This window comes from Mesorhizobium sp. LjRoot246 (assembly GCF_964254115.1).
Lineage (GTDB): Bacteria > Pseudomonadota > Alphaproteobacteria > Rhizobiales > Rhizobiaceae > Mesorhizobium.
This window is the reverse complement of record NZ_CAXUSN020000001.1, coordinates 3,338,966-3,394,103: the sequence shown is the minus strand read 5'-3', so window position 1 is coordinate 3,394,103 and position 55,138 is coordinate 3,338,966. Positions and strand designations below refer to the sequence as shown.

General features: G+C 63.2%; 54 protein-coding genes and 1 other RNA gene (2 of these 55 cut by a window edge). 20 read left to right on the top strand and 35 right to left on the bottom strand.

Going from position 1 to position 55,138, the window contains the following annotated elements; translation table 11 throughout:
* The 6 genes from ACSQ3L_RS16390 to ACSQ3L_RS16365 form a co-directional block, all read right to left on the bottom strand.
* Positions 1–2,036, bottom strand: the 5' portion of a protein-coding gene (locus ACSQ3L_RS16390) for an efflux RND transporter permease subunit (protein WP_436160901.1). It extends 1,126 nt beyond the left edge of the window; 2,036 of the gene's 3,162 nt are visible here — the first part of the coding sequence; it begins with the start codon at positions 2,034–2,036; the stop codon falls past the left edge of the window.
* Positions 2,033–3,265 carry an efflux RND transporter periplasmic adaptor subunit gene (locus ACSQ3L_RS16385; RefSeq protein WP_436160900.1) on the bottom strand — a complete coding sequence of 411 codons (1,233 nt, stop codon included), beginning with the start codon at positions 3,263–3,265 and terminating at the stop codon, positions 2,033–2,035. The genes ACSQ3L_RS16390 and ACSQ3L_RS16385 overlap by 4 nt, the downstream gene beginning before the upstream one ends.
* Positions 3,266–3,561: 296 nt before the next feature.
* Positions 3,562–4,047 (bottom strand): hypothetical protein, encoded by a 486-nt coding sequence (locus ACSQ3L_RS16380; RefSeq protein ID WP_436160899.1) that lies wholly within the window; start codon positions 4,045–4,047, stop codon positions 3,562–3,564.
* 421 nt (positions 4,048–4,468) lie between these two features.
* Positions 4,469–5,065, bottom strand: coding sequence for a LysE family translocator (locus tag ACSQ3L_RS16375; protein WP_436160898.1), 597 nt, complete (start codon positions 5,063–5,065; stop codon positions 4,469–4,471).
* Positions 5,066–5,199: 134 nt separating this feature from the next.
* Entirely contained in the window at positions 5,200–5,772 is a 573-nt protein-coding gene (gene ilvN, locus ACSQ3L_RS16370; protein ID WP_023757090.1) for an acetolactate synthase small subunit, read from the bottom strand.
* Positions 5,773–5,856: 84 nt separating this feature from the next.
* Complete coding sequence (locus ACSQ3L_RS16365; RefSeq protein ID WP_436160897.1) at positions 5,857–7,638, bottom strand: acetolactate synthase 3 large subunit; 1,782 nt, start codon at positions 7,636–7,638, stop codon at positions 5,857–5,859.
* A gap of 489 nt (positions 7,639–8,127) precedes the next feature.
* Between ACSQ3L_RS16365 and ACSQ3L_RS16360 the strand changes: the two genes are divergently transcribed.
* Positions 8,128–9,945, top strand: a complete 1,818-nt coding sequence (locus ACSQ3L_RS16360) for an NAD(P)-binding domain-containing protein (protein ID WP_436160896.1) — start codon at positions 8,128–8,130, stop codon at positions 9,943–9,945.
* A gap of 70 nt (positions 9,946–10,015) precedes the next feature.
* Here ACSQ3L_RS16360 and tmpB read toward each other — a convergent pair whose 3' ends face one another.
* Complete coding sequence (tmpB, locus tag ACSQ3L_RS16355; protein WP_436160895.1) at positions 10,016–10,606, bottom strand: (R)-1-hydroxy-2-trimethylaminoethylphosphonate oxygenase; 591 nt, start codon at positions 10,604–10,606, stop codon at positions 10,016–10,018.
* Positions 10,603–11,754: a 2-trimethylaminoethylphosphonate dioxygenase gene (tmpA, locus tag ACSQ3L_RS16350; protein ID WP_436160894.1), complete on the bottom strand. Its 1,152-nt coding sequence runs from the start codon at positions 11,752–11,754 to the stop codon at positions 10,603–10,605. Before tmpA ends, tmpB begins: the two co-directional genes overlap by 4 nt.
* 121 nt (positions 11,755–11,875) lie before the next feature.
* Between tmpA and ACSQ3L_RS16345 the strand changes: the two genes are divergently transcribed.
* Positions 11,876–12,748 (top strand): LysR family transcriptional regulator, encoded by an 873-nt coding sequence (locus tag ACSQ3L_RS16345; RefSeq protein ID WP_436160893.1) that lies wholly within the window; start codon positions 11,876–11,878, stop codon positions 12,746–12,748.
* 10 nt (positions 12,749–12,758) lie between these two features.
* Here ACSQ3L_RS16345 and ACSQ3L_RS16340 read toward each other — a convergent pair whose 3' ends face one another.
* The 3 genes from ACSQ3L_RS16340 to ACSQ3L_RS16330 are packed head-to-tail and all read right to left on the bottom strand — an operon-like array spanning position 12,759 to position 14,200.
* The gene (locus tag ACSQ3L_RS16340) at positions 12,759–13,286 is read right to left on the bottom strand and encodes a GNAT family N-acetyltransferase (protein WP_436160892.1); all 528 of its coding nucleotides are present in this window, start codon (positions 13,284–13,286) and stop codon (positions 12,759–12,761) included.
* Between the two features lie 37 nt (positions 13,287–13,323).
* A complete protein-coding gene (locus ACSQ3L_RS16335) occupies positions 13,324–13,632 on the bottom strand; it encodes a hypothetical protein (RefSeq protein WP_436160891.1) in 309 nt (102 codons plus the stop codon).
* Positions 13,633–13,636: 4 nt separating this feature from the next.
* The gene (locus tag ACSQ3L_RS16330) at positions 13,637–14,200 is read right to left on the bottom strand and encodes a helix-turn-helix domain-containing protein (protein ID WP_436160890.1); all 564 of its coding nucleotides are present in this window, start codon (positions 14,198–14,200) and stop codon (positions 13,637–13,639) included.
* A gap of 155 nt (positions 14,201–14,355) precedes the next feature.
* Between ACSQ3L_RS16330 and ACSQ3L_RS16325 the strand changes: the two genes are divergently transcribed.
* Positions 14,356–16,188: an ATP-binding protein gene (locus tag ACSQ3L_RS16325; protein WP_436160889.1), complete on the top strand. Its 1,833-nt coding sequence runs from the start codon at positions 14,356–14,358 to the stop codon at positions 16,186–16,188.
* Positions 16,189–16,466: 278 nt separating this feature from the next.
* Here the strand turns inward: ACSQ3L_RS16325 and ACSQ3L_RS16320 are convergent, their stop codons facing one another.
* Both ACSQ3L_RS16320 and miaA read right to left on the bottom strand, forming a co-directional pair.
* Complete coding sequence (locus ACSQ3L_RS16320; protein ID WP_292176943.1) at positions 16,467–17,258, bottom strand: GGDEF domain-containing protein; 792 nt, start codon at positions 17,256–17,258, stop codon at positions 16,467–16,469.
* 129 nt (positions 17,259–17,387) lie between these two features.
* Positions 17,388–18,323 (bottom strand): tRNA (adenosine(37)-N6)-dimethylallyltransferase MiaA, encoded by a 936-nt coding sequence (gene miaA, locus ACSQ3L_RS16315; RefSeq protein WP_436160888.1) that lies wholly within the window; start codon positions 18,321–18,323, stop codon positions 17,388–17,390.
* Here miaA and serB point away from each other — a divergent pair.
* Both serB and ACSQ3L_RS16305 read left to right on the top strand, forming a co-directional pair.
* Positions 18,322–19,209: a phosphoserine phosphatase SerB gene (gene serB / locus ACSQ3L_RS16310; protein WP_436160887.1), complete on the top strand. Its 888-nt coding sequence runs from the start codon at positions 18,322–18,324 to the stop codon at positions 19,207–19,209. The genes miaA and serB overlap by 2 nt on opposite strands.
* On the top strand, positions 19,206–19,769 hold the full coding sequence (locus tag ACSQ3L_RS16305; protein ID WP_436160886.1) for a GNAT family N-acetyltransferase: 564 nt from the start codon (positions 19,206–19,208) through the stop codon (positions 19,767–19,769). The genes serB and ACSQ3L_RS16305 overlap by 4 nt, the downstream gene beginning before the upstream one ends.
* Here ACSQ3L_RS16305 and ACSQ3L_RS16300 read toward each other — a convergent pair whose 3' ends face one another.
* The 7 genes from ACSQ3L_RS16300 to ACSQ3L_RS16270 form a co-directional block, all read right to left on the bottom strand.
* A complete protein-coding gene (locus ACSQ3L_RS16300) occupies positions 19,770–19,997 on the bottom strand; it encodes a pilus assembly protein HicB (RefSeq protein ID WP_436160885.1) in 228 nt (75 codons plus the stop codon). It lies immediately after the preceding gene.
* Between the two features lie 46 nt (positions 19,998–20,043).
* Entirely contained in the window at positions 20,044–21,561 is a 1,518-nt protein-coding gene (locus ACSQ3L_RS16295) for a DegQ family serine endoprotease (RefSeq protein WP_436160884.1), read from the bottom strand.
* 127 nt (positions 21,562–21,688) lie between these two features.
* On the bottom strand, positions 21,689–21,877 hold the full coding sequence (locus ACSQ3L_RS16290; protein ID WP_436160883.1) for a DUF2065 domain-containing protein: 189 nt from the start codon (positions 21,875–21,877) through the stop codon (positions 21,689–21,691).
* A gap of 6 nt (positions 21,878–21,883) precedes the next feature.
* Positions 21,884–22,852 carry a protease modulator HflC gene (hflC, locus tag ACSQ3L_RS16285; protein ID WP_436160882.1) on the bottom strand — a complete coding sequence of 323 codons (969 nt, stop codon included), beginning with the start codon at positions 22,850–22,852 and terminating at the stop codon, positions 21,884–21,886.
* Complete coding sequence (gene hflK / locus ACSQ3L_RS16280; RefSeq protein WP_436160881.1) at positions 22,852–23,973, bottom strand: FtsH protease activity modulator HflK; 1,122 nt, start codon at positions 23,971–23,973, stop codon at positions 22,852–22,854. Before hflK ends, hflC begins: the two co-directional genes overlap by 1 nt.
* 168 nt (positions 23,974–24,141) lie before the next feature.
* Positions 24,142–24,660, bottom strand: a complete 519-nt coding sequence (locus tag ACSQ3L_RS16275) for a dihydrofolate reductase (RefSeq protein WP_436160880.1) — start codon at positions 24,658–24,660, stop codon at positions 24,142–24,144.
* Positions 24,660–25,661, bottom strand: coding sequence for a DUF4424 domain-containing protein (locus ACSQ3L_RS16270; RefSeq protein WP_436160879.1), 1,002 nt, complete (start codon positions 25,659–25,661; stop codon positions 24,660–24,662). Before ACSQ3L_RS16270 ends, ACSQ3L_RS16275 begins: the two co-directional genes overlap by 1 nt.
* Before the next feature lie 129 nt (positions 25,662–25,790).
* Here ACSQ3L_RS16270 and cobF point away from each other — a divergent pair, with 129 nt between their 5' ends.
* Positions 25,791–26,567, top strand: coding sequence for a precorrin-6A synthase (deacetylating) (gene cobF, locus ACSQ3L_RS16265; RefSeq protein ID WP_436160878.1), 777 nt, complete (start codon positions 25,791–25,793; stop codon positions 26,565–26,567).
* A 108-nt stretch (positions 26,568–26,675) separates the two neighbouring features.
* Here the strand turns inward: cobF and ACSQ3L_RS16260 are convergent, their stop codons facing one another.
* From ACSQ3L_RS16260 to modA, 4 genes are all read right to left on the bottom strand, one after another.
* Positions 26,676–27,017, bottom strand: coding sequence for a winged helix-turn-helix domain-containing protein (locus ACSQ3L_RS16260; protein WP_436160877.1), 342 nt, complete (start codon positions 27,015–27,017; stop codon positions 26,676–26,678).
* An 81-nt stretch (positions 27,018–27,098) separates the two neighbouring features.
* Positions 27,099–28,211, bottom strand: coding sequence for a molybdenum ABC transporter ATP-binding protein (gene modC, locus ACSQ3L_RS16255; RefSeq protein ID WP_436160876.1), 1,113 nt, complete (start codon positions 28,209–28,211; stop codon positions 27,099–27,101).
* Positions 28,208–28,912, bottom strand: coding sequence for a molybdate ABC transporter permease subunit (gene modB / locus ACSQ3L_RS16250; protein ID WP_292190770.1), 705 nt, complete (start codon positions 28,910–28,912; stop codon positions 28,208–28,210). The genes modC and modB overlap by 4 nt, the downstream gene beginning before the upstream one ends.
* Before the next feature lie 25 nt (positions 28,913–28,937).
* Positions 28,938–29,732, bottom strand: a complete 795-nt coding sequence (modA, locus tag ACSQ3L_RS16245) for a molybdate ABC transporter substrate-binding protein (RefSeq protein ID WP_436160875.1) — start codon at positions 29,730–29,732, stop codon at positions 28,938–28,940.
* 149 nt (positions 29,733–29,881) lie between these two features.
* On the opposite strand from modA, the gene ACSQ3L_RS16240 reads away from it, so the two are divergent.
* The gene (locus tag ACSQ3L_RS16240; RefSeq protein ID WP_436160874.1) at positions 29,882–30,091 is read left to right on the top strand and encodes a TOBE domain-containing protein; all 210 of its coding nucleotides are present in this window, start codon (positions 29,882–29,884) and stop codon (positions 30,089–30,091) included.
* Between the two features lie 11 nt (positions 30,092–30,102).
* Here the strand turns inward: ACSQ3L_RS16240 and ACSQ3L_RS16235 are convergent, their stop codons facing one another.
* Both ACSQ3L_RS16235 and ACSQ3L_RS16230 read right to left on the bottom strand, forming a co-directional pair.
* A complete protein-coding gene (locus tag ACSQ3L_RS16235; protein WP_436160873.1) occupies positions 30,103–30,897 on the bottom strand; it encodes a thymidylate synthase in 795 nt (264 codons plus the stop codon).
* A gap of 501 nt (positions 30,898–31,398) precedes the next feature.
* Positions 31,399–31,710, bottom strand: a complete 312-nt coding sequence (locus ACSQ3L_RS16230) for a DUF2853 family protein (protein ID WP_023813086.1) — start codon at positions 31,708–31,710, stop codon at positions 31,399–31,401.
* A gap of 169 nt (positions 31,711–31,879) precedes the next feature.
* Here ACSQ3L_RS16230 and ssrA point away from each other — a divergent pair.
* Positions 31,880–32,239, top strand: a transfer-messenger RNA (tmRNA) gene (gene ssrA / locus ACSQ3L_RS16225).
* 115 nt (positions 32,240–32,354) lie between these two features.
* Entirely contained in the window at positions 32,355–32,945 is a 591-nt protein-coding gene (locus ACSQ3L_RS16220; protein WP_436160872.1) for an AAA family ATPase, read from the top strand.
* 4 nt (positions 32,946–32,949) lie between these two features.
* Here ACSQ3L_RS16220 and ACSQ3L_RS16215 read toward each other — a convergent pair whose 3' ends face one another.
* The gene (locus ACSQ3L_RS16215) at positions 32,950–34,155 is read right to left on the bottom strand and encodes a multidrug effflux MFS transporter (RefSeq protein WP_436160871.1); all 1,206 of its coding nucleotides are present in this window, start codon (positions 34,153–34,155) and stop codon (positions 32,950–32,952) included.
* Between the two features lie 189 nt (positions 34,156–34,344).
* On the opposite strand from ACSQ3L_RS16215, the gene ACSQ3L_RS16210 reads away from it, so the two are divergent.
* The 6 genes from ACSQ3L_RS16210 to ACSQ3L_RS16185 all read left to right on the top strand — a co-directional run bounded on the left by ACSQ3L_RS16210 (position 34,345) and on the right by ACSQ3L_RS16185 (position 37,471).
* Positions 34,345–35,034, top strand: a complete 690-nt coding sequence (locus ACSQ3L_RS16210) for a TetR/AcrR family transcriptional regulator (protein ID WP_436160870.1) — start codon at positions 34,345–34,347, stop codon at positions 35,032–35,034.
* Positions 35,035–35,152: 118 nt separating this feature from the next.
* Positions 35,153–35,686 (top strand): SspB family protein, encoded by a 534-nt coding sequence (locus ACSQ3L_RS16205; protein ID WP_436160869.1) that lies wholly within the window; start codon positions 35,153–35,155, stop codon positions 35,684–35,686.
* A 15-nt stretch (positions 35,687–35,701) separates the two neighbouring features.
* Positions 35,702–35,899, top strand: a complete 198-nt coding sequence (locus tag ACSQ3L_RS16200; RefSeq protein ID WP_436160868.1) for a DUF4169 family protein — start codon at positions 35,702–35,704, stop codon at positions 35,897–35,899.
* Positions 35,896–36,120 (top strand): ribbon-helix-helix domain-containing protein, encoded by a 225-nt coding sequence (locus tag ACSQ3L_RS16195; RefSeq protein ID WP_436160867.1) that lies wholly within the window; start codon positions 35,896–35,898, stop codon positions 36,118–36,120. Before ACSQ3L_RS16200 ends, ACSQ3L_RS16195 begins: the two co-directional genes overlap by 4 nt.
* A 147-nt stretch (positions 36,121–36,267) precedes the next feature.
* Entirely contained in the window at positions 36,268–36,573 is a 306-nt protein-coding gene (locus ACSQ3L_RS16190; RefSeq protein ID WP_436160866.1) for a hypothetical protein, read from the top strand.
* Between the two features lie 16 nt (positions 36,574–36,589).
* Positions 36,590–37,471, top strand: a complete 882-nt coding sequence (locus ACSQ3L_RS16185; protein ID WP_436160865.1) for a sigma-70 family RNA polymerase sigma factor — start codon at positions 36,590–36,592, stop codon at positions 37,469–37,471.
* An 82-nt stretch (positions 37,472–37,553) separates the two neighbouring features.
* Here ACSQ3L_RS16185 and ACSQ3L_RS16180 read toward each other — a convergent pair whose 3' ends face one another.
* Positions 37,554–41,522 (bottom strand): AsmA family protein, encoded by a 3,969-nt coding sequence (locus ACSQ3L_RS16180; RefSeq protein WP_436160864.1) that lies wholly within the window; start codon positions 41,520–41,522, stop codon positions 37,554–37,556.
* 128 nt (positions 41,523–41,650) lie between these two features.
* On the opposite strand from ACSQ3L_RS16180, the gene ACSQ3L_RS16175 reads away from it, so the two are divergent.
* On the top strand, positions 41,651–42,607 hold the full coding sequence (locus ACSQ3L_RS16175; protein WP_436160863.1) for a Dyp-type peroxidase: 957 nt from the start codon (positions 41,651–41,653) through the stop codon (positions 42,605–42,607).
* 64 nt (positions 42,608–42,671) lie between these two features.
* Here ACSQ3L_RS16175 and ACSQ3L_RS16170 read toward each other — a convergent pair whose 3' ends face one another.
* Entirely contained in the window at positions 42,672–43,193 is a 522-nt protein-coding gene (locus ACSQ3L_RS16170; protein ID WP_436160862.1) for a hypothetical protein, read from the bottom strand.
* A 118-nt stretch (positions 43,194–43,311) separates the two neighbouring features.
* On the bottom strand, positions 43,312–44,724 hold the full coding sequence (locus ACSQ3L_RS16165; RefSeq protein WP_436160861.1) for an FAD-binding oxidoreductase: 1,413 nt from the start codon (positions 44,722–44,724) through the stop codon (positions 43,312–43,314).
* Between the two features lie 200 nt (positions 44,725–44,924).
* On the opposite strand from ACSQ3L_RS16165, the gene ACSQ3L_RS16160 reads away from it, so the two are divergent.
* On the top strand, positions 44,925–45,404 hold the full coding sequence (locus ACSQ3L_RS16160; protein ID WP_436160860.1) for a thioesterase family protein: 480 nt from the start codon (positions 44,925–44,927) through the stop codon (positions 45,402–45,404).
* 235 nt (positions 45,405–45,639) lie between these two features.
* Positions 45,640–45,837 (top strand): hypothetical protein, encoded by a 198-nt coding sequence (locus ACSQ3L_RS16155; RefSeq protein ID WP_095087062.1) that lies wholly within the window; start codon positions 45,640–45,642, stop codon positions 45,835–45,837.
* Positions 45,838–45,866: 29 nt separating this feature from the next.
* Here the strand turns inward: ACSQ3L_RS16155 and ACSQ3L_RS16150 are convergent, their stop codons facing one another.
* Positions 45,867–46,346, bottom strand: a complete 480-nt coding sequence (locus ACSQ3L_RS16150; protein WP_436160859.1) for an Lrp/AsnC family transcriptional regulator — start codon at positions 46,344–46,346, stop codon at positions 45,867–45,869.
* An 89-nt stretch (positions 46,347–46,435) separates the two neighbouring features.
* Between ACSQ3L_RS16150 and ACSQ3L_RS16145 the strand changes: the two genes are divergently transcribed.
* A complete protein-coding gene (locus ACSQ3L_RS16145) occupies positions 46,436–47,335 on the top strand; it encodes an EamA family transporter (protein WP_436160858.1) in 900 nt (299 codons plus the stop codon).
* 1 nt (position 47,336) lies between these two features.
* On the opposite strand, the gene ACSQ3L_RS16140 is transcribed toward ACSQ3L_RS16145, so the two are convergent.
* Together ACSQ3L_RS16140 and ACSQ3L_RS16135 are read right to left on the bottom strand one after the other, a co-directional pair.
* On the bottom strand, positions 47,337–48,224 hold the full coding sequence (locus tag ACSQ3L_RS16140; RefSeq protein ID WP_436160857.1) for a dienelactone hydrolase family protein: 888 nt from the start codon (positions 48,222–48,224) through the stop codon (positions 47,337–47,339).
* Between the two features lie 253 nt (positions 48,225–48,477).
* On the bottom strand, positions 48,478–50,793 hold the full coding sequence (locus ACSQ3L_RS16135; RefSeq protein ID WP_436160856.1) for a glucose/quinate/shikimate family membrane-bound PQQ-dependent dehydrogenase: 2,316 nt from the start codon (positions 50,791–50,793) through the stop codon (positions 48,478–48,480).
* Positions 50,794–51,047: 254 nt separating this feature from the next.
* On the opposite strand from ACSQ3L_RS16135, the gene ACSQ3L_RS16130 reads away from it, so the two are divergent.
* Entirely contained in the window at positions 51,048–53,747 is a 2,700-nt protein-coding gene (locus tag ACSQ3L_RS16130) for an ATP-dependent helicase (RefSeq protein WP_436160855.1), read from the top strand.
* Between the two features lie 149 nt (positions 53,748–53,896).
* On the opposite strand, the gene ACSQ3L_RS16125 is transcribed toward ACSQ3L_RS16130, so the two are convergent.
* Both ACSQ3L_RS16125 and ACSQ3L_RS16120 read right to left on the bottom strand, forming a co-directional pair.
* Positions 53,897–54,940: an ABC transporter permease gene (locus ACSQ3L_RS16125; protein WP_436163461.1), complete on the bottom strand. Its 1,044-nt coding sequence runs from the start codon at positions 54,938–54,940 to the stop codon at positions 53,897–53,899.
* Positions 54,940–55,138, bottom strand: partial view of an ATP-binding cassette domain-containing protein gene (locus ACSQ3L_RS16120; RefSeq protein WP_436160854.1) — the 3' end only. It continues 596 nt past the right edge of the window; 199 of the gene's 795 nt are visible here — the last part of the coding sequence; the start codon falls outside the window, past its right edge; it ends in the stop codon at positions 54,940–54,942. The genes ACSQ3L_RS16125 and ACSQ3L_RS16120 overlap by 1 nt, the downstream gene beginning before the upstream one ends.

The following is a 55,138-nucleotide window of genomic DNA, read 5'->3' as shown; positions in this document are numbered from 1 at the left end:
AGTTTCTGCGCCCAGATATCGGTCTGGCCGGTGTCGAGGCCCTGAACCACGAGCTGGTAGGCGCTGGCCGACGAGCGCGAACCCAGCCTCAAATTCTGCACCGGTTGCATGTAGGTCTCGATGCCCGCCACGCCAGCCAGTTGCTTGCGCAGGTCCGAAAGCACCTTCTCTATATCGGGGCGCTGGTCCTTGCCCTTGAGCTGGACGAAGAGCTGCCCCTGGTTGAGCGCATTGTTGCCGCTGCCCGCCGACCACGCCACATGATCGACATAGGGCGAATGCGAAAAGACACTGGCCACCTGCCCTTGCAGCCTGGACATCGCGTCGAAAGAGATGTCCTGGCGCGCGATGGTCGTCACCGATATCTGGCCGATATCCTCTTGCGGGAAGAAGCCCTTCGGCGAGGTCTGGATCAGCCACACCGAAGCTGCGGCAGTGCCGGCGAAGACGAGGAATACCATGAAGGTGTGCCGCAGGCAGAAGCTCAAGACCCGGTCGTAGCTGCGTGTGACGAGGTCCTGCTTACGGCCAGGACCATGCTTGTCGCGGTCGGCCTTCGTCACCGACAACAGCCGCGAGCACAGCATCGGCGTCAGCGTCAGCGACACGAACATCGACGCCAGGATGGCGACCGTCACCACGACGGCGAACTCGTTGAAGATGCGCCCGATCACGCCGCCCATCAAAAGCACCGGGATGAACACCGCCACCAGCGAGATCGAGATCGAGATGATGGTGAAGCCGATTTCGCGCGCGCCCTTCAGCGACGCATCGAAGGCCGACAGCCCATCCTCCTCCATGTGGCGGAAGATGTTTTCCAGCATCACGATGGCATCGTCGACGACGAGGCCGACCGCCAGCGTCAGGCCCATCAGCGATATGTTGTCGATGGAAAAGCCGAACAGGAACATCGCGCCGAGCGTGGCGATCAGCGAGATCGGCACCGCCACGGCCGGGATGATGGTCGCCGTCACCCGGCGCAGGAACACGAAGATGACCATCACCACCAGGGCGATGGTCAACAGCAGTGTGAACTGCACGTCGTCGACGGCCTGGCGGATCGAGGCCGACCGGTCGTTGAGCAGCTTGATCGAGGCGGCGGCAGGCATCTGGTCCTGGAAGGACGGCAACATCGCCTTGACCTTGTCGACGACGTCGACCGTGTTGGCGTCGGGCTGGCGCTGCACGGCCATGATGATCGCGCGCGTACCATCGTACCAACTTGCCGTCGTCGTGGTTTGCACCGAATCGACAACGCGGGTCACCTCGCCCAGCCGTACCGGGTGACCGTTTTTGGTGGCGATGATGATGTTGGAGAAGCCGGCCGCGTCGGTCAGTTGCGTGTTGGCGGTGATGGTGAGCTGCTGCTTGTCGTTCTGCAGCACGCCCAGCGGCGTGTTGCTGTTGGCGGACGTGATCGCCGCCTGCAGCTGGTCGATCGAGATGCCGCGCGCGGCAAGCGCGGTCGGATCGATCTGGATGCGCACCGCATATTTCTGCTGGCCGAAGATCGAGACCTGCGCCACCCCATCGATGGTCGACAGCGACGGCGAGATGACGTTTTCCGCGAAAGCATCGAGATCGGTCAGCGGAACCGTATCGCTGACCAGCGACATCAAAAGGATCGGCGCATCGGCCGGATTGACCTTGCGATAGCTCGGCGGCGCCGTCATCTGCGGCGGCAATGATCTTTGCGTGCGCGCGATCGCCGCCTGCACGTCGGCCGCTGCCGCGTCGATGTCGCGGTTGAGCACGAACTGGATGGCGATCGAGGTCTGGCCAAGCGAGTTCGTGGTCGAGATGGAATCGATGCCGGCAATGGTCGCGAATTGCTTGATCAGCGGCGTCGCCACCGACGTCGCCATGGTTTCCGGCGAGGCGCCGGGCAGCGAAGCCGAGACGTTGACCACCGGGAATTCGGCGCTAGGCAGTGCAGCCACCGGCAGGAACTTGTAGGCAAACAACCCGCCCAGCACGAGGGCGAACGACATCAGAAGCGTGGCGACGGGCCTTCGTATGCAGAATTCGGAGATCATTGGGCCGCCTCGCCGGCGTTGCTCGCCTCGGCCACCTTCGGCGCGGCAGCGGCCTTGCCCTCGTGCACCGCGGCGCCGTCCTTCAACCTTGTCTGGCCCTCGGTGACAACTTTCTCGCCACTTTTCAGCCCCTGGCTGATGGCGCTGTTGTCGCCTTCGGTCAGCGCCACCTGCACCGGCCGCATCTCGACCGTGTTGTCCGGCTTGACGACATAGACGAACGGCCCCTTCTGGCTGGGCTGCACGGCGACCGTCGGAACCGATGTCATCTGCGGCATGATGCCGGCGTCGAGCACGACATTCACATACTGGCCCGGCCACAACGAAAGATCGGTGTTCGGCACACCTGCCCGCGTCGCGATGGTGCCGGACGCGGTGTCGACGCTGGAGTCGACGAAATCGAGCGTGCCCTTGCCGATCGGCGTCGGGTCGCCGTCCTTGGTCAGTGTCACCGCCCCTTGCTGCGGATTTGCAAGCGCCTTGTGCAGCAGCGCCAGATCGCTCTCGGGAAGATTGAAGTTGACCTGCAGCGGGTCCATCTGGGTGATGGTCACCAGCGGCGTCGCCGTGCTGCTGTTGCCGTTGCTGACGGTGACGAGGTCACCGACGGCGACGCTGACGGCACCCAGCCTGCCGGAAATCGGCGCCGTGATCGTGGCAAAGCCGAGTTGGACATTGTCGGCATCGATCGTCGCCTTGTCGGCATCGACGGTCGCCGCGGCAGCCTTTTGCGCCGCCACCGCCTGATCGTAGGTCTGTTGCGTGCCGGCCTGCTTGGCGACCAGATCCTTGGCGCGCTGGAGATCGGACTGGGAGCTGGCCAGCATCGCCTGGTCCTTGGCGAGCGTCGCCTGGTCCTTGGCAAGCTGCGCCTTCAGCGCCCGGTCATCGAGCGAGAACAGCTGATCGCCGGTCTTGACCATCTGTCCGTCCTTGACGTCGATGGACACGATCTGGCTGGACACCCGCGCGTTGATGTTGACGACGGCAGGAGAGGAGACGAAGCCGATTGCATAGCGCCGGATCGGGAAATCGGCTGTCGAGGCGGCTGCCGAGAGAATGGAAGTCGAGTGCCCCGCGCTGGCGGCCTTCTTGTTGTCCGACACGGCCACCTGCTTTGCGCCGACGAGCTGTTGAACCTTGCTTAGCGCATCGGGCGAAAGATAGAGCCATCCGGCCGCCCCCAGGCAAGCGACGGCCAGCAACGAAAGAACGACTTTTCCACGCATGGTCAAAGGCCTCTCCACCCGACACGCCGTGGTCCGATGGTTCTATTCTAGCGCAAAGCACGGCTCGTTGCCGCGATTTCGCCGAATAGATAGGACACGCCTTTGTCGGAAAAGGGCCAAAACACGGCATTACGAAGATTTAATGTGCACTGCACAATGGATGTGCAGTGCGGACCACTTCCCAGGATCCTGCTGCCGCAGTCGATAATCCAGGCCTGTCGCAACGTCGCATGGAGGTCTACTATACTCCGATGACCGACGCTTCGCTTGGTATCGTTTTCGTGGTGGGATGATCGTTACCCAGTAACACCCGGTTTTTTTGGCTGATTTGCGATGTTTATGCAGTCAATCGGCGGGTGCTTCACGGCGCAGCGATCAACAAGCCTCTTATTCGTAGCCTTGCTTGTATCTGCTGTCGCCAGGTTCTTCATTTTTATAACGATCTGGTTGCCACGGTTTCCCTCAGCAACAAGGGTGTTCTCACCTGATGCACCGAGAATGCCACCGGCCACGGGCATATTTGCAACTGAAACAGCAAGTTTCCCTGTGTTTGTGGCTTTAGAACTCACATTGAACGTGACATCCACCTCATCAACAATCAGCCCGAAGTTGCCGCGATTTTCGGCTTTTGCTCGCATGTCATTCAGACTGTCAGCGACGTCGATTAAAGCTGCATTCAACGTAATGGCTTTTGGATCAGCTACTTCTCTAGGAGTGTAAGTGCCGCAAGCGGTAAGAAAAATCGACGCCAGAATTGGCGCATACATAACGCAAACTCTCATTTCCCCCTCCATAGCTCAGTCTTGAGCTAACGGAACTTAAGCCAGCTCTACTTTAGAGTCGAGTGAAACCAATTCTCGTGCGCCTCACACCACCACAGCGCTTCGAAATCCTGGTCAGCCGGTCGTTCGCCAAGCATTCATCGAAACGATCGACGACATCCGCTACAACATCGTCTTGAGACGGATTGTAGAGCGGCTGGAGGGCGACGACATCAAGGGCTCGGTCGAACCATCCGATCCATGGCGGCGATCTCATTGCCGTACAAGGCCCGTGCTATGGCCTTGCGTGGGCGCGATGGCGTCATCGGCCTGCACGAGACCATCACCGTGCTCAACGACGGCAAGATGCCAGCCGGAAGGCCGCCAAGCGTCCTGATCCGTCTAAGCAAGCGTCCTGATCCGTCTAAGATTAAGCCTCGACCTACCTCAGCATCGGCCACAGCGTCGCCGCCAGCAGCACGCCCATGGTGATGTTGAACCATTTCAGCCGCACCGGGTCAGACAGGAAACCGCGCAGCGCCGTGCCGAACCCCGCCCACACCGAGACGCTCGGCAAGTTGACGATGGTGAAGGCCACGGCGATCAACACCACCGACAGGAACGGATGCTCCGGATTGGTGTAGACGGCCATGGCGGTGATCGCCATTACCCAGGCCTTGGGATTGACCCACTGGAACGCCGCCGCATCGATGAAGCGCATCGGCCGCGCCTTCACCTCGCCCTTGCCGCTGAGCGAGCGCGACATGGCGATCTTCCATGCAAGATAGAGCAGATAGGCGGCGCCGGCGATCTTGAGTGCGGTATGCAGCGCCGGAAACGCCGTCAGCACAGCGCCAAGGCCAAGTCCTACGGCCACCAGCAGCACCAGGAAACCGATGCTGATGCCAAGCATGTGCGGAACCGATCTGACGATACCGAAATTCACGCCAGACGCCAGAAGCATGAGGTTGTTCGGCCCCGGCGTGATCGAGGTCACGAAGGCGTAGACGAGCAGGGCAAGAAATGCGTCAATCGACATGGATATCCTCCCCGACAAGTCAGCATCATTGTCTCTTCTCGCGACCCCCGCAAAGGCCCACGGACGGCCCACAGCGGGGCCAGAAGCCTCACTGTGGAAGCTGGCTGGCGCGTTCGGCGCTTGCCTCCGAAGCCCTACATCGCCTGTGGGCCGCGGTTCAACGCCGCCACGCCGGTCCGGCAGATTTCGACCAGGCCGAGCGGCTTCATGATCGCGATGAACTGGTCGATCTTGGAGCCCTTGCCGGTGATCTCGAAGATGAAATGCTCGGTGTTGGCATCGATGACGCTGGCGCGGAACGCGTCGGCCAGCCGCAGGGCCTCGACGCGGGCCTCGCCGGTGCCGGCGACCTTGACCAGCGCCAGTTCGCGTTCCAGCGGCCGCTCCTGGCCGGATTCATGCGAACGCACGGTCAGGTCGACAACGCGGTGCACCGGCACGATGCGCTCGAGCTGATGCTTGATCTGCTCCAGCACATGCGGCGTGCCGCGCGTCACGATGGTGATGCGCGACAGATGCTTCTCGTGCTCAGTCTCGGAGACGGTCAGGCTCTCGATGTTGTAGCCGCGCCCGGAAAACAGGCCGATGACCCGGGCAAGCACGCCCGGCTCGTTGTCGACAAGCACGGAAAGCGTGTGGTTTTCCGGCTTTTCCGTCTCCTTGGCGATGAAATAGGCGGAGCCGGTCGGTTGTAGCTGTGCGTTCATGACATGAATCTCGATTTCAAGCTCTTGAGCTAATGCTTTGTTTGCGCACGGCTTCTCGCGACAGCCCTGCCTCGGTTTTGGCGGCTACACCAGTTCCCTGCCCTTGGCGTCGATGGCATTGGCCACCGCCTCGTCGGTCGCCTCGTCGGGCAGCAGCATCTCGTTATGTGCCTTGCCCGACGGGATCATCGGGAAGCAGTTGGCGAGCGTCGCCACGCGGCAATCGAACAGCACCGGCTTCCTGACCGAGATCATCTCCTTGATCGCATCGTCCAGCTCGTCCGGCTTTTCGCAGCGAATGCCGTGGCCGCCATAGGCGTCGGCCAGCTTGACGAAGTCCGGCATCGCCTCGGTGTAGGAATGCGACAGCCGGTTGCCGTGCAGCAGCTGCTGCCACTGCCGCACCATGCCCATATACTGGTTGTTCAGGATGAAGATCTTGATCGGCGCGTCGTGCTGCACGGCAGCGCTCATCTCCTGCATCGTCATCTGCACCGAGGCGTCGCCGGCAATGTCGATGACCAGCGCGTCCGGATGCGCGATCTGCACGCCAAGTGCCGCCGGCAGGCCATAGCCCATCGTGCCCAGCCCGCCCGACGTCATCCAGCGGTTCGGCTTCTCGAAATGATAGTGCTGCGCCGCCCACATCTGGTGCTGGCCGACCTCGGTGGTGATGTAGGTATCCATGTCCTTGGTCAGCGCGTAGAGCCGTTCGATGGCGTATTGCGGCATGATCACGTCGTTGTTCATCTTGTAGGCGAGTGAGTCGCGCGCACGCCATTTGGCGATCTGCTCCCACCAGGGGTAGAGCGCCTTCTTGTCGGCCTTGGCGCTCGCACGCCACAGCCGCACCATATCCTCCAGCACCCGGCCAACATCGCCGATGATCGGGACTTCGGTGTGGACGTTCTTGTTGATCGACGACGGATCGATATCGATATGGATCTTCTTCGAGTTCGGCGAAAACGCGGTCAGCCGCCCGGTGATGCGGTCGTCGAAACGCGCGCCGATGCAGATCATCACGTCACAATCATGCATGGCCATGTTGGCCTCATAGGTCCCGTGCATGCCCAGCATGCCCATCCAGTTCTTGCCAGATGCCGGATAGGCACCGAGGCCCATCAAGGTCGAGGTGATCGGGAAACCGGTGAGATCGACCAGTTCGCGCAGCAGATGGCTCGCTTCCGGGCCGGAATTGACGACGCCGCCGCCGCTGTAGATGATCGGCTTCTTGGCTCCCGCCATCAGCTCGACCGCCGCCTTGATCTTATCCAGGTCGCCCTGGACTTTGGGTTGATAGCTGGTGCGCGGCGCGATCTGCGGCGGGACGTAGAAACCCTTGGCGAACTGCACGTCCTTCGGGATGTCGACGACGACCGGACCGGGACGGCCGGTGGTCGCGACATGAAAAGCCTCGTGGATGGTCGCGGCAAGTTCGTTGACGTCCTTCACCAGCCAGTTGTGCTTGGTGCAGGGGCGCGTGATGCCGACCGTATCGCATTCTTGAAAGGCGTCGGAGCCGATCAGCGAGGTCGGCACCTGTCCGGTCAGGCAGACCAGCGGGATCGAATCCATCAGCGCGTCCTGCAGCGGCGTCACCGCATTGGTGGCGCCGGGTCCCGAGGTCACCAGCATGACACCGGCCTTGCCGGTCGAGCGCGCATAGCCTTCCGCCGCATGGCCGGCGCCCTGCTCGTGGCGCACCAGTATGTGCTCGACCTCGTCCTGCTGGAAGATCTCGTCATAGATCGGAAGGACAGCGCCGCCGGGATAGCCGAAGACGTGCTTGACGCCATTGTCCTTCAGCGCCTGCACCACCATTTCGGCGCCCGTCATCTCGCGCCGCTCGTTCTGTCCGTTGCTCATCGGTCTGGTCCCGTACTGTCGCCATTTGGGCGTTGCTGGTCGTTTAGTCGTGTTTTAGGCAATAAAAAAGGCCCCCGAGGGAGCCTGTGTCTGCGCATGGGGGGATTTCGCCCGGCGGTTACACCGCCTTGCCCACGCGCTTTCCTACGAGAATGAGTGCCGTTTTCATGGTGGCGGACACTAAGGGCGGGAAAGGCGGCCTGTCAACGGGAAAAATCGCGCCGGCAATGAAGGCGCTCCATAGCTCGGCACCTCGCTATCATGGTTGCACGGTGGGAATTGCGTTTGACACGGGCGTTTCTGGGGCATGGGTTATTTCGACCACCGCCGTGACGCACCTTGGAATCCTGAATTCGGATAACCCCTTGAAACCGCTGGAAACTATGGTGGGGCGTGACGGGGGCCGCCATCTCTGACGATACTTGATCGTCCGGCCGGCAAGCCCGGCGGAGCCACCATGACGATCTGGATTTCACGGGAGGAAACCTGATGCTCGACAAGGCCTCTAGCAAGAACACGACCCCTGGCAAGAAACTGTCCGACCTGCTCGACCAATTCGGCGCCGCCCTTGCCGCCCATGACATCGAGAAAGCGGTCGATTGCTTTCAGGAGGATTGCTACTGGCGCGACCTCGTCACCTTCACTTGGAACATCAAGACCATGGAAGGCCGCGACCAGGTCCGCGACATGCTGAAAAGTCAATTATCGAAGACCAGGCCGTCGCATTTTGCCATCGCCAAGGGCGAAGACGCGACCGAGAGCGACGGGCTGATCGAGGGCTGGATCAGTTTCGAGACCGAAGTGGCGCGTGGCTTCGGCCATATCAGGCTGAAGGACGGCAAGATCTGGACGCTGTTGACCACCATGGTCGAACTGAAGGGCCATGAGGAGCCGGCGGGCTTCGCGCGGCCGATGGGTGCCAAACATGGCTCCGGCAAGAACCGTCCCACATGGAAGGAAGAGCGCGAGAAGGAAGCCGCCGAGCTCGGCTTCAAGACGCAGCCCTATACGGTGATCATCGGCGGCGGTCAGGGCGGCATCGCGCTCGGCGCGCGGCTGCGGCAGCTTGGCGTGCCCACGATCATCATCGAGAAGAACGAACGCGCCGGCGACAGCTGGCGCAAGCGCTACAAGTCCCTCTGCCTTCACGACCCGGTCTGGTACGACCATCTGCCCTACATCGACTTCCCCAAGAACTGGCCGGTCTTCTCGCCCAAGGACAAGATCGGCGACTGGCTGGAAATGTACACCAAGGTGATGGAGCTGAATTATTGGTCCTCGACCGAGGCCAAGAGCGCTTCCTATGACGACAAGACGAAGGAATGGACCGTCGTCGTCCACCGCGACGGCAAGGACGTCACGCTGAAGCCCAAGCAGCTGGTGCTGGCGACCGGACAGTCCGGCAAGGCCAATCTGCCGAAATTCAAGGGCATGGAAAACTTCAAGGGCGATCAGCATCACTCCTCGAAGCATCCCGGCCCGGACGCCTATGCCGGCAAGAAAGCCGTCGTCATCGGCTCCAACAATTCCGCCCACGACATCGCTGCCGCACTTTGGGAAGCCGGGGCCGACGTCACCATGGTGCAGCGCTCGAGCACCCATATCTCCCGGTCCGACACGTTGATGGAAATCGGACTGGGTTCGCTCTATTCGGAGCAGGCGCTGCAGAACGGCATCACCACGGCCAAGGCCGACCTGATATTCGCTTCGCTGCCCTACAAGATCCTGCACGAATTCCAGATCCCGGCCTATGCCGAGATGAAGAAGCGCGACGCGGCATTCTACAAGGGACTGGAAAAGGCCGGTTTCATGCTCGACTGGGGCGACGACGAGTCCGGTCTGTTCATGAAGTACCTCAGGCGCGGCTCTGGCTATTACATCGATGTTGGCGCCTCGCAGCTCGTCATCGACGGTTCGATCAAGCTGAAGAGCGGCGAGGTCGAAGAGATCAAGCAGCACTCGGTCCTGCTCAGCGACGGGTCGGAACTGCCTGCGGACCTCATCGTCTACGCCACCGGCTATGGCTCGATGAACGGTTGGGCCGCCGATTTGATATCTCGCGAAGCCGCCGACAAGGTCGGCAAATGCTGGGGCCTCGGCTCCAACACCACCAAGGATCCCGGCCCCTGGGAAGGCGAGTTGCGCAACATGTGGAAGCCGACGCAGCAAGAAGCGCTGTGGTTCCACGGCGGCAATCTGCATCAGTCACGCCATTATTCGCAATTCCTGTCGCTGCAGTTGAAGGCACGGCACGAAGGCATCGCGACGCCGGTCTACGGGCTGCAGCAGGTCCACCATAAGGGATAGGCCAACGCCATTCCGGCGAAACAAAAAAGGAGGAGACACGGCTTGCACCCTGCCTCCTTCCTTGGCTGAATTATGCCGGCTTGCCCGCCGCGAACTGCGTCACCACACGCTGCAGCAGCGGCACATAATCGCGAAACGTTCGTGTCTTCATGTTGGCGATCTTGCCGGCCTCATCCCAGATGCGGATCCTGACCGCTTCCTCATGGAAGGGGTTCTTGCGGAACTCGGCCACCTCCTCGGCGCTCATCGGTCCTCCCTGCAGAGACAGCGTGTGCACCGAGGCCTGGGAAAGCCTGCCGAAATAGGTCGGGTCGGTGGCGCAGAGATAGCGCTTGGCCGCGACATGCAGCCGGACGCATTCGACGATGACTGGCGGAAAGAACGGCGCCAGCACCTCGCCGCCGGCTTCATCATGATGCTTGTCCTCGACATCCTCGGGCGAATAGGTGCCGAACTCGCTGGTGTAGTGGCCGATGTCGTGCAGCAGCGCCGCCGCCACCAGCTCGTCGGGCGCGCCGTCCTTCTCCGCAAACCAGGCGCCTTGCAGCATGTGCTCGGACATGGTGACGGGTTCGCCGAGATAGGATTCCGCACCTCGGCGCTCAAAGATGTCGGCGATGAATTCGACGATGGTGTCAGCGTTCAAATCCTGGCCGCTCATTCCGCCGCCTCCTTGAAGCCATGTTCGATCGCCGCGAGCGTCGACAACAGGCCGTCCTTGTCGGCGTAGCAACCCTGCAGCCAGCGCTTGCCGGTGCCGGAAAATGCCTTGCGCGCATGCATGACACGCGTGTTGTCGACGATGAAAGCCTGTCCCGCTTCGAGCTTGAAGGTCACTTCAAAGGATGGATCCTCGATCAGTTCGGCGAACCGGCGATAGGCGGCGTAGTAGGCCTCCATGTCGACGAACCGCACGTCGACCGTCGGCGCCAGCGAGCGGTTGTTGAAGCGGATGCAGATCAGCTCGCCATCGGGGCCGAGTTCGATCATCGGCCGCTTCGCCTGCAGCCGCACGCCTGACGAACCGGCATATTCGAAGCGCGCCGGGCATGAGCTCAACAGTCGGAAGCCTTCGGGGTTCTCAGCCTGCAGCGCAGCCGCGACGGCAAACCCGTCGACCACGCTGGACTCGCCCCCCTCCACCGTATTCTCGATGCAGGACAGGATTTGCAGTGTCGGCACCGGGTCGCGATAGGGATTGTCGGTGTGTGCCTGGAGGCCGAGATTGGTATAGGCGAGATTGCTCGGATTGACCTCGGCGCGCACTTCGAACCAGCGGCCGTAATTGGTTTCCCTGATATAGCCGAACAGATCGGACACCTTGCACAGCGCCCCGGATTCGGCTGGCAGATCGTCCATCACCGCAAAGCCATAGGCTTTCACCGCCGACAGCCATTGCCGCAATACGCTGCGGTCGCGGCTGGCGGCAGGGTAGCCGGCGCGCGGCACCGAATTCTGCATGGTGGCCTTGGTCCATCGCACGGTGCCCTCGCCTGTCCAGCCAGGCTGGCGGGCCTCACCGCGATCATATGCATTGGCGCGCAGCCATGACGCGGGAAAGCTGACCGTCTTCTGCTCCGGCACGAAGCTGATCTCCAGGGCGTCGCCCTTGATCGACGCCGCGCCGATCCTGGTACCGGCGGGAATGTCGAGGATGGTGATGAGCCGCTGGCCGTTGCCGGCGCTGCGCGTCTTGTCGTCCAGCGCATTGTCGCGCAGCCACATTGCGTGGAAACGGCTGCGCGTCCCGTCCTGCCAGCCGAGGTCGATTGTTCTGCCTTCGTCGCCAATCAGCGCGTGGGTGAGCATGGAGATCCGTTCCTGTCCATTGCATCCCCGCGGCCCGGTCCGCAGGGTTTCGATTGCATGTTGGCCGCGCGAAAGGCATAACTCAAATTATCATTTTTTGGCCAATGATCACAATTTGCTAATGGCTCAGACAAACCTACCCTTGCCGCCGCTCGACTGGCTGCGCAGTTTCGAGGCCGCGGCGCGGCTGTCGAATTTCACCGCGGCGGCAGCCGAGCTTGGCCTGACCCAGGCAGCCGTCAGCCAGCACATCCGGTTTCTCGAGGAGCGGCTGAAGACACGTCTGTTTTCGCGGCTGGCGCGAGGCGTCGCGCTGTCGCCGGAGGGTGCGGCCTATTTGCCCCACATCCAATCGGCCTTCGCCACCATCGGCAACAGCACCGCGGAACTGTTCGAGCCGCGCGCCGTCCAGACCGTGACCATTCGAGCGCCGATCTCCTTTGCCTTGCTGATGCTGGTCCCGGCGCTGCCCGATCTGGCAAAGGCACTGCCGCGCATCCAGCTCGACCTGGTGACGATCCATCGCCCTGCTGACTACGACCTGCCGGGCTCGGTGCTCGATATCCGTTTCGGCAACGGATCCTTCCGCGGCCGCGAGGCCGACAGGCTGACCGCCGAGCGGCTCGTGCCGTTGGCGTCTCCGGGCTTGGCCAACGAAGCCGACTGGACCTCCCTGCCGCTGCTTCTGGTTGCCGGCGCGCGCGAGATGTGGGCGGAATGGTTCGCCGCCGCCGGGCTGGTTGGCCATCCCAGGCGATCGCACCGCTTCGACAGTTTCGTCGCCGCCATGGAAGCGGCGAGCGCCGGCGCCGGTGTACTGCTGGGCTCGCGGCCTCTGGTCGATGCAGCGCTCGACAGCAAGACGCTGGTCAGGCTTTCCGACTTCGAACTCTCCAGCACATCAGGGCATTTTCTGACCAAGCCGTCGGCCGCGCGGCTGACCGGCGCCGAGCAGGATTTCCGCAACTGGCTGCTGTCACGCCTCTCCGCGTAGCCATGACTGGTTACGAGATTGGCCCGATCCGCTTCCAGTAGATGAGCGTGCCGGTCAGGCCGCCATGCGGCTTCAGGGCATAGTCCGGTATCTCGCCGGCCAGCTTGAAGCCCAACCGCTCATAGAGGCCGGAAGCGCCCTCCTCGGTCGCCGTATCCAGAACCAGCAGCGTGCGCCCTTTCTCGACGGCGAGGCTCTCGGCGGCCCGCATCAGGCGCGTTCCCACGCCCCTGCCCCGGCAATCGACTGATGTCATCAGCTTGGCGATCTCGGCCCGGTGCGGCTGGTTGGGCGGGCAGTCCAACAGCAAGGTCACGGTGCCGACCAGAACCTCGCCATCCCAGGCGCCAAGCACCGCCCTTTCCCCTCTTGCCGCCGCGGCCAGCGATCCCTCCCAGAATGCCCTTGCCGCCTGCGGTGCCAATGGATGCATGAAGGAGACAGATCCGCCGGCCGCCACCGTTGCCACCAGCAATTCGGCCAGCATCTCCCGCGTCTCGGCAGCCGGGTTCAGTGTTCCGATCTCGATCAAGTTCATGTGCAGGATGTCCTATGGTTTGCGACAGATGCGGCCATCAGTCCAGATGGCGTACACGGCGTCGTTTTCGCGCTGCCTTGATGGCGCTGATGCGTTCGGTGTCTTCGTGCCCGAGATGGCGCCCGCGCTCGAGAATCTCGAGCGTGTACTCCTCATAGGTCAGGCCCAGCCGTTCGGCCTTGTCCATGCGCAGCAGCATGACGTCGCGGCTCGGCGCTTTCCACGCCTTGGCATGGGCGGCCTGCCAGGCCAGGAAGATGTAGGGATCGCCCTTGCCCCATGGCGGCCCCTTGTACTCATCGAGAGGCGGCCCCCCATTGTGGGAGCGCTTCGGTCGTCTCGCCATGATGTCAGCCCCTGACCAGCGCGACGAGATAGTCGGCGCCGGGCTCCAGGGCATGGAAGGTGCAGTCCGACGGCGCCCCGAGCGCCAGGCAATCGCCTGGTTCGAGCCTGTGCACCGCCTCGCCTTCGACGAATTCGAGCCGCCCGGAAATCAGCCAGATCTGCTGCTTGATGAAGGCGTAGGAGGCCGCCGGAAAGCTGACTTTGGCGCCAGCCGGGAGATGCACCTTGATCAGTTCCAGCGGCATATCGCCAGCCGGCGAAAGATGCCGCCTGACATAGCCGGTATCGGGATCGCGCCACACCGGCTGGTCGGCGGCGCGCAGCAGCCCGCCGCCTTGCAATTCGGCGCGCGCGATCAAGGTCGACAGCGTCATGCCGAAGGCCGACGCGATGCGCACCAGAAGAGCCGCCGTCGGGCTGGTCTTGCCGCGCTCGATCGTGCTGAGCATCGCCTTCGAAACGCCGGAACGCTCCGCGAGTTCGGCCAGGGACCAGTCGCGGATGGTCCTTTCGGCGTGTATTCTTCGGCCGATCGTCGAGGAGATGTCGTTCGCTATATCATCCATATGTCCAGTATAGCGAATTACCGGCATCAGGAAAGAGCCGCCTCGCGACAATTTTCGCGCGACCCTTAATCCTCTCTACACCATCCGACCTCATCGGGCCTTAACCCCATTCGGGTAGGATCGATGCTCCAGGGGAAATGGGGATTGGCCTGTCCATGTATGTCGAACGCGAAGCCTCCGTTGGAGAACCGACATCTCAGGAGCGCCGCGACGCCGAGCAGAACGACAGGCGCATCCTCGGCAATGTCGTGCAATGCGACGGCGCGCGCGCCACCATCAGCGCCTATGCGGACGATGCCGACGGCGCGGTGACCGGCCTGTGGACGGTCGGCAAGATGATTTCCATCAACCTCGGATCGACGCGGACCGTCGGCCTGGTCTACGGGATCGGCAAGTCGGACCGTGCCTGGAGCAATGAGGGCCAGAACGCCATCGAGGTCAGCATCGAGTTGATCGGCGAAGTGCGTGACGGAGCAGAGCCCGGAGCCAAACCGGTCTTCGACCGCGGCATCACCACCTATCCGCATATCGGCGCCGTCGCGCACCGCATCCGCACCCGTGACCTGCAGGCGGTCTATGATCTCGCCGGGCGTCATTCGATCACCATCGGCACGCTCGCGCAGGACGAGGCGATCGCCGCCAACATCGCCATCGACGATACGCTGGCGCGCCACTTCGCCATCGTCGGCACCACCGGTGTCGGCAAATCCACCGCCGTCTCGCTGCTGCTGCGCAAGTCGATCGCGGCACGGCCAGATCTGCGCATCCTGATCCTCGACCCGCACAATGAGTTTGCGGCGTCGTTGCCCGAATACTGCGTCAGGGTCGATTCCAAAACCCTGGATCTTCCGTTCTGGATGTTCAAGCTGGAGGAATTCGCCGAGGTGCTGTTCCGGGGCCGCGAGACCGAGCCGGAAGAAATCGATGCCTTGCGCGACCTCATTCCGGCAGCCAAGAATCTCTATCGCAACCCGAATTCGGGCTCCTATATCAGGCGCGGCAGCGATGCGCTGACCGCCGATACGCCGGTGCCTTACCGCATCGCCGACCTTCTCAAGCAGATCGACGAGCGTATGGGCATGCTCGAAAGCAAGACCGATCGCCCGACGCTCAGATCGCTGAAGACACGCATCGAATCGGCGGCCGCCGATCCGCGCTATCGCTTCATGTTCAACTCGCGGTTGATCGAGGACACCATCCACGAGACGATCGGCAACCTCTTCCGCGTGCCGCATCATGGCCGCCCGGTGACCTGCTTCGAGATGGCCGGCATGCCGTCCGAAGTGGTCAATTCCGTCTGTTCGGTGCTGGCGCGCCTGGCCTTCGACCTCGCTCTGTGGAGCGAAGGCAAGCTGCAGCTCCTGTTTTTGTGCGAAGAAGCGCATCGCTATATGCCGGCTGACCCGCGCCTCGGCTTCGCCCCGACCAGGCACGCGCTGTCGCGCATCGCCAAGGAAGGCCGCAAATATGGCTGCTATCTCGGCGTCGTCACCCAGCGCCCAGGCGAACTCGACCCGACCATCCTGTCGCAATGCTCGACCTTCTTCGCCATGCGGCTTGCCAATGAGCAGGACCAGGCGATCATCCGCTCGGCGATTGCCGACTCTTCCGCCTCGACGCTTGCCTTCCTGTCCTCCATGGGCCAGCGCGAAGCCATCGCCTTCGGCGAAGGCGTGGCCACGACCATGCGGCTGAAGTTCGAAAAACTGCCGAGCCACCTGCTCCCCGGCACGGCAAAGCGCGAAGAGGCCGCGTCGTCGAAGTCAGGCGACGACATCGATCTGGTGGCCATCGTCGAACGACTGCGCAACGTGCCGAAACCAACGCAGCAGGCTATGGCATTCGCCGAAGTCGTCGATTCAGGCCGCCAGGCCGGCGACCCCGACTACCGCAAGCCGCCGGCCACCCGCGTGCAGTCGGAAGACGATTTCGACATGCGCTATGGCCTCAAGCCCGCGACCTTCGGCCTGCGCCCGCAAAACGATTGAGTTTGCGGCCTGCCGACGGACCGAGAAGCCGCGCCAAGCTTCCGGGGCTCAGCTTCGTTGGCTTGCGTGGGTAAATCCCGAAAGAGAATTCATCAGGCCGAGTTGAATGACATGGCTTTCGAGAAGCCGGAGCGGAGCGGACATTTAGTCCGTGAGCACCGGCCTACGCCGGCCGTAGCCTTAACTGCCACAGCAACTATGAGTGCTTCGGCCGGCGAAGGTCGGAAGTCGAGAAAGCCACGTCAGGCGACCGGCCTCATGAATTCTTCTTCGGGATTTTAGGCGCAGACGCGGTTGCGGCCCTGCCTCTTCGCCTCATAGAGCTGGCGGTCGGCGCGGCGATAGAACTCTTCCGCGGTTTCCTTGCGGTCCCACACCGCAAGCCCAACGCTGGTGGTGATCTTGAGGCGGACATTGCCCGACAGCACCGACATGTTGGCGATCGCCTTGCGGATACGCTCGGCAAACTTGCCCAGAAGGTCGGCGTCCATGTTGGGCGTGACCACGGCGAATTCCTCGCCGCCCAAACGCGCCACGACATCGTGATAGCGTGTCATATCCTTGAGACAGCTCGCGACGGCCTTGAGCACCTCGTCGCCGACATCATGACCGTGGGTGTCGTTGACCTGCTTGAAATGATCGAGGTCGAGGATCATCAGCCCGACGGGCTTTTCGATGCGCCGGAACTCCTCAAGATACTCCTTCAGCGCGTCATCGAAATAGCGCCGGTTCTGCATGCCGGTCAGGCCGTCGGTCAGCGCCGCATGCTCGAGTGTTTCCGACCGGGCGCTGAGCGAGACCGTCATGGCGCGCAGTTTGCCTTCTTCCGTCGCCTGTTTTCGGATCAGCGGGTAGATGAAGAAAATGCCGAAGAACAGCGCGGTGGCCAAAAGCACGCCTGTCGCGAACAAAAGCTTGTTGAGGTAGATGACCTTGTCCAGACCCGAAGCCGTATGCAGCTCGGTGGCGAAGGATTGCAGAAGCCCATAGGCATGCAGCGTCACCAGGCCGGCGGCCAGGATCACGAAGATAAAGACGAAAAATGCTGATTCCGCCTTGTGGAAACGCATCTGCTCCCCGTTGGAAAAGTACCCACTGACCTTATGGCATGGGCGGGCTTACGGAGGGTTAACTTGGACAACCGCAACGAGAACCTTTCCTTGCAGGTAAACTTTTCAGGTTGCAATAGGAACAAGCAATCAGATCGTGGTTTCCAGATCATCACCGGGGCGCACTCTTTGCCATTCCGACCCCAGCTGATGCCTGAACCAGGTCGTCTGCCGCTTGGAATATTGCCGGGTTGCGATCTTGGCGCGCTCGATCGCCTCGGCAAAGCCAAGCTCTCCGGCCATCGCGGCCTGCAGTTCGCGAACGCCGATCGCCTTCATCGCCGGCAATTCGGGATCGAGGCCAAGCGCCGATAGCCGCTTGACCTCGTCCAGCGCGCCCTTGTCCAGCATCTGGTCGAAGCGTTTTTCGATGCGGCCGACCAGCGCCGCCCGGTCCGGCTCGATCACAAAGAAATGCGCGCTCTCCCTGTCGATGAGCGGCTGGCCGCGTTCTGCCTGCCATTCCCGAATCGAACGGCCCGACGCGTCGAGCACCTCCAATGCCCGCACGATGCGCTGGCTGTCGGTTGGCTTGAGCATCATGGCGGTCGCCGAATCCTCGCGCAGCAGCAGGCTGTGCAGCTTGACGGCGCCCTGCTCCTTCAACTCGTAGCGCCAGCGGTCGCGGACCCGCTGCGGAATGTCGGGCATTTCCGAAATGCCCTCGGCCAGCGCGCGGAAGTAGAGCCCGGTGCCGCCGACAAAAATCACGGGCCGTTCGGAGAGCGTACCGTCGTCGATCAGCTTCATCACGTCGCGCAGCCAGGCGCCGGTGGAATAGGCTGTGGCCGGGTGGACATGGCCATAGAGAAAATGCGGTGCGCGGGCGAGGTCGGCCGCCTCCGGCCGGGCGGTCAGCACATCGAGCACCGAATAGCCCTGCATGGAATCGGTGTTGACGATCACGCCACCCCTGCGCTCGGCGAGGTCGAGTGCCAGCGCCGACTTGCCGCTGGCGGTCGGCCCGGCTATCAGGATCGCGCTCTTCACGCGGCCCTTGCCCGCCCGTTCGCCGGAATGTTCCATGCCGCTTGTCGCCACGCTTGTTTCCCGTCCCACTGAGCGCGCTTTGTCGCTCTCGCTTGCGAATATGGCGTCACGGTCGGTCGGCGCAAGCGCTGTTGTCTGGCTGGCTGAAGGGATTGCCTGCGATCTTGTCCTGCCCGAGGCTGCTGACGCCGCCGGCACGAGTGCCGCCTTGCGCACGGCACTCGCCACCGAGGCGGTCGATGTGATCGTCCACCAGGCGGAAACCCGGCGCAAGAAGATCCTGATCGCGGATATGGATTCGACCATGATCGACCAGGAATGCATCGACGAACTGGCCGACGAGATCGGCGTCAAGGAACGGGTCGCCACGATTACCGCGCGATCGATGAATGGCGAGATCGCTTTCGAACCGGCCTTGCGCGAGCGGGTGGCGTTGCTCAAGGGCCTCGACGCCGCCGTGGTCGACCGCATCGTCGCCAATCGCCTGACGCTGGCCGCGGGCGGCCGCGCATTGGTCCGGACCATGCGGGCCAATGGCGCCTGGACGGCACTCGTGTCGGGTGGGTTCGAGGTGTTCACGACACGGATTGCCGCCATGCTCGGCTTCCAGGAGAACCGCGCCAATCGCCTGCTCGAACAGGACGGCCGCTTCACCGGGCTGGTCGGCGAACCGATTCTCGGCCGCGCCGCAAAAGCCGACGCGCTGCTCGAAATTTCAGCGCGGCTCGGCCTGACCCCTGCCGACGCCATTGCCGTCGGCGACGGCGCCAACGATCTCGACATGATCCGCCTGGCGGGCACCGGTGTCGCGCTGCATGCCAAGCCGTCGGTGGCGGCACAGGCAAAGGTCCGCATCGACCATGGCGACCTGACCGCATTGCTCTATGTGCAAGGCTATAGACAGGAAGAGTTTGTGCAATGAAACCAATGCGCACCGAGCGCCTGATCCTGCGCAACTGGGAAGATCGCGACCGCGACCTGTTCCACCGCATCAACTCCGACGAACAGGTCATGGGGTTCTTTCCGTTCCGCCGCGACCGCGCCGCAGCGGACGCCAAGATGGACGAGCTGCGAGGCGCGATTGATCGCGACGGCTACGGCTTTGCCGCTGCCGAGATCATCGCCACCGGTGAATGCATCGGCTTTGTCGGTCTCCTCGACCCCGATCATGTGCCATCCCTGCCAGCCGGCACCATCGAGATCGGCTGGCGGCTGGCGCCTGAATTCTGGGGCAAGGGCTATGTCACCGAAGCCTCTGAAGCCTGGCTGGCCTACGGCTTCGAGACGCTTGGCCTCGATGAAATCGTATCATTCGCCGTCGCGGCCAACCGCCGCTCCACGGCCGTCATGGAGCGCCTCGGCATGACCGCCGACCCATCCGGCGATTTCGACCATCCGAATATTCCGGACACCCATCCCGCCCTCAAGCGGCATGTGCTCTACAGGCTGACTGCCCAGAATTGGCGAAAGAAACGTCGCTAATCAATGTCGATCGAGCGGAAGCTCATCGCCAGTTTGTGGAGGTCTGGCAGCAACCCGCTCAAGCATCTTTCCGAAATCGTCGGCGGACGCATCGCCCGCCCGACGACGCAGGAAATCCGCCGCCGTTTCCATTGCTCCGACCTTCTGCGCCACAGCCGAAGCGATCCACTGATTGAGCGACACGCCATCGGCCTTAGCCAAACGCGCGGCCGCCTCCTTGACCGACAACGGGAGCTTCAAGGGATAAGTCGCTTTGCTCATGGCCCGGCGGCCCTCAGTCCATCCGGATCGTCACGAATCTGAGCTCGCCGGTCTTCGAGGCCAGCATCAGCAGCGCATTCTTGCGCCCCTGCTCCTTCAGGGCGCCGATCCGGTCCATGACGTCCTTGGGCGTGGCAACCGATTCCTGTGCGATCTCGGTGATCACCTCGCCCGGCTGGATGCCGCGCTCGGCGGCGGCAGAGTCCTTGGTGACGTCGGTGATGACGACGCCCGAAACATCGGCCGCAATGCTGAACTTCTTGCGCGTCTCGTCGTTCAGTTCGCCGACCGTCATGCCGAGCACCGAAGCCGTCGAAACGGCTGGAGCCTTGTCACCCTTGTCCTGGTCGGTGTTGCTGCCGTCCTCACCGCTGGCGAGCTTCTCGCCATCCTCGAGCCGGCCGAGCGTCACTTTCACGGTCTGCTCGACGCCCTTGCGCACGATGAGCACGTCGACCGCCTTGCCAACCGGGCTTTCGGCGACGACGCGCGGTAGGTCGCGCATTTCATGGATGTCCTTGCCGTCGAACTTGATGATGACGTCGCCGGCCTGGATGGTGCCATTGTCGACCGGACCGCCCTTGATGACGCCTGCGACCAGCGCGCCCTTGGCGGTCGCCATGCCGAGGCTCTCGGCGATGTCGTCGGTCACCGGCTGGATGCGCACGCCGAGCCAGCCGCGCCGCGTCTCGCCGAACTGACGTAACTGGTCGACGACGCCCGAGGCGAGCTGTGAGGGAATGGAAAAGCCGATGCCGATCGAGCCGCCGGACGGCGAAATGATCGCGGTGTTGATGCCGATGACCTCGCCCGCGCTGTTGAACAGCGGTCCGCCGGAATTGCCGCGGTTGATCGCGGCATCGGTCTGGATGAAGTCGTCATAGGGACCGGAATTGATGTCGCGGTTGCGGGCCGAGACGATGCCGACCGTCACCGTGCCGCCGAGGCCGAACGGATTGCCGATCGCCATCACCCAGTCGCCGACCCTCATCTTGGTGGAATCGCCGAACTTCACCGCTGTCAGCTTGTGGCCTTTCGGATCGACCTTGAGCACGGCGACATCGGTCTTGGTATCGGTGCCGACCAGCGTCGCCTTCAAGGTGACGCCGTCGGAGAAATTGACCTCGATATCGTCTGCATCGGCGATGACATGGTTGTTGGTGACGACGATGCCTTGCTCGGCATCGATGACGAAGCCGGAGCCCAGCGACTGCACCTTCTGCCCGCCATTGTCCTTGTCGCCGCCGCGGTTCTTGAAGAAATCGTCGAAGAAATCCTGGAAGGGCGAGCCCTCGGGCAGCTGCGGCATCGGCACCGCACCCGGACCTTCGGTGCCCTTGACCGTCTGCGAGGTCGAGATGTTGACCACCGCGCCGAGCAGGCCTTCCGCCAGGTCGGCGACCGAAGCGGGTCCATCCGCGGCAAATGTCGGCGTCACGAAGGACGGGACAGCGACGGCGCTGACAAGAAGTGCTGCCGAGCCGGCTATGAATGTCCGCCGTGCCGCGCGCAGAATTGCATTGGATGTCATCGAGAAGCCTCCCGGTATTCTTGAAAAGAAAAGCGCTTCGACGAAAACGCCGCGTCACGCCATGTTGGCAAAAAATACGGCACGTTTGCGGCTATGACTATCGGCAGAAGATAAATCATCGCCGCCGTCATGCGCCCCGCACCATCCAGACGATGCCGACGCCGATGGCGATCGCCGCCAGCCCGGCAATCCGCAGCGCGTTCTCTGGCAGCGACAGCACTTCGGTGGCGAGCTTCCTGGCGAGGCCGGGAAAGCCGCCATAGACCAGACCTTCTATCACAAGGACGAGGCCCATGGCGGCGAGAAAATCCTGCACCGGCCGCTACTGGCCGGTGCCGGGCTGTGCCGCCGGCGCGGCGGGTGCCGTCGCCGGAGCGTTTGGCGCGGGGGAAACCGGCTTCGCCGGCGCCTCGCTGCCGTCGGGATTGCGGAAAAAGCGGAAGAACTCCGAGCTCGGCGACAGCACCATCGTGGTTCCGGTGTTGTCCAGCGCCGTGCCATACGCATTCATCGACCGGTAGAAGTCGAAGAAGGCCGGATCGCGCTGATAGGCTGCCGCGAAAGTGGCGCTGCGCTGGGCTTCGCCCTCGCCACGCAGGATTTCCGACTCTTTTTGCGCTTCGGCGACGATCTCGACCACTTCGCGATCGGCGCGGGCCGTGATGCGCTGTGCCGCTTCATTACCGCGTGCCCTCAGCCGCGCAGCTTCTGCCAGGCGTTCCGCCTTCATGCGGTCGTAGGTCTGTTGCGACACCTCGGCGGTGAGATCGGTGCGGCGAATGCGGACATCCTCGATCTGCAGGCCGAGCGAAGTGGCGTCGGGCCTGAGCTGATCGCGGACTTCGCGCATCATCACGGCGCGCTGTTCGGAGAGCGCGGCCTCGAAATCGCGCAGACCGTAAACCCGGCGCAAGGCAGCGTCGAGACGCGTCCTGAGCCGCGCTTCGGCCAGTTCGATCTGACCGGACACGGCGGAACGAAACACCCGCGGATCCGAGATGCGATAGGCGATGAAGGCGTCGACCTCGTAGAACTTGCCGCCCGATACCTGGACGCGGATGTTGTCGAGATCGAAGCGCAGCACCCGGTTCTCGATCAGCTGCACCGTATCGGCGTCGAAGAACGAGAACGGCGCCTTGAAGTAGATGCCGGGCTCGCTCTTGACGTCGACGATCTCGCCGAACCTGAGCACCAGCGCCTGCTGGCGCGCATTGACCACGAAGACCGACGAATAGAGCAGGAACAGGATGACCGCTGCTGCGACGACGATGATGGGAAGACGGTTGGCCATCACTGGTTACCTCCGGTCACGCCACCAGGAGCGGCTGGTGCCGGCGCTTTCGGCTGCAATGCCGGCAGCGGCAGATAGGGGACGACGCCTTGCCCGTTGCCCTGCTCGACGATCACCTTGCTCGAATCCTTCAGAACCCTCTCCATGGTTTCCAGGTAGAGGCGCTTGCGCGTTACATCGGGCGCCTTGGCATATTCGTCATAGACCGAGATGAAGCGCTGTGCCTCACCTTCGGCTTCCTGCACGACCCGGTTCTTGTAGGCGGCCGCGTCTTCGCGGACCTGTGCGGCCTCGCCGCGCGCCTGGCCGAGCTTCTGGTTGGAGTACTGGTTGGCCTGCTCGACGAACTTGTCCTCGTCCTGCTCGGCGCGCTGCACCTCGTCGAACGCATCGGCCACTTCGCGTGGCGGTGCCGCATCCTCGATCGAGACGGCATTGACGTTGAGGCCGGCCTTGTAGCCGTCCAGCGTCGTCTGGATGATTTCACGCACCGAGGCGGCGATGCCTTGGCGATCGTCACGGAAGATGTCCTGTGCCGGCCGGCGACCGACCGCTTCGCGCATGGCGCTTTCGGCAACCTGGCGCAGCATGCCGTCCGGATCGGACACGTCGAACAGATACGCCCGGGGATCAGAGACCTGATAGGCCACCGAGAACTGGACGTTGACGATGTTCTGGTCGCCGGTAAGCATCAGCCCGGACGTGTTGCCGCTCGTCGCACCGCCGCCGCCGATGTCGACCAGCTGCTCGGAAATCTTGGCCGTTTCGACGGTTTCGAGCGGCCACCAATGGAAATGCAGGCCCGGCTGCGACAGCTCGGCCTTCGGCTTGCCGAAGCGCAGTTCGACCGCGACCTCGTCGGGCTGCACGGTGTAAACCGCCTGGAACGCCCACAGCACCACAAGTGCCGCCGCGATCAGCCCGAAAATAGCCGGGCTTGCGCCGCCGCCACCCGGCAGCGCGCGCCGCAGCCGGTCCTGGCCGCGGCGGATGATGTCTTCGAGATCGGGAGGCGAGCCCTGCGGGCCGCTCGGTCCCTTTGGCCCCTGCCCCCAGGGTCCCTGATTGCCGCCGCCGCCCCATGGGCCGCCGCCACCGCCACTTTTGTCGTTCCAGGGCATGAATGTCCTTTCGCTTGGAATTCCCTCAAGCGCCGGTATTACGGCGCAAAATCCAGTCTTGTTCTTCTATAGGGACGCCGCGAGGCGCTTTCAACGCGATGCGCTGCCGCTTCGTCCGATTTGCTCCGGTCGCGACCCTTTGTCTTCCTTCAATGCGCTTTTTATCGTTCAATGTCTCTCGCGGCCGCGCTCGTAAACCGAATAGCGCGTCGCGTGGCTGTCCTTTTCACCGACCGGAACATCCTGCGACCTGACGACGCGCCAGGAATCCGGATCGATGGGCGGGAAATGCGCATCGCCATCGACCGCGGCCAGTACATGGGTGACGTGCAGCCGGTCGGCCAACGGCAACGCCTGGGCATAGATTTCACCGCCGCCGATGATGCACACCTCGTCCACATCGGCCATGCAGCGCCCGCGCACCGTCGCCAGCTGGATGGCGGCTTCAAGCGAGTGTGCCACCTCGACGCCCTCGGCGCGCCAGGCCTTGTCGCGGGTGACGACGATGTTCAGCCTCCCCGGCAGCGGCCGGCCGATGCCCTCATAGGTCTTGCGGCCCATGATAATCGGCTTGCCCATCGTATCGGCCTTGAAGCGCTTGAGGTCACTGGACAGCCGCCAGGGCAGCCCGCCCTCTCGCCCGATCACGCCGTTCTCGGCGATGGCAACGTAGATTGCGACATGCATCAATTGTCGTCCGTTGGATCGAGGATCAGGATGTCGATGTCGTGCTCGGGATAGAAATCGTTCGCCGTCATCTCGAATGTCGTCGGCCCGGTCTTTTTGACATTGTCGCCGCAGAACGAGACCAGGGCTCTCGGATTGCCCTTGTCAACCGTCAGCTTGAACTTGCCGATCGTGCCCATAGCCCAATTGCCGCCGGTGGTCAGGATATAGGCGATGCGGCTCTCGTTGTACTGCGGATAGCCGTCTGGACCATCCTTGGCCGCCTTGCGCACCGCGTTCTCGAATGCGTTGTCCATGCAATAGCGGGTCTTGTAGGTCGCATACTGCCCCTGGAACTTGCCGTCATAGAAAAAGCTGACCGAAGAGGTGCCGCCGACGCTTGGCTTGTAGCGGTGGGAAACGTGGACGTCCTTGTTGGCCGGAAAGGTCGAACGCCACCAATAGGTCGAGCGCAATTGCCAGAACGGTGTGTAAACCTTGTTCGCCTCGGTACCGTCGCTGCCGGTATCCTCGATGATGATGCCCCGGTTGACCCAGTCATCGATAACCGCTTGCGGCAGCTTTGCCAGCGCCGCCTTCGCCGCATCGCCGAAAGGATAGAACGGCACGTTTTGCGCCTTCAGCTCGGCACTGATGTCGATGCCGAGCGCCAACACCTTCTGCTCGAGCTGCGGCTTTGCGGCGACACCGTTGATCGTCACCTCGAAACCGAGGAAATTATCGCTCTGATTTTCAGGAATAGCCGGGATTTCTTCGGGATTGCCCGATATGTCGGGCATCGGGAAGGCTACGATGGCGTCGACATCCCGATCGGTGTTGTTGTGGAAGACGTAGTCGACCGTCACCTTTTCCGGCGAGATGAAGAGGTCCTCGCTTTGCATCGCCACGGCGTCGCTGCGCGACAGGATCAGGCCGCCAGTGCCGAGTTCGGCAACCGAATCATTGGCGCATGCGGAACCCGCCGACAGGGCCAGCGCGGCAGTCAGAACATATCGCAACATGGAAGCCTCCTCGGCTGGAATGCCACGTGACCCTAGCCGTTTCACCATGACGTTTCAAAGCCCTTCCGCATCCGCGAACGAGCGTAAGCGGTCTGGACTAACAGGTTCCGATCGGGCAGGAGTTCGCCCATGCGCAAGCTTCTCGTCATCGGCATCGGCGCCGGCAATCCCGACCATATGACGGTTCAGGCCATATCAGGCCTGAACCAGGCGGACGTACTGTTCATCCCCGACAAGGGCGCGAAAAAAAACGAGCTGGCCGAGCTGCGCCGCCAGATCTGCGACCGCTTCGTAACCAACCCGAAGTCGCGCCGCGTCGAATTCGACGTGCCGGTGCGCGACCTGCCAGTAGAAGATGGGCCGGCGCCGTCCTATCGCTCGACCGTCGATGACTGGCATGAAGCCATCGCCGCCATCTACGAGGGCCTGATCCGCGACGAGATTGCGGAGGATGGCTGCGGCGCGTTCCTGATCTGGGGCGATCCTTCTCTCTACGACAGCGCGCTGCGCATCCTCGAGCGCGTGCGACTGAGAGGCAATGTCGCGTTCGAGCTTGAGGTGATACCCGGCATCACGGCTGTCCAGGCACTTGCCGCCAGCCACAAGATGGCGCTGAACCGCATCGGCGATTCCGTCCTCATCACCACCGGCCGCAGGCTGACCGAGGAAGGCATGCCAGACAATGCCGGCAGCGCGGTCGTCCTGCTCGACGGCAAATGCGCCTTCAACACACTGGGCGACAAGGATGTCTTGATCCACTGGGGCGCCTATCTCGGCACGCCGGACGAGATCATCATCTCCGGTCGCCTGGGCGAAGTCGGCTCAGAGATCGAAAAGGTGCGCGAGGAGGCCCGCCGGCAAAAGGGCTGGATCATGGACACCTACCTGCTTCGCAAGCCCGAATAGGAAGGCAATAGGGGAGTAAGGCAGTAGGGCAGTAGGGCAGTAGGTGAAGGATGTTTTGTGTGCTGGAAGACGGGACGCGAATGCCTGCTTACTTCCCTGCCCTGCAGCCTATCCCTCATCAATCTCCGCCTGCAATGCCTCCATATGCGTCGCCGCCGCCGACGCAGCCGCACGCTCGATGGCGCGAAAACGGCTGACCACTGCCAGTCCCACGGCCGTCAGTTGCGCGCCGCCGCCCTTGCGGCCACCGGTCTGTGCCGCCACCAGCGGCTTGCCGAACACCCGGTTCATATCCTCGACCAGGTCCCAGGCGTGCTTGTAGGACATCTCCATGCCGCGCGCGGCGGCCGAGATCGAGCCGAAGGCGGCGATCTGCTCAAGGAGCTCGATCTTGCCCGGTCCGATGCGTCCGTCGGGATCGAGATTTATCCGCAAGCTCAGCGACGGCATCTTTGCTCCTCCGCGGTCACGCCTGATCTCATACTAGAACCTCCCTGGCGAAACCGCTATTCCAAAAAGACATAGCGATGGTCATCCATCCGCTTCGGCGGGCAGTCCGGCGCCAGTGTTGGCCCGGTCGAAGCTCACCGTCTTGACCACCGCGAAAACCTTGCCGCCGAGATGAAGCTTCAGCGCCTGCCGCGACTGTTCGGTGATGCGGGCAAGCACGGTTGCGCCGTTGCAGTCTATGGCGACCTCGACCGCCGGCCCCTCGCCTGGGCTTAGCGCGGTGATGGTACCCGGCAGGATGTTGAGCGCGCTGAGGCTCGCCGGATGTTCGGTGGCGATCATCACGTCGCGGGCGCGGATACGGATGCGCACCGCCGCACCTGTGGTCATCGCCAGCCGCGGCACCCGGATCTCACCGGCGGCCGAGCCGAGCACGGTCATGCCGAAAATCTCGTCATGCCGCAGCACCCTGGTGTCCAGCACGGCGCCACCCTCGCCGCGCTCCTCCGCCGGTAGCAGGTCGAGCCTTTGCATCACCGCCTCGGTCGGTCCGCTGGCAATGACTTTGCCCTGCGCCAGCATCACAACGTCGGTGGCCAGCCGCGCCACCTCGGCGACCGAATGGCTGACATAGACGATCGGGATTTTCGTCTCGTCGCGCAGCCGCTCGATATAGGGCAGGATTTCGGTCTTGCGGGCCTCGTCGAGTGAGGCCAACGGTTCGTCCATGAGCAGCAATCTGGGGCTGGCCAGCAGCGCCCGGCCGATCGCCACGCGCTGCTTTTCGCCGCCCGAGAGCTTTGCTGGCCGCCTGTCCAGCAGCCGGCCGATGCCGAGCAGTTCGACAACGGCAGCCATATCCGCATAGCGCTCCGCCGGCGGCGTGAACCAGCTTCCATAGCGCAGATTGCTGGCCACGCTCATATGCGGAAACAAGCGCGCATCCTGGAACACCATGCCGATGCGCCGTTTGTGCTTCGGCACGAAAATGCCGGCATCCGTGTCGGCGAGCACGCGGCCCTCGACCTCGATGCGCCCTTTGTCGGGCCGGATCAGCCCGGCGATCATGTTGATCAATGTCGTCTTGCCCGACCCCGAAGGTCCGAACAGCGCCGTCAGCCGCCCGGCGCTTTCGAAGCGGGCATCGATGGCGAAACCGCCGAGCCGATGGCTGATGTCGACGAGAACGCTCATTCGATATCCATCCGCCGGCCGACGCGCCGCGCCAGCACTTCCGAAGCGACCAGTGCCGCCATCGAAATGACGATGGAGATCAGCGTCAGGCGGAGCGCGCCTTCATCGCCACCCGGCACCTGCGTGAAGGTGTAGATCGCCGATGGCAGTGTCTGCGTCTCGTTGGGAATGTTGGAGACAAAGGTGATCGTCGCGCCGAACTCGCCCATTGCCTTGGCGAAGGCCAGGATGGCGCCGGCGATCAGCCCGGGCAGGATCAACGGCAGCGTGATGGTTGCGAAGACCCACAATGGATTGGCGCCGAGCGTTCCCGCCGCCGCCTCCATCTTGCGATCCACCGCCTCGATCGACAGCCGGATCGCTCGCACCATCAGGGGAAAACCCATGACGCCGCAAGCCAGCGCCGCGCCCGTCCAGCGAAACGAGAAAACGATGCCGAAATGCTCGGCCAGGAAGGCGCCGGCCGGGCCGCGCCGGCCGAAGGTCAGCAGCAGCAGATAGCCCGTCACCACGGGCGGCAGGATCAACGGCAGATGCACCAGCCCGTTGAGCAGCGTCTTGCCCCAGAATTGTCCCCGGGCAAGCAGCAGCGCTATCAATATGCCCGGCGGCAGGCTGGCGAGCATCGCCACCGTCGCCACCTTGATCGACAGCCGGACCGCATTCCATTCGTCGGGAGTGAGGTCCAGCAGCCAATTCATAGTGCGAGATGAAGCCCCTTGGAACTCAGTTGCTCGGCGCGAGCACGGTAAAACCCTGATCCTTGAACAGCGCGCCGGCCTTGGCCGACCGCAGGCATTTCAGGAAAGCCGGCGTATCCTTGTCCTTCGAATCGGCGGTCTGGGCAACCGGATAGATGATCGGCGGATGCGAATCCTCCGGGAAAGTGCCGACCACCTTGACGCCCTTTTCGGCATGCGCGTCGGTGGCGTAGACGATGCCAAGGGCTGCTTCGCCCGTCGAAACCAGCTTCAGCGCCGCGCGCACGTTTTCGGCCTGCGCCACCTTGCCTTCAACCGACGACCAGACGCCGAGCGATTCGAGCGCGGCCTTGCCGTATTTACCGGCCGGCACGGCCTTGACGTCGCCCATGGCCAGCCTGCCGTCGCCGATCAGCTTGGCGAGGTCAAAGCCCTTCTCGATCCTGGTTTCAACCGCCGAGTCCTTCGGCGCCACCAGCACGATCTGGTTGCCAAGCAGCTTCATTTCGGTGTCCGGCTTGGTCAGCTTCTTGTCCGAGAGATATTTCATCCAGTCGAGATCTGCCGAAATGAAGACGTCGGCCGGCGCCCCGCCCTCGATCTGCTTGGCCAGCGCCGAACTCGCGGCATAGGAAACGGTCGCCGCCTCGCCGACATCGGCCTCGCACGCCTTGTTCACCGCGTCGAGCGCATCCTTGAGGCTGGCCGCGGCAAACACCACGACTTTGTCTTCCGCGTGTGCTGCCGACACCGCCGCCATCAGCGCCGCCGCAAAACCGCCAATGCCGATCGCCCTCAATCCGAAACCTTTGCGCGTCATGGAAAACTCTCCCTGGGTTTGAACCGTCCGAAGCTTGCCAACCGATATATCCGCATGAATATAACAAGGGAAGACCCAACGCCCTGCGAAAGCGTCTGTGCGACATCGATTGTTCTGGCGACAAAAGAAACCTTGGAAAGGAAACTCCGATGAAGATCAGTGCCCGCAACATCCTCAAGGGAACGATCACCGAGATCGTCAAGGGAGCCACCACCTCACATGTCAGGATCGACATCGGCGGCGGCGCAATCGTCACTGCCTCGATCACCAATGAGGCCGTCGCCGATCTCAAGCTCGAAAAGGGTAAGCAGGCCTATGCCGTGGTCAAGGCCACGGATGTGATGGTCGGCGTCGACTGAAGTTTGCGGCTTTAGACGGCGATGGGCGCCTTGATCGACGCATCGGCGACGTAGTTTTCCAGCCGGAAATCCTCGAAGCGGAAGGCGAACAGGTCCTTCACCTCCGGGTTGATCCACATCGTCGGCAGTGCTCTCGGCGTGCGCCGCAGCTGTTCGCGTGCCTGCTCGAAATGGTTCGAGTAGAGGTGCGCGTCACCAAGCGTGTGGACGAAATCGCCGGGCTTCAGCCCGGTCACCTGCGCCACCATCAAGGTCAGCAAGGCGTAGGAAGCGATGTTGAACGGCACGCCGAGGAAGATGTCGGCGGAACGCTGGTAGAGCTGGCAGGAAAGCCGCCCTTCCGAAACATAGAACTGGAACAGGCAATGGCAGGGCGGCAGCGCCATCGCTTCCACCTCGGCCGGATTCCATGCCGAAACGATCAGCCGCCGCGATAGAGGGTTTTTGCGTATCTCCTTGAGAAGATTCGCGATCTGGTCGATCGAGCTGCCATGGCCGTCCGGCCACGAACGCCACTGCTTGCCGTAGACCGGGCCGAGATCGCCATTCTCGTCGGCCCATTCGTCCCAGATCGAAACGCCGTTATCGGTGAGGTATTTGATATTGGTGTCGCCGGCCAGGAACCACAAAAGCTCATGGATGATCGACTTGAGATGCAGCTTCTTGGTGGTGGTGACCGGAAAGCCGCGCGCCAGGTCGAAACGCATCTGGTAGCCGAAGACGGAGCGCGTTCCCGTACCAGTGCGGTCGCCGCGATCAGCGCCGTTGTCCAACACATGCTGCAGGAGGTCGAGATACTGGCGCATCGGTTCCGCCTTGATTCGAGAGTGCAGGCATTATAGCTGCCGGACAGGCGGCCGAACACAGCAAAAACGGCGCAAGCGTCGCTTGCATCACCATTCTTCCCCAGCGTTTGCCCTGCCCCTTCGCCCTACCACAACGCCGGCACTTCTCTTACGACTTTGATAATTGGCGAAACCATCGATGACAATTGCCCTTCCTCTCCCCCGTCGATCGGGGGAGAGGTGTCGAGCGAAGCTCGACGGAGTGGGGGTCGACTTCGCTGCCCGCCTGAGGTTACTTGCTCGCCAGATTGTGCCTGTCTTGGGGCGACTGCTCTCATTTGGCGAACGCCTTCCCCCACTCCGTCGCCGCTTCGCGGCGCCACCTCTCCCCCCTCCGGAGGGAGAGGAAAGGAGCCAAAGCTGGCAGGGCAATGAGGGGCAGCGCTGACGCCAGATGAACTGCCGATTCAAACCTGAAGCGGTTGCCCGCAGCACCGATCTTCACAACTGAGGTATGACAGATCAGAGCGAGCCGAGCTTGCCCAGATCCTTGGCGACCAGATAATAAAAAGTCACCCGGCTCTTGGTGTTGTCGGCAGCCATTGCCTTGCAGGTCTTCTCGATCGATGCATCGGCTTTCGCGGCGTCGCTGATGCCGAGTTTCTTGGCGACCCAGTTGTCCCTGACGCGCCCGAGTTCCTTCGGGTCGGTGCAGGATACCAGCGAGGAATCGCGGTTCCTGAGCGCGATGCCCAGGTGCTTGACGATCTTTTCGACCGCATCGGCACTGGCGCCGGCGTCGTATTTCTTCACGTCTGCAAGATAGTCGGCCATAAAAATTCCCCTCGTCGGCGCCACGGATCCGATCGATGAGGGCTGTGGCGCGCTGCTGCAACCTGTGCGCTAGATCGATAACTCCTCACCGAGGCAAAGCTTCGGTTGAGACCGCGCCCAAGTCAACCCTATGGAGATGCGGTTTTGACACGGGACAAAGTGCCATTGCGGCCTTTCATTTCTTGCGATGGCCCCCTATATTCGGTTTGTCGGCTTGACCGACTATGGCGATAAATGGGCGATGAAATAAGCCGTTCGGACCCGGGGGCGGTACCCGGCGCCTCCACCAAAAGCCGCTGTTGAGAACAGAGCGGTTTTTGCTGGGGGCGAAATAGGATCGACGAAGGTGTAAAGATCGTACTTTTGCCCGGCATGGTACCACCGTCATCGGGCTAAACCTGTAGTTGCAAATGACAACTATGCGGAAGCACGTCTCGCCGCGTAAGCGGTGCGATAGCTTCAAATCAAGCCCTAGAGGTTCGCACTTCTAGGCGGGGTTCGGAGGTACCTGGCAACAGAAACCTCCACTTCTTCCCCTCCTCAACATACATTGCGCGATGTCGGCTCCGCTGGGCCAACCTTCGCACCGCCTGTGGACCGCGAAGGTACCCGCGCCGCGCGCCCCCTTCCCCATTGGACAAAACATGCAAAACGATTCCGATCGATTCTTCGTGCTGACCGGCGGTCCCGGCTCCGGCAAGACCACCTTGATCGAAGCCTTGCGCCGGGCGGGCTTTGCCGCCTCGGTCGAAGCCGGACGCGGCATCATCCGCGACCAGTCCGTCATTGGCGGACCTGCCTTGCCTTGGCATAATCGCGCGCTGTTCGCCGAACTGATGCTGTCCTGGGAGATGCGCTCGTATCAGGTTGCGCGAGAACAGACCGGACGCCCTGTTTTTTTCGACCGCGGCGTCCCGGACACGCTTGGCTATCTCAGGCTGAGCGGCCTGCCGGTTCCCGAACATGCCGACGCCGCCAGGCGCTTCCGCTACAACCGGCGCGTCTTCGTCGCCCCGCTTTGGCCGGAGATCTTCGCGCAGGACGAGGAGCGCAAGCAGACGCTCGACGAAGCCGAGCGCACTTATCATGCATTGGTCGGCGTCTACACGGAGCTGGGTTATGAGTTGGTTCCGCTGCCTTTGGCGCCGGTCGAGGAGCGGTTGCGCTTCATCCTGACCGAGGCAGGATTGGCACAAAGGGCCGGGGTGAACCCGGCCTTTTTCATGCGTTTATAGTTGCTTATTCCGCCGGCGCCTCGACTGCCTCGCGCGAGCGGCCGAGCGTGACCTTGGCCAGCGTGAACGAGATCACCGCGCACAGCGTGATTCCTGCCACCATCGGCAGCGGCGTGCCGTCGAAGAACACGCCGGCGACACCCATGGCGAGTGCGCCGATGGCGAAATGCAGCGTGCCCATCAGCGCCGAAGCCGTGCCGGCGATCTCGCCATGTTCTTCCATGGCCAGCACCGAGGTGGTCGGGATGACCAGGCCGAGGAAGCCGTAGCCTACGAACAGCAGCGCCGCCATCACGTCGAGCCGGTCGATGCCGGCCGCCATCACCGCGAACAGTACCACCATCGTCGTCGCATAACCGGTCACCGCGACGCGCACCACGCGCCGAAGCCCGAACCGCTCGGCCAGCAGTCCTGTCATCTGCGACATGCCGATGAAGGCGACCGCATTGATCGAGAAGAACACGCTGTAGACCGAGGGCGACAGGCCGTAATGGTCGATCAGGATGAATGACGAGCTCGACAGATAGACGAAGAAGCTCGCAATACCGAAGCCGGCGATCGCCGTCAGGCCGAGGAAGTTACGGTCGCCCATCAGGAAGCGGTAGGCCGACAGCGCGGTGCCGAAGGAGGAGCCGGCGCGATCCGCCACCGGCCGCGTCTCCTTGAGCGAGGTTGCCAGAAGGATGGTGGCCAGCAATGCCGCGCCCGTCACCGTCCAGAACACGGCGCGCCAGCCGAAATTCTCGATGATCTGGCTGCCGGTCAGCGGCGCCAGGATCGGCGACACCGAAAACACCAGCATCAGCAGGGACATCAGCTTGGCGGCTTCATTGCCGGTGTGCAGGTCGCGCACGATGGCACGCGGAACGGCCATGCCGGCGCTGGCGCCAAGCCCTTGCAGGAAGCGGAAAGCGATCAGCCATTCGATGGTCGGCGCCATTGCCGAACCGATGCCGCCGACCATGAACAGCGCAAGGCCGCCATAGAGCGGCAGCTTGCGGCCGACCATGTCGGAGATCGGACCGACGACGATCTGGCCAAAACCCATCGACAGGAAGAAGATCAACAGGCTCATCTGCACGGCAGCGGTGCCGGCATGCAGATCCGCGCCGATCGACGGCAGTGCGGGCAGATACATGTCAATGGCGAATGGGCCGATAGCGGACAACAAGCCAAGCACGACCGCGATGCGGAGGAATTTGGGACTCATGATAGAGGCTTCTTTCAAATCTGGTTGCCGCCGCCAGGCGACGTCTAACCTAGGACGTTCCATCCCATGAGATTCCGACACCCCAAGAGCGAATTCCATTCGTCTCTCTCGACGTGAAATCTCTTTGTCTTATGTCCACAAATTTAGACACTCTTGTCTAAATCGTCAATCACCTCTATATAGTTTTTCATGAAGCTGCACGTTTCTCCTGACACTTTCCCGCCACGCGGCCATGAGGCCAAGCGCCTCTCTATCGTCGATTCCGCAGCTGCCGTGTTTTGCCGCGAAGGTTTCGCCGGCGCCAACATCGATCTGATCGCGGCCGAAGCCGGCGTTTCGCGCCAGACCATCTACAACCATCATGGCGACAAGGAGAAACTGTTCGTTGCCGTGGTCCGCGATCTCACCGAACGCTGCAATGCCGGCATCTTCGCCACCATCGCCACCTTTCCCGACCAGCCCAGGGATCTCGAAGCCGACCTGATCGGCTTTGCCGTGCGCTTGAACCAGAATTGCATCTGCAACCGTGACGGAAAATTCCTGCGCAAGCTGATCCAGACCGAAGGCGAGCGCTATCCCGAACTGTTTGCCGAATGGCGCGAACAGGGTCCGGGCAGGACATGGCCGGCAATCGCCGCCCGCTTTGCCCGCCTCGCCTATGGCGGCTATCTCACGATCGAGGATCCCGACGTGGCGGCACGCCAGTTTCTTGGCCTCGTCAATGCCGAACTGCAGACGACCTTCATGCTGGGCGGTTCGCCGCGCGAGGATGAAGTGCTGCAATCCGCGACCAATGGCGTGCGCACCTTCCTGCGCGCCTTCGGCAAGCGCCGCTCCCCGGCATCGGCCGAAAAGCAAAGCGCCCTCGCCAGCGCCTGAACGATCAAATCGCCGGCAATAGTCTTCGCTTCCGCGCGAGGGTGATCTATATGCGGTTTACGCCGCGCTCAAGCTTGATTACAGCTATGCGGACGATTCAACGGAACCCGACCGCCACATGGCCGACGACCACATCCGCTACGACATTCTGGCCCAGGAGGCGTTGCGCGGCGTCATGCGCAAGGTCCTGGCCGAGGTCGCGCGCACCGGCCTCCCCGGCAACCACCACTTCTTCATCACCTTCCTGACCGGCGCGCCGGGCGTACGCGTGTCTTCCCGGCTGCGCGAGCGCTATCCCGAGCAGATGACCATCGTCATCCAGTTCCAGTATTGGGACCTGAAGGTGACCGATACCGGCTTCGAGGTTGGCCTGTCCTTTTCCGACGTGCCGGAAAAGCTCGAAATCCCGTTCTCGGCCGTGCGTGGCTTCTATGATCCCTCGGTCAATTTCGAACTCGAATTCGACGTCAAGACGGATGGCGCGGCAGCCGAGGAACCGGCTGCGTCAACTCCGGAGCCGTTGACCATCGTCTCCGAGAAAAAGCCGAAGGCCGAGAAGAAGGCATCTGCCGCCGAGGTGGAGAAGCCCGCCGCGACCGACGCCGCCAAGGGCGCCGAAGTGGTTTCGCTCGACGCCTTCCGCAAGAAATAAGCTGGCTCTGGCGCCATGGCCGAAATCGTCAATCTCCGCCAGGCCCGCAAGCAGAAGGCGCGGGACGAGAAGCTGCGCGTCGCCGAACAGAACCGCGCCCTGCACGGCCGCTCCAAGGCCGAGAAGGAACACGACCGCCTGACCGCCGACAAGAGCGAAAAATTCGTTGCCGGGCACCGCCGCGAAAAGCCCGCCGACCCCGACCGTCAATGAGCCCGGTCGAAAAGCGCTCGGTGACCATTCGCGGCCACCGCACCAGCTACTCGCTTGAGAAACCCTTCTATGACGACCTCGTCGCGATCGCGGCCGCGCGGCAATTGACGCTCGCCGCTCTTGTCGCCGAAGTCGACGATACGCGCCCCCGCGACACCAACCTGTCCTCGGCGCTGAGGCTCCATATCCTGGAATGGGCGAAGCGCGGAACGAACCTCTGAAGGCTCTCGAGCCATGCGTGAAGCTCCGGACCTTGCACGAGAACAGCATCGAATTATTTTCTCCAGCCCACCGAATCCTTTGGCTTCGCCACAACGTCTCGGACATGAGCAGCCCGCGGAGCGCAGGGCACCAAGAGGAAAAACGCGATGAAACGCCACCTGATACGCTACAAGACGAAACCGGAGCGGACCGAGGAGAATGAGCGACTGGTCAAGGCCGTGTTCCAGGAATTGCGGGAGAAATCGCCGGACGGCGTTCGCTACATGACATGGCGGTCCGATGACGGGACCTTTGTCCATCTGGTCGAGACGGAAACCGAGGCCCATGCCGACATCATCACCGGGTTGGCGGCGTTCGAGGCTTTTCAGAATGGCATCAGGGATCGCTTGGTCGAGCCTCCGCACCGCGAGGAAATGACCGTGGTGGGCCACTACCGGATGCTGGACCAATAGCGGCAAACAGAGGCGCATGAACATTCCTGACGAGATCAGCAAGCCTTTTGACCGCCTGTTCGGCGAACTGCGTCCAAAGCTGCACCGCTACTGCGCCCGCATGACCGGCTCGGTCGTCGACGGCGAGGACGTTCTGCAGGAAGCCCTGGCCAAGGCGTTCGAGGCGCTGCCGAATGCCGGCCCGATCGCCAATCCCGAGGGCTGGCTGTTCCGCATAGCCCACAATGCGGCGCTCGACTTTCTGCGCCGGCGAGCCCGCGAAAAGGCCTTTTCCGACGAGGACCCGGACATGATCGTCGACCCGGCCAATCCCACCGCCGATCGTCAGGCCGCGGCGGCCAGCCTGCACACATTCATGCGCCTTCCCGTCGCGCAGCGAAGCAGCGTCATCATGATGGACGTTCTGGGTTATTCGCTGCAGGAAATCAGCGCCACGCTCGACACCAGCATCCCCGCCATCAAGGCGGCGCTGCACCGTGGCCGCCACCGGCTGCGCGACCTTGCGGACGAACCGGACGACCGTCCTGTTCCGAGACTGAGCGCCGCACAACGTCTGCTGCTCGACGCTTACATCGACCGCTTCAACGCCCGCGATTTCGACGCGGTGCGCGACATGCTGGCCGATGAGGTGCGGCTCGAGCTGGTGGCCAGGACGCGGCTCAACGGCCGCAAGGAAGTCGGTATCTATTTCGGCAACTATTCCCGGGTGCAGGATTGGCGTTTCGTGCCGGGCTTCGTCGAAGACAGGCCAGCAGTGCTCGTCCGCGACAGCGATGATCCGGCGGCGCGGCCGTCCTATTTCATCCTGCTGGCCTGGCAGGACGGCAAACTCTTGACCATCCGGGATTTTCGCCACGCCCGCTATGCGGCGGATGGTGCCGAATTGTTCGTGCTTTGAAACGATTTCGGGGGTGGAAAGGCTCCCTACTGCCCTATTGCCCTATTGCCCTACTGCCCTACTGCCCTACTGCCCTACTGCCCTACTGCAGCGACCTCAGCAGATTGTCGATCGTGAACGGATTGGATTTCGGCTTGGCCAGCGGCGGATTGTCGTTGGCCTGCGGCAGCGGCGCACGCTCCACCTTCGGTTCCTGTTGCGCCGCCTTGCGCTCGGCCTCGAGCCTTGCCTTTTCCTGCGAGGCGATACGCATCGCCTCTTCCGCCTTCTGCCGCTCTTGCTCGGCCTGCGCCTTGGCCGCCTCGTCGGCGGCCTGCTTTTCGGCAGCCGCCTTCGCGTCGGCATCGGCTTTGGCTTTGGCTTCGGCATCGGCCTTCGCCTTTGCGTCCGCTTCAGCCTGGGCGTCTGCTTCGGCTTTCGCCTTGGCATCCGCTTCGGCCTTCGCTTTCGCGTCAGCCTCGGCTTTCAGCCGCGCCGCCTCCTCTTGCTTGCGCAATTCCTCGGCGGCGTTTTCACGTTCGGTCTGCAGCGCCGCGTAATAGCGCACTTCGCGTCGCAGCCGCTGCTTTTCGAGCAATGCGGCCTGCATCGCCTCGACACGCTGCTGTTCCTTTTCCAGCGCGCGCTGGGTCAGGAACTGCGCCAGTGGCTCGCTGTCGAACGCTCGTTTCACAGCCCCAAACGGCCCCTCGGCGGTGAAATTCATCACCGGCTCGGAGCCGACCAAGGCCTCGTCGCCCGGCCGATAGGTGATCGCGCCCTTGGCGGAAACCTTGGCTGTGTTGAGGTCCGCCATGATGTCGGCGGACAAGGTCGCCGCCGGATTCTCCAGGTTGATCGGCGGCGCCCGCAGCATGCCGCCGGCAACCGTGAAGGCGACGTCGGTATCCTTGGCGGCAAGGCTGCCATCGGCGGCGATTTCAGGCGCAAAGCTGTCGGTCCTGGCCGCATCGATGTCGCGCCCGATCGCATCCGCCTTGGCGAGGAACGCGCTGAACGCACCGGGATTGACGCCGGCAACCTGCAATCTCTTCAGCGCCGCCGTGCCGGAGCCGGACAAGGCGGCCACCATCCCCTCGACCGACTTGCCGCTGCTTGACAGCGCCGTCGAGAAATCGCTGATGCCGCTGATGCCGGCATCCGGCAGCACGGTCGCCAGATCGGCGCCCGCCAGTTTCATCTGGCCGGTGAAAAGTCCGGTGCCGTCATTGTTCTTCAGCTCGAACAGGCCGGTCAGCGCCCCGCCCAGCAATTTCGCCTTGAGATCCGAAACGCGAATGCCTTCCTGGTCGAGCTTGAGCGAAAAGGCGGCGTCATAGGCGGTGGCGAACCGGCCGGCGGCAAGTGCTGCCGTCGTCAGGTCAAGGTCGGCGGTAAACGGCAGGCTGGATTTCTGGCTGAACGGTGTCGTCGGCCAAACGCCGCCCTTATCGTCCTTGTCGGCAAGAAAGGCGGAATCGCCGAACAGCGCCACCGCCATCGGATCGAGGTCGAGTTCGTCGAGCACCAGCGCTCCGGCCAGATGCGGCACGCCGACCTTGCCGTCGACCCCCTCCTTCACATCGACATTGACGTCGCCGGACACCGCCGCTTCGTTGATGGCGCCGCTGAGTTCGTCGAGCACCAGCAGACCGTTGCCATAGTCGCCCTGCGCCGAGAGCGACGTCGACATGCCCGCCCCCATGCCCGGCAGGCCGATGCCTGATGTCATCAACCATGGCTCGATGTCGGCGGCATCGAGGCTGAGCTTGCCCTTGGCGGCGGGGCCTTGCGGCGTTTCGGCGATCGTGCCTTCGAAACCGGCCTTGAAGTCGTCGCCGGCGAGGCTGAAACGCGTCGCCAGGCCGCCGCCAAGCGTGCCCTTGGCCTGAATGTCGGTGCTTGCCTCGCCCAGCATGCCGAGCGGCAGCGCCGGCAGTCCGTAGAGTGCCAGCAGCGCGGTGGCATCGGGGTTTTTGGCGTTGAAGGTCAGCGCCACAGGCGCTTCGAGAAGCTTGTCCGCCGCCCCCCTCCCCGACAGCGACGCGGAAAAGGCCGAGCCGCCGGCCTTGCCTTGCCCGCTCACCGCCAGGCCCGTGGTGCCGTCGCCATTGTCGGCGGCACTCGCCACCAGGTCGACGCGCGCATCCTGGAACAGCTCGGGATAGGCAGCGGCACGGCTTGCCAGTCCTTCGAGCACGGCACTGTCGGGATAGTGCTGGGCGGCGACGTCGATCAGCGGCTTCAGGTCGACGGCAACCACCGATGCATCGAGCTTGCCGGTCGGGCTCGCCGGGAAATCCTTGATCCTGCCGGTTGCGCTGATCGAGGCGCCGGCCAGCCCGCCCACCGACAGCCGGTCGATTTCGAGCAGCCCGTCGCGCAACCTCAGCGCCGTGTCGACCGTGTCGGCGGTCAACCCGCCGGCATTGACCGGCCCTGCCTTGATCTGGAAATCGAGGTCGCGGTCGGCAAAGCGATTGGCGCCCTTGTCGCTGACGAAGATCGAAGCGAAGGCCGTCAGCCCGTCGACATCGAGCTCGCCGCCTTCGAGCCGCATCAGCACCGACGGCTTGGCATCGTCGGGCTGGCTGGAATCGATGCGGCCGGAAAACTTCGCCTTGCCCAGGATCAGTTCAAGATCGCTGAAGGCCTGGCGCTTCTGCGAGAGGTCGACCTTGGCCTTGAAGCCGGCGGCGGGCAGACGGCGGATCGCTTCGTCGACATCCTTCGACAGCCAGGCGGCAAAGCCGGAGGGTTGCGCCACGGCCAGCAGCAACGAGCCGTTGAAGCCGAAATGGCCCTCCACGTTGAGCACGAGCATGCCATCGGCTTCCAGCGTGGTGCGGCCGGGCAAGGTCGCGGCAAGCGATTTCACCGACCAGCCGCCATCGACCGGCTCGGCGGAAAGATGCACGTCGCGCACCGTGGTGTCGCCGGCCACCACCGCTGGCAGCTTGACCTCGACAGTGCCGGGAATGGTCGGCTTCGGCAGGTCAAGCAACGCCTGTTCAAACGCCGCGATGCGCTGATCCAGCGTCGGGCCGGCGCCGGCTTCGGCGCCCACCGCTTCGTCGAACTGCACCTGCGCGCCATTGGCCTCGATGGCGAAGCTCGGCTTCAGCCCGAGATCGACAGAAGCCTTGCCATCGGCGGTGTAGGGGTTGTCGAGCGGCCCGGTCTCGAAGCGGAATTCGTCGACACCCAGCTTCTGGTGGTCGAGCGAAAACTTGCCGTTCAGCCGAAAGCCCGGATCGGGCTTGCCGGCGCTGACCTTCACCGTCTCGCCATCGGTGCCGCGCAGCTCGGCGCTGTTCTTGTCGACACCATTCTTGTCAGGGTTTGAGATCTTGAACTGGCCGGAATAGACGGCGGCACCATTGACGATGCCGGCATTGCCGTCGGTCTCGATGACCAGCGGATAGGCGTCCGGATCGGCCTTCAGCCGAAACCGCATCTGTCCTGAGCCTTCGGCCTTGCCGGTGGACGCCGCGACCGTGGTGCGCAACCCGTCCAGCCGCAGCGTGCCGTCCATGCGCCATGGGCCGGCCAGCGACTTGGCCGAGATGGTCGAATTGATCTCGGAAAACAGGTGGCTGCGCCCGCCCGCGGCATGGCGAACTTCGATCTGACCCTCCGTCACCGTCAGCTTCTCGATCGAGATCTGGCTGGGGTCGAAGGGCGAGGACGGCCGAATTGCCCAGTCGACCGTGCCGTCATTGGCAATGTCGATGGTCGCTTTCGGCCGCACCAGCCGCATGTCGAAGATCAGCACTTCGCCGCGCAGGAACGGCGCCAGCTCCGCATCCATCGAAAACGTCTCGACCGTCATGGCCGGCTGGCCATTGGGGCCGCCGGCGACGGCGACATTGGAGAAGGTCACAGAGGGAAACGGCAACAGCCTTGCCGTGGCGTCGCCCTGTACGGTCACCTTACGGCCGAGGATGGCACTCGCCTCGCGCTCGAAGTCGGCGCGGTAGCCTGTCCAGTCGACAAAATACGGCACCACCAGCGCCGCGCACAGCACCAGCACAAAAAGGCCACCGAAGATCACGAACAGACGTGCGAGCATCAGCTCCGAATGGGTTGATTGAAATTCTACCGCACTCTACCCGCATCCGCGTGTCGATAAAGAGGCAATTGATCCAGTTGCGTGATCTCAGGTGATCTGAAACAAATCCGGCGAAGCGGAGAAATCGGATGTCTGGGAAGAACTGGGATCGCGTGCCGATCGATGCGCAAAGTGTCGCCCCGCTGTCGCTTTCGGCGGTCTTTCTTGTCGTCACCGTCGCCAGCGAACAAAGCGCGCTCGCCAAGGTCGCCTCCGTCCTCGGCGGGCTCGACGATCTGGTCAAGACTGTCGGATTCCGCGATCTTTCCGGGCGACTGTCGTGCATCGCCGGCATCGGCCGCGATCTCTGGGACCGTCTCAGCCCCGGCCGGCGGCCGCTGGAGCTAAAACCGTTCGCGCCGATCAAAGGCGCGGTCCATTCGGCGCCGTCGACGCCGGGCGACCTTCTCTTCCACATCCGGGCCGAACGCCCCGACATGTGCTTCGAGTTCGAGCGCATTCTGCTCGACAATCTCGGCGACGGCGTGAGCGTCGTCGACGAGGTTTCCGGCTTTCGCTATTTCGATGCGCGCGACCTGCTCGGCTTTGTCGACGGCACGGCCAACCCGACAGGGCTCGATCTGCCGGCCTCGGCACTCGTCGGCGATGAAGACGCCGATTTCGCCGGCGGCAGCTATGTCGTCGTCCAGAAATATCTGCACGATCTCCAGGCGTGGGGGCGGACGCCGACGCCTCTCCAGGAAGAGATCATCGGCCGCACCAAGATCGACAACATCGAAATCGACGATGACGACGCGCCGCGCAAATCGCACAAATCGCTGGCCACCATCGAGGATGCCGACGGCAACGAATACGACATATTGCGCGACAACATGCCCTTCGGCCGGCCGGGGCTACAGGAGTTCGGGACCTACTTTATCGGCTATTCTAGGTATCTCTGGGTGATCGAGAAGATGCTGCAGCGGATGTATATCGGTGAGCCGCCGGGCGCTTACGACAGGCTGCTCGATTTCTCCACGCCGCACACCGGCACGACATTCTTCGCGCCCACCCGCCCCATGCTGCAGACACTTGTTGGCGCATAGGGAGGAGCCTGCGGCTGTGCGCTAGCTGGCGCCTCACCGATTTCACCCCGCGATTGTCAGGACCTCAGCGTGCGTCGTGCTTTGCCTGCGCCACCTTGGCGGCCTTGCGCTGCCGGCCGAGTTCCATCGGCCGGACCAGGTCCGGCGCCCTCTGGTTTGTTATTGCCCGCATGCCCCTACGTGCGGTGCGCGAGTTGAAAGCAGGGCCGTCGGCCGCAGCCCCTTGCTTGATGGCCAATGCCTTGCGCGCATTTTCGATCAGCGAAACGCTGGCCGCCAGCTGCCGGCGCCGTTCGGCCTCGCCGTTCAGCCGCCGCATGCTCATGGCCAGCACCGCGAGCTTCAGCTGCGAGCCGCCGTCGGCTTTTGAGGCGACAGTTCCTTTCGGCGCACCCTTGCCGCGGATTTCACGGCGACGACGATGCGCTTCGGTCTGCGCCTTGTCGCGCCGCTCCCGCAACAGCTTGACCAGGCCGGCAAGATCGGCGTCGGAGAGCTCCTGCACCGCCGGATGGTGCGATTTCTCCACCAGATCGTGCTCGTCGGCGCTCAGCGCGCGCGCTTCTTCCTTGCGTGAAATCGCCATGACATTCCTCCTTCGCTGGCGCACCTGTCTGTTCAGACCCTGCTACCGGCCAAGCCTCGGCCCGAATGGTGGCGCGGTCAAGACAGGCCGCCTGCGAACCTGGCGTTGGAAGATTCGCCTAATTTCCCGGCAAGATCTTGCCCGGGTTCATGATATCAAGCGGATCGAGCGCCTGCTTGATGGTGCGCATGATGTCGACGCCGTGGCCGAGTTCGTGGCGCAGGAAGCCGATCTTGCCCTGGCCGATGCCGTGCTCGCCGGTGCAGGTGCCGTCCATGGCGATCGCCCGCATGTTGAGCCGGGCGACGAATTTTTCCGACAGCGCGATCTCCTTGGGATCGTCCACATCCATCAGCACCAGCACGTGGAAATTGCCGTCGCCGGCATGGCCGACGATCGGCGCGATCAGGCCCATCTCGGCGATATCGGCTTCGGTTTCGGTGACGCATTCGGCAAAGCGCGAGATCGGCACGCAGACATCGGTCGACAGCCCCTTGGCGCCCGGCCGCAGCGTCAGCGACGACCAGTAGGCATCATGCCTGGCCTTCCACAGTTTCGTCCGTTCCTCGGCGACGCTGGTCCACAAGAACGGTCCGCCGCCATTCTCCTCGGCGATCATGCCAAAAGTCTCGGCCTGCTCGGCAACCCCGGCATCGCTGCCGTGGAATTCGACGAAGAGACATGGGCTCTCGGGATAATCGAGCTTCGAATAGTTTTTCATCGCCCGCATCTGCAACGCGTTGACCAGTTCGATGCGCGCCACCGGAATGCCCATCTGGATCGTCGCGATGACCGCGTTGCAGGCCGCCTCGACGCTCGGAAACGGGCAGACGCCACCCGAAATCGCCTGCGGGATGCCTTGCAGCTTCAAGGTCAGCGAGGTGATGATGCCGAGCGTGCCTTCCGAGCCGACCAGCAGCCGCGTCAGATCATAGCCGGCCGAGCTCTTTTTCGCGCGCTTGCCGGTCGTCACCGTCTCGCCGTCGGCCATGACGGCGGTCAGCGACAGCACGTTGTCGCGCATGGTGCCGTAGCGCACCGCATTGGTGCCGGACGCCCGTGTCGCCGCCATGCCGCCGAGCGAGGCATTGGCACCCGGATCGATCGGAAAGAACAGGCCGGTGTCGCGCAGGTGCCGGTTCAAATCCTCCCGCGTAACGCCGGGTTCGACCGTGCAGTCGAGGTCCTGCGGATTGACAGCCAGGATGCGGTTCATGCGCGAGGTGTCGACCGATATGCCGCCGCCCGGAGCGTTGGTATGGCCCTCCAGCGAGGAGCCGACGCCGAAGGCGATGACCGGCACGCGATGCGCGGCGCAGGCGCGCACGATCTCCTGCACCTCGGCGGTCGTCTCGGGGAAAGCGACGCCGTCCGGCGCCTGCGTCGGGATATAGGTGGTGGTGTGCGCGTGCTGCGAGCGGATGGCCTGGCCGGTCTGAAAACGCTCGCCAAGCTGTTGCTTGAGGATGCCGAGCACCGCCGCGATGCCTTCCTCGTTGCGTTCGACCGGATTGAGGTCGCTCAGAGCCATGAATTCCTCCGCGAATGGACCAGCGTCCACGCTTGTTATGCGATTATGGATGCCTAAAGCAGTTCCAGGAAAAGTGCGAAGCGGTTTTCCGTCCGGAATTGCGTCAAAACAACTAGATCGGTTCAGCGTTTCCACGAAACGATGAACCGATCTAGTCTTACCCGCCACGCTCTGTCCAGCGCCAGAACAAGGAAGTTTCGATGCCTGTCCCCGCCCCCTTCGTCTCCCAGCTCATGGATATCGAGAAGGACTGGATCGATTACAACGGCCATCTCAACATGGCCTATTACAACGTGCTGTTCGACCGCTGCTCGGACGACGCGTTCGAAGCTATGGGCATGGGACCGAACTATGCCAGGGATCGCCGCCTCACCATCTACACGGCCGAAGTCCATGTTTGCTACGTGCAGGAGCTGCATCTCGAGCACAAGGTCACGGTCTCGTTCCAGCTGATCGACCATGACGACAAGCGGCTGCGGGTCTACCAGGAAATCCGCCATGTCGACGGCTGGCTGGCCGCCACTTCCGAATCGCTGTCGCTGCATGTCGATATGTCCGGGCCGAAGGTGGCGCCCTTCCCCGCCGATGTGCTGGCCAGGGTCGAGGCCATGCGCGCCGCCCATTCGGCACTGCCGATGCCGGAACGCGCCGGCCGCTCGATCGGCATCAAACGCAGATAGGGCGAAGCCCACACTTCTCGCTCCCGGCTTCAAAGCCACACCCGCGCTCTAAAATCGCAGAACCCTCCAATCGGCCGGCGGCGGTGCTTGAAGCGGCTCGGCGCCCACGTTAACCTTACCGAGGTTTTAACGGGAACAAGCCATTTGAGCCATTGAACGACTCAGCGGAGCGGTCGAAAACGATCCGCATGGGTTGCGATACGGGCGGCGCGGCGAGCCGGTTCGAGGGACGTGCATGAAAACCGACATCAAGGTCGAAGTGGACAGGCTGGTCGCCGATCCGCGCATCACCGACTATGATTTCTGGCGCTCGCTCAAGAACGTCAACAACGAGATCTTCCACATCGCCAACAACAACGAGCCGATCCCGTTCGACATGATCCGCTGGCGCGCCATCCTGAAGCAGGCGCGCATGAAGCGCGGCCACGCTTAAAACCTTCGAACCGAACAATCCCTTCGCCCTCAAGCCTGGCGCTTCACCGCCCCCAGCGGCGAACGCGCCACCACTGGCGACGACTGGATGATCGCCGTATTGGTCATGGCATAAGGGATGATGCGGTCGATCACCCGCTCAAGATCGGCCACCGAGGCGACATGCGCCAGCGCGATGAAACAGTCCTCGCCGGTCACCCGGTCGCATTGCACGATCTCGGGCAGTTCGCGGATGATTTCGGCCACGACAGCCAGTTGCCCCGGCACCGGACGGATGCGCAGCCATGCCGACAGCGGCAGGCCGAGTGCGGCGGGGTTGATCCTGACCGAATAGGCCTCGATGACGCTGCTCTCCTGCAGCCGCTTGATGCGCTCTGCCACGCTTGGCGCCGACAGGCCGACCGAGCGCGCGAGTTCCGCCGTGCTGATGCACGCGTCCTTTTCCAGCAGGCACAGGATCTTCATATCCGCGGCATCCAGGTCGGCGCTTTCAGTTCGAAGGCGTTTCATCAAAAACTCCTTTCTTCCGGGAGAAATCTCGCCGAAAGAGCCAATCATCACCCATATAAACAGGCGAACCCGCCTGCGATACTGATCCGATGGATGATCAAACGCAAGCTCTCGCGGCCTCTCCCGGCTCCACCCTCGGCAGGCTCGCGGAAAGACTGCCGCCGCAGGTCTGGTTCGGTGTCAGCGCCGTCTTCCACTATCTCGGCCCGGCATTCGCCGTGCTGCTTTTCCCGCATGTCGGCGTGCTCGGCATGGCATGGCTACGCATTGCCAGCGCCGCGCTGATCTTCGCACCGCTGACCCGTCCATGGCGGATCTTCGCCCGCGCCGATCGCCCAACGCGGCTGCTTTTGCTGGCCTTCGGCGCCTGTTTAGCGGTGATGAACTGTTCGTTCTACCTGGCGCTCGACCGCCTGCCGATCTCGCTGGTGGCGGCGATCGAATTCGTCGGCACCATCGGCGTCGCGGCGATCGGCCTCAGGAGCCCGCGCAATCTCGTCGCCCTTGCCGTCGCCGTCACCGGCACCTTGCTGCTCATCGACGTTAAGTGGTCTGATGATCCCCTTGGGCTGTTCTGGGCCTTCCTCAACGGTGCGCTGTTCGTCTGCTACATCGTGCTCGGCCACCGCGTCGCTCGCTCGGGCGCAGGCGACGGTATCGCCGGCCTGGGTGCAGCCATGGCGATCGCCTTCATCGTCGTGCTGCCGATCGGCCTGACCGACGCGCTACCTGCCTTTTTCTCAGCGCCGCTGCTGCTCGCCGCTATTGGCGTCGGCATCTGCTCTTCCGTCATTCCCTACATATGCGACCAGCTCGCCATGTCGCGGCTGCCCCGCGCGAGCTTCGCGCTGATGCTGTCGCTGCTGCCGGTCACCGCGACGCTGATCGGCATCGTCGTGCTGCGTCAGATTCCAAGTTTTACCGATTGCCTCGGCATTGCGCTGGTGGTCGCGGGCGTCGCCTTCCACAAACCAGCGAACACGGATTAGCCTATGCCAATTTCTGCTTGAGGAAGGCGATCGTTCTGCCCCAGGCGAGGTCGGCCGCCTTCTTGTCGTAGCGCGCCGCCGATGTATCGTTGTTGAAGGCGTGGTTGGCGCCTTCATAGACATAGACCGAGTATTCGACATGCGCCGCATCGAGCTCCTTCTTGAAGGCGTCGATGCCGGCATTGGTGCGCTCATCCAGCCCCGCATAGTGAAGAAGCAATGCCGCCTTGATCTTCGGCACGTCGGCGGCCTGCGGCTGCATGCCGTAATAGGCGACGGCAGCGCTGAGATCGGGCGCGTTGACGGCCAGCATGTTGACCGTACCGCCACCCCAGCAGAAGCCGATGGCACCGACCTTGCCGTTGCCGTCCTTGTCGGCCTTGAGGAAAGCGACGGTCGCTACACCGTCGGCGACGGTCTGCGCCGGATCGAGCTTGGCGAACATGTCGCGCGCCTTGTCTTCATCGGCCGGCGTTCCGCCGAGCGGCGACAGGAAATCCGGCGCCAGCGCCACGAACCCTTCCAGCGCCACGCGCCGCGTCACATCGCGGATATGCGGGTTGAGGCCCCTGTTCTCGTGCACGACGATCACCGTGCCGAGTTTGCCCGATTGGCCCACCGGCTTGACCAGATAGCCCTTCATCTCGCCGCTGCCGCCGGGATAGCTGATATCCTCGCCCTTCACCCGCGGATCGTTGTCGGCGACGATTGCCGCTTGCGCCGAGTTTGCCGCCAGAAGCGGCGCGATCGCGGCCGCAGCCGCACCCGATCCGGCAAGCCGGGTCAGTTGCTCCATGAAGCGGCGGCGATCGAGCGTCAGATGCGTGTATTCGTCATAGGCGTCGATCATCGCCTGGGTAATGACGGGATTGGTGTCGGGTTTCGTCATGGATGGGCTCCTCGGCTCCGGGCTTCGACTCCCCAGCTACATAGGGGCCAAGCCGGCATGATCCAGTCGAGCACCCATCACGGCCGTCGATCGTTTCGCGGTGCTTGGGCGGCTCGGTCAAGCCAGAAGAACGTCCTGCATTGTTAGCTGGTGTCGCCCCGCCCTCATCGCCCTGCCCGGCAGGGTGATGAGGGGCAGCGCCTACTTTGCGAGAAAGCAAAGTCACCCTCGCAAACTGCCGTCGTTAGGAGCCCTACTTCGGCAGCGCGTAGGCCATCACATAGTCCCCCGGCTTGGTCCCGACCGAGCCGTGGCCGCCGGCGACGATGACCACGAACTGGCGACCGTCGGCGACCGTATAGGTCATCGGCGTCGATTGCCCGCCGGCCGGCAACCGTGCCTGCCACAGCTGTTTGCCAGATGTCAGGTCATAGGCGCGCAGATAATCGTCGACCGCCGCACCCAGGAAGGCGACGCCGCCAGCGGTGATCATTGGTCCGCCGATGCCGGGCACGCCGACCTTTAGCGGCAGCGGCAGCGGCGTCATGTCGTAGACCGTGCCGTTGCGGTGCTTGTAGGCGATGTTGCCGGTCCTCAGATCGGCGCCTGCGACATAGCCCCAGGGCGGCGCCTGGCAAGGAATGCCGAGCGGCGACAGGAACGGCCCCATCACCACCGCATAGGGCGCACCCTCGTTGCGGTTCAGCCCCTGCTCGCTGCCGCGACCTTCGTCCGGCGGCGGCACCTGATCGCGTGGGATCAACTGCGACTTGAACGCCAGATAGGTCGGCATGCCGAACAGCACCTGGCGCACCGGGTCGACTGCGACGCCACCCCAGTTGAAGGTGCCGAAATTGCCGGGATAGACCAGCGAGCCCTGGACGGAAGGCGGCGTATAGCGGCCCTCATAGCGCAGACCCTGGAATTCGATCCGGCAGGCCAACTGGTCGAACATGGTGAGGCCCCACATGTCGGCGCCGGTGAGCGGCTTCGGCATGAAGGTAAGATCGGAGACCGGCTGCGTCGGCGATGTATGGTCGCCCTCGATCGCGCCGCCGGGCGCCGGCACTTCGTTGACCGCGATGACCGGTTCGCCGGTGCGGCGGTCGAGCACATAGAGGTCGCCCTGCTTGGTCGGTCCGACCAGCGCCGGCACCACAGTGCCGTCAGGCTTGGTGATGTCGATCAGGCTCGGCTGCGCCGGTACGTCCATATCCCAGAGGTCGTGGTGCACGGTCTGCCGCACCCAGCGCACCTGCCCGGTGTTGAGGTCGAGCGCGGTGATCGACGACGAGAACTTCTCGACGTTGGCGCTGCGCCCCGCGCCGAGTTGATCCGGCGTCTGGTTGCCGAGCGGCACGTAGAGCAGGCCGAGCTTCTCGTCGGCGCTCGGCGTCGACCACATGTTGGGCGAGTTGGCGGTGTAGGTCTGGCCGGCCGCCAGTGGCGTCGTCTGCTCCGGATTGCCGGAATCCCAGTTCCACACCAGCGCGCCGGTGGCCGCGTCGTAGGCGCGGATGACGCCGGACGGCTCCTGCGTCGAATAATTGTCGTTGACCGCACCGCCGACGATGATCTTGCCGCCTGATATCAGCGGCGCCGAGGTCGAGTAATAATAGCCCGACTTCGGATAGGGCATGTTGGTCAGAAGGTTCAGCGTGCCGCCCTCCGCGAAAGCCGGACAGACTTGCCCGTTGGCGGCGTCGAGCGCGATCAGCCGCGCATCCGAGGTCGGCAGATAGACACGGGTCGCACAGGGCTGGCCGGCGGGGCCGGCTGCATCGGCATAATACGCCACGCCGCGGCAAGTCTGGTGCTGGCGGTCCTTGTCGAGTTTGACCTTGGGATCGAAGCGCCATTTCTCCTTGCCGCTCGCGGCGTCGATGGCGATGGCGAAATTGTGCGGCGTGCAGATGTAGAGCGTGTCGCCGATCTTCAGCGGCGTCACCTGATAGGTGGTCTCGCCGACGTCGTCCGGTCCCTTCACGTCGCCGGTCTGGTAGGTCCAGGCCGGCTGCAGCTTGGCGACATTGTCCGGCGTGATCTGGTCGAGCGGCGAATAGCGCTGGCCGAACTGCGTGCGTCCGTAGTAGTGCCACTCGCCGGCCGGCACGTCGTTGCCGAGATTGGCGTTGGCGACCACCTTATCGGTGGCGAGTTCGCCGGCAATGTCCTTCGGATCTGCCGTCATCGAATAACCGGCGACGGCCAGCGATGCCAACACGGCAAGGATCAGCGGCGCGCGCGCGTCAGGTCCGATAAGACCGCGCCTCGCCCATGGCGTCAGCAGCCATAGGGCCACTAGCACGATGATGCCGCCACGCGGGCCGAGCTCCCACCAGTCGAAGCCGATTTCCCACACTGCCCAGGCCAGCGTGCCGAGCACGATCGCCGCGTAGAGCCACAGCGCCGTCGACCTGCGCCGGTAGAGCAGCCAGGCGGCGATCAGGAAGGCGAGACCGACGATGATATAGTACCAACTGCCGCCGAGCATCGCGAGACGGATACCGCCGCCGCCAAGCGCCAGGCCAATAAGCAAGAGAATGAGGGAGGTGATGGTGACAGCCAAGATGATACTCCTTCGACTGTTGCGCGCCGCGCGGCCATGGGCAACCCCGCATTGCGTCGCTGCCCGGAGTACAACTTTCTCCTGACGGTCCCGCCTGTCAAGCACAGGCCATGAGCGCAAGCGGTAATGTTTGTTCCATCGCAACTGGTGATAACATCGACCGCAGCGCGAGCGAGGCAGCCAATCAGGCACTTTAGCGGAACAAAACGTAGACAGTTCTGGTCTTTCGCCACCGAATCACTACATTCGGGGCGATGTCCGGCTTTTCCGAAGACATGCCCTTTTTCGATGAACCCAATGCGCGGCCCTCGGCCCCGTCGGGCATTGCCGCGCGCGCCATGGCCGCCCGCAGCGGTCAAAACAATGCGCCCGACTATCTGAAGGGGCTGAACCCGGAACAGCGACTGGCTGTGGAAACCACCGAAGGCCCGGTTCTGGTGCTGGCCGGCGCCGGCACCGGCAAGACCCGCGTGCTCACCACCCGCATCGCCCACATCCTCGCCACCGGCAAGGCCTTCCCCTCGCAGATCCTTGCGGTGACCTTCACCAACAAGGCCGCGCGCGAGATGAAGATCCGCATCGGCGTCCTGATCGGCGAAGGCAATGTCGAGGGCATGCCCTGGCTTGGCACCTTCCACTCGATTGGAGTGAAGCTGCTGCGCAGACATGCCGAACTTGCCGGCCTGCGCTCCGACTTCACCATCCTCGACACCGACGATGTGGTGCGGCTGATCAAGCAATTGATCCAGGCCGAGGGGCTGGACGACAAGCGCTGGCCGGCCAAGCAGTTCGCCCAGATGATCGACGGCTGGAAGAACAAGGGCCAAGGCCCGGCCGACATCGCAGAGGGCGATGCCCGCGCCTTCGCCAACGGCAAGGGCCGCGAACTCTACAAGGCCTATCAGGAGCGGCTGAAGACGCTGAACGCCTGCGACTTCGGCGACCTCCTGTGCCACCCGATCCGCATCTTCCGCGCCAATCCGGACGTGCTGAAGGAATACCACAAGCGCTTCAAATACATCCTCGTTGACGAGTACCAGGACACCAACACCGCCCAGTACATGTGGCTGCGGCTGTTGGCGCAGAGGCCTCAAGGCAAGCCAATCTCCCCCCTAGAGGGGGAGATGTCCGGCAGGACAGAGGGGGGCGCCTCGCACCGACAGGCTGGAGGGACAGCGCCCCCCTCTGTCGCCTCCGGCGACATCTCCCCCTCTAGGGGGGAGATCGGGCGCTCTTCGACTGAGACCCGCGCCACCGTCAACATCTGCTGCGTCGGCGACGACGATCAATCGATCTATGGCTGGCGCGGCGCCGAGATCGACAACATCCTGCGCTTCGACAAGGATTTTCCCGGCGCCACCATCATCCGTCTGGAGCGCAACTACCGCTCGACCGCGCACATCCTTGGCGCGGCCTCCCACCTCATCGCGCACAATGAGGGCCGTTTCGGCAAGACGCTGTTCACCGACCGCAACGAGCCGGAGGACGGCAAGGTGCATGTCCACGCCGCCTGGGATTCCGAGGAGGAAGCCCGCGCCGTCGGCGAGACCATCGAGGCCTATCAGCGCCAGAAGCACAATCTCAACGACATGGCGATCCTGGTCCGCGCCTCCTTCCAGATGCGCGAATTCGAGGACCGTTTCGTCACGCTCGGGCTCAATTACCGCGTCATCGGCGGCCCGCGCTTCTACGAGCGCATGGAAATCCGCGATGCGCTGGCCTTCTTCCGCGTCGTCGCCCAAGGCGCCGACGACCTCGCCTTCGAGCGTATCGTCAATGTACCGAAACGCGGCCTTGGCGAGGCCACCATCCGGCAGATCCACGACACGGCCCGTGCGCTGCGCATCCCGATGCTGGAAGCCGCCGCCAAGCTCGCCGAAAGCGACGAGTTGAAGCCGAAACCGCGCGCGGCCCTGCGCGAAGTGGCGGCCAATTTCGAGCGCTGGCAGAAGGCGTTGGAAACCACGCCACACACCGAACTCGCCGAGACCATCCTCGAAGAGAGCGGCTACACCGACATGTGGAAGAACGACCGCTCGGTCGAAGCGCCCGGCCGGCTGGAAAACTTGAAAGAGCTGATCCGCTCCATGGAGGAGTACGAATCGCTGCGCTCCTTCCTCGAGCATGTCGCACTGGTCATGGACGCCGAGCAGAATGCCGGGCTCGATGCCGTCAGCATCATGACGCTACATTCGGCGAAAGGCCTCGAATTCGAGACCGTCTTCCTGCCCGGCTGGGAGGAAGGCCTTTTCCCGCATCAGCGTGCGCTCGATGAGGGCGGCCGCTCCGGGCTGGAGGAAGAGCGGCGGCTGGCCTATGTCGGCCTGACCCGCGCCAAGAAGAACCTGCATCTGTGGTTCGTCTCCAACCGCCGCATCCACGGCCTGTGGCAATCAACCATCCCGTCGCGCTTCCTCGACGAACTGCCGGAAGCCCATGTCGAGGTCGCCGAAAGCGGCAACTCCTATGGCGGCTATGGCAATTCCTATGGCGGCGGTTCTTTTGCCTCCGGCCGCGGCGGCCAGGGCGCGGGACGGCAAAACCCCTATGGCGCCTCGCGCTTCGACACCGTCGGCGCTGACAGCGAAAAATCCGGCGCCTTCTCCAACACCTACGCGACGCCCGGCTGGCAGCGCGCGCAGGCCAACCGTACCGAGGCGACCGATCGCAACTGGGGCTCGCGCTCCGGCCATCAGGTCGAGCGCATCGGCTATGGCGAGACGGATTCCGGCTACGGCGCCGGCCGCACCTCGGTCAAGGGCCGCACCATCGACGGCGAACTGGTCGCCAAATCCGTCTCCGACACGCCCTCCGCCTTCAACGTCGGCGACCGCGTCTTCCACCAGAAATTCGGCAACGGCAACATATCGGCCATCGAAGGCAACAAGCTGACCATCGACTTCGACAAAGCCGGCCAGAAGCGCGTGCTGGACGGGTTTGTCGCGGCGGTGTGAGGGTGGCGTTTTCCCGCGGACAGCTCCCACCTTCGTCATCCACGGGCGGAGCAGGAGCGTAGCTCCGTCGCGGAGACCCGAGGATGACGAAACGATGGGCGTCTGCGCCAATCGTCAAGGTATGCGGTCCGCCAGCGAAACAGTCCCGCTCACCGATATCGCGCCTGGTTCCACTTATGCCCCAGCAGCGACAGGATAATGATCAGGCCGTTGAAGAACTGCACGTAGAAGCCGCTCAGGCCCGCCGCGACGACGCCGGTCTGGATGAACGACACGGTGACGGCGCCGATGGCGCCGCCGACGACGGTGCCGATGCCGCCCCAGGTCGGCGTGCCGCCGACGAACACGGAGGCCAGCACCGGCAGCAGATAGCCGTCGCCGGCGGTCGGCCACCAGGTGAAGTTGATCATCACCGAGAAGGTGCCGGCGATCGCAGCCCCGATGCCGACGAAAACGAACACTTTCACCCGCACGCGCTTGACGTCGATGCCCATCTGCTGGGCGCTGTCTGGATTGTCGCCCACCACCCTCACCTGCGCGCCGAAGCGGTGGCGGTTGTAGAGCATCGCCGACAGCACGACGAAGCCGATGGCCCAGAAGATCTGCACCGGAATGCCCAGGACCTGGCTGGAAAAGATCGTGTAGGCCCAGCTGTCGGCAAGGCTGGTAAACGCCATCGACTTGCCCTCGTTGATGATCTGGATCAGGCCGCGCAGCAGGAAATTCATGCCGAGCGTCGCAATCAGCGACGACAGCCCGCCATAGACCACCAGCGAGCCGACCAGGAAACCCAGCAGCATGCCGGTGACGAGTGCAGCTGCGATGCCGAGGAACGGATCGTAGCCGGCCTGCACGACCAGTGCGAAGACCCATGAGGCAAAACCCATCGTCGCCGGAAACGACAGGTCGATCTCGCCGCAGGTGACGACGAAGACCAGCGGCACCACCACGAACAGCGCCACCGGCAGCGTCGTCAGCACCGAACGGTAGAGATACCAGGTGGTGAAGACGGTCGGGTTGGCGACGATGAACACCGCCATCATGATGATGAACACGCCGAGCGTGCCGAGCGAAGCGCGGTTGTCGAGGATGAAGCCGCGCATCCAGTGATCGGACGGGTGCCTCCATTCCTTCTGGGAACTGGGAATGCCGGCGGACGGCTCGTGCAGATCAGGCTCCATGGTCTTGCTCATCATGCTCTCTGCTCCGCGTCGCCGGCATCGTGCAGTCCGGCCAATCCGCCGGGGTGCGCGACCTCTTCCATGAAATTGATAAGCTCTTCCGCCGTTTTGACCTCGCTGCGATCGGTCGTCAGTGCGATCTTGCCACGGTCCAGCACCACGAAGCGGTCGGCGATGTCGAAGACGTGATGGATGTTGTGGCCGATGAAC

Excerpts from the sequence above, each read along its gene's own strand:
- ACSQ3L_RS16385 (WP_436160900.1), bottom strand. The coding sequence starts at position 3,265 with ATGCGTGGAAAAGTCGTTCTTTCGTTGCTGGCCGTCGCTTGCCTGGGG.
- ACSQ3L_RS16380 (WP_436160899.1), bottom strand. The coding sequence starts at position 4,047 with ATGAGAGTTTGCGTTATGTATGCGCCAATTCTGGCGTCGATTTTTCTT.
- ACSQ3L_RS16375 (WP_436160898.1), bottom strand. The coding sequence starts at position 5,065 with ATGTCGATTGACGCATTTCTTGCCCTGCTCGTCTACGCCTTCGTGACC.
- ilvN (WP_023757090.1), bottom strand. The coding sequence starts at position 5,772 with ATGAACGCACAGCTACAACCGACCGGCTCCGCCTATTTCATCGCCAAG.
- ACSQ3L_RS16365 (WP_436160897.1), bottom strand. The coding sequence starts at position 7,638 with ATGAGCAACGGACAGAACGAGCGGCGCGAGATGACGGGCGCCGAAATG.
- ACSQ3L_RS16360 (WP_436160896.1), top strand. The coding sequence starts at position 8,128 with ATGCTCGACAAGGCCTCTAGCAAGAACACGACCCCTGGCAAGAAACTG.
- tmpB (WP_436160895.1), bottom strand. The coding sequence starts at position 10,606 with ATGAGCGGCCAGGATTTGAACGCTGACACCATCGTCGAATTCATCGCC.
- tmpA (WP_436160894.1), bottom strand. The coding sequence starts at position 11,754 with ATGCTCACCCACGCGCTGATTGGCGACGAAGGCAGAACAATCGACCTC.
- ACSQ3L_RS16345 (WP_436160893.1), top strand. The coding sequence starts at position 11,876 with ATGGCTCAGACAAACCTACCCTTGCCGCCGCTCGACTGGCTGCGCAGT.
- ACSQ3L_RS16340 (WP_436160892.1), bottom strand. The coding sequence starts at position 13,286 with ATGAACTTGATCGAGATCGGAACACTGAACCCGGCTGCCGAGACGCGG.
- ACSQ3L_RS16335 (WP_436160891.1), bottom strand. The coding sequence starts at position 13,632 with ATGGCGAGACGACCGAAGCGCTCCCACAATGGGGGGCCGCCTCTCGAT.
- ACSQ3L_RS16330 (WP_436160890.1), bottom strand. The coding sequence starts at position 14,200 with ATGGATGATATAGCGAACGACATCTCCTCGACGATCGGCCGAAGAATA.
- ACSQ3L_RS16325 (WP_436160889.1), top strand. The coding sequence starts at position 14,356 with ATGTATGTCGAACGCGAAGCCTCCGTTGGAGAACCGACATCTCAGGAG.
- ACSQ3L_RS16320 (WP_292176943.1), bottom strand. The coding sequence starts at position 17,258 with ATGCGTTTCCACAAGGCGGAATCAGCATTTTTCGTCTTTATCTTCGTG.
- serB (WP_436160887.1), top strand. The coding sequence starts at position 18,322 with ATGCCGCTTGTCGCCACGCTTGTTTCCCGTCCCACTGAGCGCGCTTTG.
- miaA (WP_436160888.1), bottom strand. The coding sequence starts at position 18,323 with ATGGAACATTCCGGCGAACGGGCGGGCAAGGGCCGCGTGAAGAGCGCG.
- ACSQ3L_RS16305 (WP_436160886.1), top strand. The coding sequence starts at position 19,206 with ATGAAACCAATGCGCACCGAGCGCCTGATCCTGCGCAACTGGGAAGAT.
- ACSQ3L_RS16295 (WP_436160884.1), bottom strand. The coding sequence starts at position 21,561 with ATGACATCCAATGCAATTCTGCGCGCGGCACGGCGGACATTCATAGCC.
- hflC (WP_436160882.1), bottom strand. The coding sequence starts at position 22,852 with ATGGCCAACCGTCTTCCCATCATCGTCGTCGCAGCAGCGGTCATCCTG.
- hflK (WP_436160881.1), bottom strand. The coding sequence starts at position 23,973 with ATGCCCTGGAACGACAAAAGTGGCGGTGGCGGCGGCCCATGGGGCGGC.
- ACSQ3L_RS16275 (WP_436160880.1), bottom strand. The coding sequence starts at position 24,660 with ATGCATGTCGCAATCTACGTTGCCATCGCCGAGAACGGCGTGATCGGG.
- ACSQ3L_RS16270 (WP_436160879.1), bottom strand. The coding sequence starts at position 25,661 with ATGTTGCGATATGTTCTGACTGCCGCGCTGGCCCTGTCGGCGGGTTCC.
- cobF (WP_436160878.1), top strand. The coding sequence starts at position 25,791 with ATGCGCAAGCTTCTCGTCATCGGCATCGGCGCCGGCAATCCCGACCAT.
- ACSQ3L_RS16260 (WP_436160877.1), bottom strand. The coding sequence starts at position 27,017 with ATGCCGTCGCTGAGCTTGCGGATAAATCTCGATCCCGACGGACGCATC.
- modC (WP_436160876.1), bottom strand. The coding sequence starts at position 28,211 with ATGAGCGTTCTCGTCGACATCAGCCATCGGCTCGGCGGTTTCGCCATC.
- modB (WP_292190770.1), bottom strand. The coding sequence starts at position 28,912 with ATGAATTGGCTGCTGGACCTCACTCCCGACGAATGGAATGCGGTCCGG.
- modA (WP_436160875.1), bottom strand. The coding sequence starts at position 29,732 with ATGACGCGCAAAGGTTTCGGATTGAGGGCGATCGGCATTGGCGGTTTT.
- ACSQ3L_RS16240 (WP_436160874.1), top strand. The coding sequence starts at position 29,882 with ATGAAGATCAGTGCCCGCAACATCCTCAAGGGAACGATCACCGAGATC.
- ACSQ3L_RS16235 (WP_436160873.1), bottom strand. The coding sequence starts at position 30,897 with ATGCGCCAGTATCTCGACCTCCTGCAGCATGTGTTGGACAACGGCGCT.
- ACSQ3L_RS16230 (WP_023813086.1), bottom strand. The coding sequence starts at position 31,710 with ATGGCCGACTATCTTGCAGACGTGAAGAAATACGACGCCGGCGCCAGT.
- ACSQ3L_RS16220 (WP_436160872.1), top strand. The coding sequence starts at position 32,355 with ATGCAAAACGATTCCGATCGATTCTTCGTGCTGACCGGCGGTCCCGGC.
- ACSQ3L_RS16215 (WP_436160871.1), bottom strand. The coding sequence starts at position 34,155 with ATGAGTCCCAAATTCCTCCGCATCGCGGTCGTGCTTGGCTTGTTGTCC.
- ACSQ3L_RS16210 (WP_436160870.1), top strand. The coding sequence starts at position 34,345 with ATGAAGCTGCACGTTTCTCCTGACACTTTCCCGCCACGCGGCCATGAG.
- ACSQ3L_RS16205 (WP_436160869.1), top strand. The coding sequence starts at position 35,153 with ATGGCCGACGACCACATCCGCTACGACATTCTGGCCCAGGAGGCGTTG.
- ACSQ3L_RS16200 (WP_436160868.1), top strand. The coding sequence starts at position 35,702 with ATGGCCGAAATCGTCAATCTCCGCCAGGCCCGCAAGCAGAAGGCGCGG.
- ACSQ3L_RS16195 (WP_436160867.1), top strand. The coding sequence starts at position 35,896 with ATGAGCCCGGTCGAAAAGCGCTCGGTGACCATTCGCGGCCACCGCACC.
- ACSQ3L_RS16190 (WP_436160866.1), top strand. The coding sequence starts at position 36,268 with ATGAAACGCCACCTGATACGCTACAAGACGAAACCGGAGCGGACCGAG.
- ACSQ3L_RS16185 (WP_436160865.1), top strand. The coding sequence starts at position 36,590 with ATGAACATTCCTGACGAGATCAGCAAGCCTTTTGACCGCCTGTTCGGC.
- ACSQ3L_RS16180 (WP_436160864.1), bottom strand. The coding sequence starts at position 41,522 with ATGCTCGCACGTCTGTTCGTGATCTTCGGTGGCCTTTTTGTGCTGGTG.
- ACSQ3L_RS16175 (WP_436160863.1), top strand. The coding sequence starts at position 41,651 with ATGTCTGGGAAGAACTGGGATCGCGTGCCGATCGATGCGCAAAGTGTC.
- ACSQ3L_RS16170 (WP_436160862.1), bottom strand. The coding sequence starts at position 43,193 with ATGGCGATTTCACGCAAGGAAGAAGCGCGCGCGCTGAGCGCCGACGAG.
- ACSQ3L_RS16165 (WP_436160861.1), bottom strand. The coding sequence starts at position 44,724 with ATGGCTCTGAGCGACCTCAATCCGGTCGAACGCAACGAGGAAGGCATC.
- ACSQ3L_RS16160 (WP_436160860.1), top strand. The coding sequence starts at position 44,925 with ATGCCTGTCCCCGCCCCCTTCGTCTCCCAGCTCATGGATATCGAGAAG.
- ACSQ3L_RS16155 (WP_095087062.1), top strand. The coding sequence starts at position 45,640 with ATGAAAACCGACATCAAGGTCGAAGTGGACAGGCTGGTCGCCGATCCG.
- ACSQ3L_RS16150 (WP_436160859.1), bottom strand. The coding sequence starts at position 46,346 with ATGAAACGCCTTCGAACTGAAAGCGCCGACCTGGATGCCGCGGATATG.
- ACSQ3L_RS16145 (WP_436160858.1), top strand. The coding sequence starts at position 46,436 with ATGGATGATCAAACGCAAGCTCTCGCGGCCTCTCCCGGCTCCACCCTC.
- ACSQ3L_RS16140 (WP_436160857.1), bottom strand. The coding sequence starts at position 48,224 with ATGACGAAACCCGACACCAATCCCGTCATTACCCAGGCGATGATCGAC.
- ACSQ3L_RS16130 (WP_436160855.1), top strand. The coding sequence starts at position 51,048 with ATGTCCGGCTTTTCCGAAGACATGCCCTTTTTCGATGAACCCAATGCG.
- ACSQ3L_RS16125 (WP_436163461.1), bottom strand. The coding sequence starts at position 54,940 with ATGAGCAAGACCATGGAGCCTGATCTGCACGAGCCGTCCGCCGGCATT.